Source organism: Thioclava sp. L04-15, from assembly GCF_002020275.1.
Classification (GTDB): Bacteria; Pseudomonadota; Alphaproteobacteria; order Rhodobacterales; family Rhodobacteraceae; genus Thioclava; species Thioclava marina.
Genome location: NZ_MPZW01000001.1, coordinates 947126 through 1002674 on the forward strand (window position 1 = coordinate 947126; position 55549 = coordinate 1002674).

Here is a 55549-nt window from a genome sequence, read left to right on the forward strand (position 1 = left end):
GACTGGGATTCAAGCCCGAGCATTTCCCCACCATCGCCGAAACCAGGCCCGATCTGGGGTTTTTCGAAATCCATGCCGAGAATTACATGGGCGCGGGTGGTCTGCCCCATGCGATGTTGCAAAGGCTGCGAGAGGATTACGCGCTGTCGGTTCATGGCGTTGGCCTGTCTATCGGCGGGCCAGATCCGCTCGATCGCGGTCACCTTGCGCGGCTCAAAGCGCTTTGCGATCGCTACGATCCGGAGAGCTTTTCCGAACATCTCGCCTGGGCGAGCCATGGCGGGGTCTGGATGCATGACCTGCTGCCACTACCCTATACGAAGGAGACGCTGAATCTCGTATGTGATCACGTTGACGAGGTGCAAGAGCATCTGGGGCGTCAGATGCTGCTCGAAAACCCCGCCACCTATGTTCTCTTCGATAATTCCGACATTCCCGAGACCGCGTTTCTGTCCGAGATCAGCCGGCGCACTGGCTGCGGGCTGCTTCTCGATGTGAACAACGTTTTTGTCTCCTGCGTGAACCATCGGCAGGATCCGCGCGCCTATCTCGCCGAGTTCCCGTTGGCGCAGATTGGAGAGGTTCATCTGGCCGGGCATGAAGAGGAAGATCTGCCCTCCGGACCACTCCTGATCGACAGCCACGGGCGGGAAGTCGCAAAACCCGTTTGGGCACTTTATGCTGAAATAGTCTCGAAAATTGGGCCGCTTCCCAGCCTTGTCGAATGGGACAACGACGTTCCTGCCTTCCCGGTTCTGATGGCCGAAGCAGAGCGTGCGCGCACCATATTGGAAGGGCAGAGCCATGCTCTCGCATCGTGATTTCGCGCGTAGCTTTCGTGATGCGATCAGGGGCGGCGTCGCGCCCGAGAACGCAACCGCGTGCCAGCCTGCCGAGACAGAGCGGCGTCTTGATGTCTACCGCAACAATGTCGCGCACGGCCTCTCGCAGGCCCTGGCACGCCACTACCCGGTGATCGAGCGGCTACTGGGCGAGGCGTGCTTCAAGGGGACGGCCTGGCTTTTCATCGACCAGTATCCACCGCGAACACCGGTCTTGAGCGAGTGGGGCGGGGACTTCGCAGCGTTCCTTGCCGAAATAGAGACGTTTCAGTCGCTGACCTACCTGCCCGACGTTGCGCAGATCGAATGGGCGCGCAGTCGCGCCTATCACTCCGCTGATGCGGACCCAATGATGCCTCGGGATCTGCAGGCGATTGCGCAAGAGGCCGGGGAGAAACTGCGGCTTTTCCTCCACCCGTCGGTGCAGGTTTTACAAATGCTCACTCCGGCGGGGTCGATCTGGGCGTCGCAACAACCCGGCGGAGCGCCCGCACCGACAGCTGCGCAATGGGCGCCTGAGACGGTTTTGATCGCGCGCAAAGGGCTCGCCGAAGTCGTCACCCGCACCGTGCCCGCACCGATCGGGCGCTTCATTTCCGCCCTGCTAAACGGCCGAACCGTCGCCGAGGCCCAGGCATCCGCTGGAGAGGGATTCGAGTTGAACGCAGCATTTCTGCTGCTTGTCGAAAACGCGCTGATCGTTGGCGCGGGCCGAAAGGGAGGGAATGGGAAATGACCAGCGCAATCGGAGCAAGACCACAGAAAAAGGGTCTATTCCACCTCTATCGAGGAATCATCCGAGCGACATCCCTTATCCCTCGTGAGCTGCCCCTGATCGCCGCCCGGATCTTTCCGGCGGCAGTGTTCTGGATGTCGGGACGCACCAAGGTCGAGGGGATCAGGATCAAGGACTCGACCTTCACCCTATTCCAGTACGAATACGCCCTCCCCTTGATCCCTCATAATTGGGCGGCGGTCTTGGCAACATTTGCCGAGCATTTCTTTCCGGTCCTTCTCATCCTCGGCCTGGCGACACGGCTCTCGGCGCTGGCACTACTGGGAATGACGCTGGTCATTCAGATCTTCGTCTATCCCGGCGCCTGGGTGACGCATGGGCTCTGGGCCGTGGCATTGCTCACCGTGATCACGCGAGGCCCGGGGCGGTTTTCTCTCGATCGGGTGATCGGATTGGAGCGCTGAGCCTTGCCCTCCCCGCCCGGGCCATTATGTCTGTGCCCAAAGGGAGATCGGATGAGCGAAAGCGACGATATCGATGCCGCCATGAACCGGGCGGAGCGCGCGGTACGTGGCGGGGAAATGCCCGACCCGTCCGAGACCCGACGTCTGCGCAACGCTCTGGGGCGCTTTGCGACCGGTGTGACCGTGATCACGGCCTGCGAATGCGACGACCATCTCGGTCCGGTCGGCATGACGGTCAACAGTTTTGCCTCGGTCTCGCTCGATCCGCCCCTGATCCTGTGGTCGGCGGCGCGGAGCTCGATCCGCCATGCGCATTTCACCAAAACCCCGTCCTTCGCGGTGCACGTGCTGCGCCACGATCAGGAATATCTCGCGCATCGCTTCACCCGCCGCGGCACCGGGTTTTCCGGGCTGGATTATACGCAGAACGAGGCGGGCGTGCCGCTTCTGGCCGACCCGCTCGCGCGGTTCGAATGCGTCACGGAGGCACGCCATGACGGTGGCGATCACACGATCATCATCGGCCGGGTGACACGTTTCGAAAGCGCTGCGGAAGGCACACCGCTCATCTTCTCGGGCGGACAGTTCGGCAGCTTCCGCCCCGATCAGTCGAGCTGAGCGATCCGCCGCGCGAGAACGGTCACCGCGGCGCTCTGCGCCTTGGCGATCGTACCCGGCTCCTGATCCGCGATCGGCACGGTGAAATCGAAGCGCCGCACGACATCGCGCCCGCCTTCGTAGCCAGCGGGCGTCACAAAATAGACCCCAGCGACATGCAACTGACCATCCGCACCGGGCAGCATCTGCTCGATCCGGACCTCGACACGGCGCGAGGGCGGATCGGCGAGCGGCCAAGGCTCGGAGATCACCGTCGCCCCCGAGAGCGCCGAGATCTGGCGTGCCAGTGACAGTGTGAAGGCACGTGACGGATCATCCGCCCACAGATTGTCCGGGTTCGAACGCAGCGCGCCATCGGCGGTCTGGAAGGCTATTTCCTGCGCCGTCGCGTATTGCGGCATCGAAACCTCACGCAGCTCCGCACGCCCCAACCGGTTCGGCAGCGCCTTCTCGGCGGTGGGCGGATCGATCGGGTAGCGCGCGATCTTTTCGGGATCCGAGCAGGCGGCAAGAGCCAGCAGGCAGAGCGGCAAAATCTGGAAGGGTTTCATCGTCATCTCCTGTCAGCGGCCCAGAATGAAGGACTGCGGATTGCGCTCGATCATCCGCGCGAGCGATCCGATATCGGCAATCGACCGGCGCAGCTCTCGCAGCATATTGACCGTCTCGTTCGAGAAATTCGAGCCCCGGCCATAGGTCGCGACCAGCGCCTGAGCCTGATCGACGAGCGATTGCAATTGCCGGGTCAGCTCGGGCAGGCGATCACTCGCCTTCGAGACGGATTGCGCGGCACTTTGCGCGGCGTCGAGCGTTTCGTTGAGCTTCTCGGCCGCGCCCGCCTGGCGCAGTTGCTCGAGGATCGCCGCGGTTTGTTCCAGCGTGGCGTTGAGCGATTGCGGCAGATCCTGCGTGCCGGGCTTGTTCAGAAGCCCGTTGATATCGGCAAGGATCGCATCAAGCTTGTCACCCATATCCTTGAGCGGCATATCCGCGATGGCCGAGGCCGCGCGATCGGCGGAGGCCAGCGTCTGATCGAGGCCCGAGATTTCCTCCAGCACCGAAGAGGCCGCCTCCGTCACCCGATCGAGCGCGGCGACGGTCTTGTCGGCCGCATCCTTTTCGTTGAGATCGGACGCGAAGGTCTTGAGCTGTTCGAGAAGCCCCGACAGTTCACCCGGCACCTTGCGCGTGTCCTCGCTCTCGGCCACGGCGGAGATCGAGTCGAGCGTGCGGATCGCGGAGTTCATCAGATCCTCGATCGGCAGACCCTCGATCCGCTTGAATACGCCCTTGGCCGATTTCGCCAGATCGTTCTCGGCTGCCGGCGCGGTCGGGATTGACGGGAAGGGCTGGGTGTCGAGGTTCATCTCGGCGGCAGCCACATCTGGGACATCCGAAAGCTCGATCACCATTGTCCCGCCCAGAAGACCGATTGCCGCGATCCGGGCACGCAGCCCGCCCTCGACCTCGCCTTGCAGGAACTGCGTCACCGATTCCGCATCGGCATCCCGCGCGAGCCCCAGCCGGTCGGGCGAAAGGGCGATCGTCACCTGCTGTTGGGCATAGCGCTGCCCCGACGCATCGGTATGGATCTTGATCGCGAGCGCGGTCACCTCACCCGCCTCGACGCCGCGGAACTGCACCTTGGAGCCGATCTCCAGCCCCTGCACGGGGTCATCGAACAAAAGCGTGTAACGCGGCGGGTCGACCACATCCGACTGGAAGACAGAGTTTTCGGCCGTATCCTTGCTGCCATAGAGCCGGAACGCATGGCCATTCTCGACAAGATCACCACCCGACGTGAAGGTCTCGAACTCCACCCCGCCCTGCACCAAGGTCGCCAGCGAGCGCACGTCAAGCGTAAGCCCCGACGCATCGAACTTCACCGAGAAGCCGGACGTGTCCCAGAACCGCGTCGCGGTGGTCAGAAGCTGGTTATGCGGCGCCTCGATGAACGCGTCGACCACGACACCCGAGCCGTCCTTGTCGAGCCGCAGGTTCTGCAAATGGCCCACCGTCAGCCCGTGGTAGAGCACCGGCGCACCATCGACGATCCCGCCCGCATCCTTGGCGCGCAGCTCGATGATCGTGCCGCGCGTCGGGTCGGGGGAGATCGGCGGTTGCTCGAGCCCTTCGAAGCGGGTCTGCGGTGCCGCTGCCTTGTCGTTCCAGAAGCCCTCGATATAGGTGCCCGACAGCACCGTGCCGAGATTTTCGATCCCGCGCGCGGAGACCTCGGGACGCACCAGCCAGAACTTGGTTTCGTTATCGACATAGGGCGCGACATCCTTGTCGACCCTCACGCCAAGCCGCACCTTGGTCAGATCCGGCGTGAATCCGATCGTTTCGACCTTGCCGACCTCGACCTCGCGGAATTTCAGCGGCGTGCCGATCTCGACACCGGTGGCATCCTTGAAGTCGATCTCGATCAGCATGCCCCGGTCGGAAAACGTCTTCCACGCAACCCCGAGCGTAATCAGGAGCGCGATCAGCGGCACCACCCAGACGACCGAAAGCCGCGTCCAGATCGGGCGCGGAGCCTCGGAGGTTTCAAGCTGGGCCGGCATGGGCTCTGAGGAGCCGGGGTCGGAATTGTCACTCATCAAATCACTCTTTCGGGGCCGCGCCAGATCAGGCGCGGGTCAAAGCTTTGGGCGGAAAGCATGGTGAATGCAACCGACAGGGCAAAGGACGCCGCGGCCGGTCCGGGATGGATAGAGGCGACAAATCCCAGTTGCACCAGCGCCGAGAGGATCGCCACCACGAACACGTCGATCATCGACCAGCGGCCAATGAACTCGACCACCTCAAAGAGATGCAGATGCGGATGCCCGCCGCGGCGTTTCTCGTTGCCCACCGCAAGCGCGAGATAGGCGACCGCGATGAACTTGCCGATCGGGATCATCACCGAGGCAACGAAAATGATCAGCGCGACGCCGTAATTGTGATGCCGCCAGAGCTCGATCGCACCGCCGACGATGGTGTTTTTCTGCTCCGCGCCAAGCGTTGCGGTGCGCAGCATCGGATAGAGGTTTGCCGGGATGTAGAAAATCAATCCCGCCAGCCACCACGCCCAAACCGCTTGCAGGCCATGGGTGTCCACCTTGCGCAGTTTTGCGCCGCACCGCTCGCAATAGCTGTGATCGCGCGTCCAGACCTTGCCGCAGCGCGTGCAGCCGATCAGCCCCGCATCGGTCGCGGTGAGCACGTTTACTTGCGTTCGATCGCGTCCCATATCGTCCACTTGCTGACAAAGGAATCCTTCAGGGCGATCACGATGATCAGCGCGCAAAACGCCCAGAAGGCGGGCCCGAGCGAGACCTTGGCGAGCCCCGCGAGCTTCACCAGTGCCACTGCGGTCCCGATGATGAAGATCTCGGCCATCGCCCAGGGCTGGCTTTCTTCGGCCAGCCGGAACATCGTCGCGGCATGCGGCCAGGCGGGCCGTCCGTTTGCCAGAGGCCAGAGCGTGTAGATCAACGCCACGAAACGGAAGATCGGCAGTGCCACGATCATCGACAGAACCGCGAAGGCCAACGGCGCGAGCCACCCTTCCGAAAACGCCATCGCAACGCCGAAGATCGAGCTTTCATGATGAAGACCACGCGCCGAAATCTCGAGGAACGGGAAGAAGATCGCCCCGATCATCAGGATCATGCCCGTAAAGGACAGCGCGATCACATGCAGGAAGGACCGTTCTCGCGGCGAGATCAGGACCGTCCCGCAACGTCGGCAGCGCGCACGCTTGCCGTCTGGCAGATGCTGGGCCTGGTGCAACGCATCGCATTGCGGACAAGCCATCAGCTGTGCCGGATCGAGTTCAAGTGGGGCGGACTGAAAGCTCATTGGACAAATTTAGTGATTGTCCGTTCCACGACAAGCAATCCGCGAAATAGCACGCATTTTATCCGTCAACGGGCTGTTAATGCGGCATTGCTACATCGGTCTTCGGGTGAAAAGAGGTGGTGGGATGAGCAACCGCGACAATGCGGCGCCAATCATCATCAAGCGCAAGAAGGTTTCGGGCGGCGACGGTCACCACGGCGGGGCATGGAAAGTTGCCTATGCCGATTTCGTCACCGCCATGATGGCCTTCTTCATGCTGATGTGGTTGCTGAACGCGACAACCGAGAAACAACGCAAGGGGATCGCGGATTACTTCAATCCGACGGTCCCGATCAACCGGATCTCCGGCGGCGGCGAGGGCGCATTCGGAGGTGATTCCGTCTTTTCCGAAGACCAGATCGCGCAGACCGGAACCGGCGCGGCCTCATACCGCCCCACCGAAGAACGGCAAGCCCGCGGGCAAAGCTCTGCCGAGGACAAGCAGGAAACCGACAAGGCGCAGTTCGACCAGATGTCGAAGTCGATCGAACAGGCGCTCACCGGGGTGGGTGGCGAGTCGATGGTCACCCAGCAGCTCGCGCGCCACATCGTTACCAGGCTCACCGACGAAGGCCTGATCGTCGAGTTCTTCGATCTTCCCGGAGAACCACTGTTCTTCGCCGACAGTGCGACACCAGAACCGATCCTCGAAGAGCTGGCGACCATGCTTTCGCGGGTATTCGGACTCGTGCAAAGCGATCTCGCGATCAACGGACATACCCGCGCCTATCCGCAAATGCTCGCGCAAGACCCCGCCTGGGAACTTTCGAGCGCCCGGGCCCAGGCGATGCGCGGCCTGCTCGAAGGCGCCGGTTTCGAGAAACGCCGGATCCAGCGCGTCACCGGTTATGCCGACCGAAAACCTTCCGTGAAACAACCGATGGACGGGCGCAACAACCGGCTGGAAGTGATCTTGCTGCGCGACCGCCGCTAACCGTGTTTTCGGATTCTCGCGACTGTTAGGGGGATCTTAAACACCCGTGCGCCAGTGTGGCTGCCAATTTCGGACGCAGCAGCAGAAAGGCGCACTCATGTCCATTTCCTCCTCGCTGAACGCGGGCGTTGCCGGTCTGGCCGCGAATGCCACCCGGCTCGCCACGATCTCGGACAACATCGCGAATTCGGGTACATATGGCTACAAACGGGCAATCGCCGAATTCGAGAGCATGGTGATCAACCAGGCACGCGGCGCAGGCTCCTATTCGGCTGGCGGCGTACGCGCGGCGACAACGCGCCTGATCGAAGAACGCGGGTCGCTCGTCTCCACCGCCAATGCGCTCGACATCGCCGTGGCGGGGCGCGGCATGCTTCCGGTGATCCCCTCGGTATCGCTCGACAACACCACCGGCGATCAGCCGATGATGATGACAACCACAGGGGCCTTCCGCACCGATGCCGACGGCACGCTGAAAACGGATTCGGGGCTGGTTCTGCTCGGCTGGCCAGCCAATGCAGATGGAACGATCCCGGTCCTGCCGCGCGACACGACCTCTGGGCTCGAACCCGTGGTGATCAATGCCAACCAGACCGCTGGCGATCCAACGACGCGGATGAACCTCGGGGTGAATCTGCCCGCGGTCGATACCGATGCCGGCGCAACCGGAGAGGCACTGCCGCTGTCGGTCGAATATTTCGGCAACCTCGGCACTTCTGAGACGCTTGATGTCAGCTTCACGCCCACGATCCCGGCCACCGGTTCGTCGAACACCTGGACGATGGTGATCCGTGACAGCGCGACCGTCGACGATCCGGCGACCGTGGCGACGGATGAAAGCATCATCGGCGAATATACCCTGACCTTCGACGACAGCCGCGGCGCGGGCGGCACGCTGGCTTCGGTCACTGTGGTTTCTGGCGGCACCTACGATACGGCGACAGGCGCGCTCTCTCTCACCGTCGCGGGCGGTCCGCTCGAAGTGACGATCGGCAAGATCGGTGACACCAACGGACTGACCCAGCTCTCCGACAGTTTCGCCCCCACCTCGATCACCAAGGATGGCTCGCCCGTGGGCAATCTCACCGCGGTCGAGATCGACGAGAACGGCTATATCAAGGCGACCTACGACACCGGTTTCATTCGCACGGTCTACCAGATCCCGCTGGTCGATGTGCCCAACCAGAACGGGTTGATCGCGCTCGACAACCAGACCTTCCAGGTCTCGCCTACCTCGGGGTCGTTCTTCTTGTGGGATGCCGGCGACGGCCCGACCGGCTCGGTCGAGGGTTACGCACGCGAGGGATCGACCGTCGATGTCGCGCAGGAACTTACCAATCTGATCCAGACGCAACGCGCCTATTCCTCGAATGCGAAGGTGATCCAGACAGTCGACGAGATGTTGCAGGAGACGACGAATATCAAGCGCTGATCCTGACCGGATCGGCTCACGGAGGCCATCATGAGTATCTCTCAGTCCCTTTCCAATGCCGTGTCGGGCCTCAACGCGGCCTCGCGCATGGCCGAGGTCGTGGCCTCCAACACCGCCAACGCGCTGACCGAAGGCTACGCCAAGCGCGAGATCCGCCTGGGCGCGCAGGTGTTGGGGGGCAACGGCGCGGGTGTGCGCGTTCTGAGCGTCGACCGCATGGTGAATGAAGGCCTGCGCAGCGACCTGCGCCTCGCCGATGCAGCGGCCGGAAACGCATCTCTGCGCAGCGAATTCCATGCACAGCTCGAGGGCTGGCTTGGAACGCCCGAGGATCCGAACTCTCTGTCACAGAAACTTGCTGATTTCGAAGCGACACTTGTCGAAGCTGCAAGCCGCCCCGACAGTGACGCGCGCCTCGCCGCCGTTCTCGAAAGCGCAGATGCGATCGCCACTCATCTCAACAGCGTTTCGCGCAACCTTCAGGAAACCCGGATCGACGCCGATCAACAGATCGCGAAGCAGATCGACTTTCTCAACGACACGCTGACACAGATCGACGATCTGAACGCCACCATCCTCGCCGAGCGCGCCTCCGGCCACGACGCCAATGCGCTTCTCGACCAAAGGCAGGCACTCGTCGATCAGGTGTCGCAAATCGTGCCGGTACGGCAGGTCGCGCGCGAGAACGATCAGATCGCACTTTTCACCACCGGCGGCGCGATCCTGCTCGAGGGTACCCCCGCCCGGATCGGCTTTACTCCGACGGGCATCATCACTGCGGATATGACTGAAAACGGCGGGGCGCTTTCCGGGCTCACGCTGAATGGAATGGAAATTTCCAGCGCCGATGAGCGGGTGATGGGCGGCGGTACACTCGGCGCGCTCTTCGCGATCCGCGACGAGATTGCTCCTGACGCCCAAAGCCAGATCGACGCTTACGCCCGCGATCTGATCGGACGTTTTTCCGATCCTGCGCTCGATCCCACGCTCGCAAGCGGTGTGCCGGGTCTGTTCACCGACAATGGCGGCCCGGCCGATCCTCTCTCTGAGACCGGTCTCGCGAGCCGCATCGAGATCAACGCGCGGGCCGATCCCGCCCAAGGGGGCGCCCTCTGGCGCCTTCGCGACGGGCTAGGGGCAATTGCCCCGGGCCCGGTCGGAAATTCCGAGCATCTCTCTGCTCTGGTTGATGCGCTTGCTCGGGAATCCTTGCCCGTCTCGGGGGATTTCGGACCTTCCCTGCGTAGCAGTTCCGGTCTCGCCGCCGATCTGCTTTCCCGCGTTTCAACTGCTCGCCAGTCCGCCCAGTCACGCGAAATCTTCTCCGCAACGCGCCATGAGACCTTGAATACGATGGCGCTCTCCGAGGGCGTCGATACCGATCAGGAAATGCAGAACCTCCTTCGGGTCGAAGAACTTTACGCCGCCAATGCCCGCGTCATTCAAACCGTCGACGCCCTGATCCAACAGCTTCTGGAGTTGTGAGATGAACTACCTTTCCGTCGGTGACATGGCGCAGAGCTTTCAGATGCGGCAGCATAACCTGCAACTGAAGACCGCCATGACCACACTGACCGAAGAAGTGATAAGCGGGATCAAGCAGGATCTCGGCGCCGCGGTTTCCGGCGATTTCATCTCCCTTGCCGGGATAGATCGCAGCCTCACAATGCTTGAATCCTACGATATCGCCACGACCGAAGCCGACCTGATTGCCGGGACCATGCAGCAATCGCTGCAAACGCTCCGTTCTCTTAATGACGGCATTGGCGTAGCCCTGCTATCGGCCGCGACGACCGCGACAAAGCCTATGATCGATGCGACCGTCAACGACGCGGCGACGCGGTTTGATACGTTGATATCGACCCTGAACACGAATCTGGCCGGTCGATATCTCTTCTCTGGCGCTGCGACCGATACAAGGCCTCTGCCTGGGGCCGACGTGATCCTGGCCGCCCTTTCTTCCGAACTGTCCGGCGTTACCGATGCCAGTGACGCAATCACGCGGATCGACAACTGGTTCGATGATCCCGCGGGGTTCGCCGCCACACAGTATCAAGGTGACGCGTCCCGCTCTCAAATCCGGATCGCGGAGGGTGAGGTCACACGAATCGAGATCACCGCGATCGACCCCGCGCTTCGCGACGCGATGAAGGGGTTCGCCATGGCGGCTCTGTTGGCGGAGGGCTTGTTTTCGGGCGATCTGGAAGCCCGGAGCAGCCTAGTGACCGCCGCAGGCGAGCGGGTGATCCAAGGGGACGACACACTCGCCGGTCTCGCGGCAAATCTCGGCACGGTCGAGGCCAGGATCGCCGATGCCAAGGTGAGAAACGGGGCCGAACGTTCCGCGCTCGAGATCGCGCGCACAGAATTGATCGGCGCCGATCCGTATGAAAGTGCAAGCGCGCTCGAAGCGGTTCGAACCCAGTTGGAAACTCTTTACACGCTCACATCGCGGCTTTCGTCGCTGTCGATGACGGATTATCTGCGATGAAAATCTTCCTTCTTCTCCTCACTTTGCTCCTCCCCGAGTTCGCAAGTGCCGCACCGATCCGGATCAAGGATCTCGTCGAATTCGACGGCGTCCGGGGCAACGATTTGATTGGCTACGGGCTCGTGGTCGGGCTCAACGGCACCGGCGACGGGCTGCGCAATGCGCCTTTCACGGAAGAAATCATGTCGAACATGCTCGAGAGGCTTGGCGTTAACGTTACTGGAGAGCAATTCCGACCGAAGAACGTCGCCGCCGTGATGATCACCGCGACACTTCCCCCCTTCGCCCGCGCTGGGAGCCAGATCGACGTTACGGTCTCGGCGATCGGCGACTCCAAGAGCCTGCTCGGCGGGACATTGGTGATGACACCGCTCAAGGCGGCGGACGGCGAGATTTATGCCGTTGCGCAGGGAACGATCATCGCCGGTGGCGCGAGCGCCGAGGGCCAGGGGGCCTCGGTCACGCAAGGTGTGCCGACATCGGGCAACATCCCCTCGGGCGGACGGGTCGAACGCGAGATTGATTTCACGATCAATGATCTCGCGACCATCCGTCTTGCCCTACGCACGCCCGATTTCACCACCGCCGCGCGGATCGAGGGCGTCATCAATCGTGAATACGGCAGGCGGGTCGCCGAGATGATGGATGGCGGGACGGTCGCGTTGAACATACGTTCGACCGGCGCGCGCTCTGTCGCCCATGCGATCGGCCGGGTCGAGAACCTCTCGGTGGAGCCAGAGCAGCGCGCGCGTGTCGTCGTCGATCAGCGCTCCGGCACGATCGTCTTGGGGCAGAACGTTCGTATCTCGCACGTCGCCGTCAGTCAGGGGAACCTGACACTGAAAGTCGAGGAACGTCCCCTCGTCGTACAGCCGAACCCGTTTTCGCAAGGCGAGACGGTGATCGTACCGCGTTCACAGGCAAGCCTCACCGAAGAGCCCGGACTCCGCATGGCCGAAATCGCGGAAGGCAGCACACTTTCGGAGGTGGTTTCGGGGCTCAACGCGCTCGGCGTGAGTCCCCGCGACATGATCGACATCCTCAAGAGCATCAACTCCGCCGGTGCGTTGCATGCTGAATTCATCGTGAATTGAATATGCGATTGAACATGCAAGCCCCGATGGTTGCATGATTGTCCCGCGGCGCAAGTTTCAGCCAAACGCCCTTTTGTGCGCATTTCGCGATGAGCGAAACGAAAGCAGCCGCCCCTGAGGGCGGCTGCTTTTCGACTATCTTCTGAGGATAGTGGTGCCGGTGAAGGGACTCGAACCCCCGACCCCATCATTACGAATGACGTGCTCTACCAGCTGAGCTACACCGGCACTGTGGCGGGCGATTAGCATGCCATTTCGGGGATGTGTAGCCCCAAAATGCTCACTTCGTCGCGGTTTCCGCCTCTTGCTGTCCTTCCTCCACGCCGTCGACGATCTCCGCCTCGGGAATTTCGGCCTCGACCACCGGCTCGCTCGGCTTGCCCACGATCAGCGGAAGCATCTCCGCCCCATGCGGCAGCGGTGCAGCCCCCTTTTGGGGCTCGCGCCAGCTCAGCGTGTCGAAGCCACCGCAATTGTCACAGACAGGGGACCAGTCCGCCTGAATGTTCTGGCACTTGTCGCAGCACCATTGCGGGCCACGCGGCGCGGTGAGCGCCCGGGCAAGCCAGCCGCGCACGACCACGTCGTCCGCGCCTTCGCCCCTTTCGACTGCCGCCATGATGGTCAGCACGCGTGCGGTTGGGTGAGTCTCGACCAGATCGCCCAGAGCGCGGCGCGCGGCCGGGAAGTCCTCGGCCGCGATGTTCAGCTCGGCTTTCAGCAGGCGCGTCTCTTCGTGATCGGGTCGCGCCGACAGGAGGGTCGCAAAGCGCTTGAGCCGCGCCTCGGCAGTCTCGTCGGGTTTGATCTCGGCATAGGCGGCAGCTAGGTCGGGATGCGGTTGCGCCTCCCAGGCCTTGCGTAGAATCCGCTCGGCCGCGCGCGGCTTGCCCTTGTCGATATAGGCGCGCGCCGCCATCACCACGGCCGGGATCAGGTCGGGCGAGGATTTCGCCGCCGCGATCGCCGCCTCGCGGGCTTCGACGCTCGCGCCTTCCTCCATCACGCCTTTCGCCTCCTGCAACGCCAGCACGGCGTCACGACGCTTATGCAGGTCGCGCGGCAATTCGCCTTGGCGCAGTTTGGCCTGAAGGATCTCGCGCGCACCCTTCCAGTCACCTTTCTCGGTCTGAAGCGACAGCAGCGTGTCCTGCATCTCGCGATGACGCGGCTTGAGCGCATAGGCTTTCTGCGCCAGCTTCAGCGCGGTTTCGGTATCACCCTCGTCGAGCTTCTGTCGCAGCAACCCGCGGATGCCGACAAATCGCGTGCGATTATCCGACAGCAGCCGCTTGTAGCCTTCGGTGGCGCGCTTCTTGTCGCCAGCGATCTCGGCCGCCTGCGCCATCAGGAGGTTCGTCAGCTCGGGCCGCTGCAAGTAGCGCTCGGCCTTTGCCGCCTTCGAGAGCGCAAGCCGCCCCTCGCCCGAAGCCGCTGCGAGCATCCCTTCGGAAAGCGCCTGATAGCCCTTGCGTTCACGATTACGGTCGAAATAGCGGGTAATCGCCGTCTCGTCGCCCGCGAGGAACCGCAGGAAGGCGACCACGAGACCAACGACCTTGATCACCAGCCAGATCAGAAGGAAGACGACGATCGCCGCGATCACTGCCTGAAGCGGGCCGAGAGTAAACTCCATGCCCATCGTGGTGAGCCGCAGTCCGCCCGACATATCCGCGAGATGGGCGAGGCCCAGCGTGGCCGCCGCGACGACGATCAGGAAGAGCGCGATTTTGATGAAAGACCAAAGCATCTGCGTCTCCTTACTGCGCCGCGCCAAGCTGGTTGGCCGCGTCGAGAGCCGCCACCCGTGCCTGCGCCTTGCTCACCCAATCGGCCAGCGGTGCTTGCGCCGGCTCGGGCAGTTTGCCGATCTCGTCAAGCGCAGCAGCGATCTGCCCCGCATCCACGTCCGCCTGTGCTCGCGAAAGCACCGCATCAGCCCCGTCCCCCTCTTTCGGCGCAACCGAGCGCGCGCCGATTTGCGACATCAGGAAGGCACCGGCGCGATCGCCGAGGCTCGTGCCAGCTTCGGCGCGACGCGCCGCATCGAGCGCCGCCCGCGCCGCATCGGGAAAGCTCGCCTGCAGCGATTGCAGAGTGGGAATATCACCAGAGAGCGCGGCAGGAACCGCAATCCCGGCTGCACGCAGATCCGCCAGCGGCGAATCGAGCGGGGCGCCCGCATCAAGCGCGGCCTTCACACGCGCCGCCGCGGCCTGGGTCATTGTCGCCTTGGCCGCAGCCTCGGACTGCGCCTTGAGAGCCTGCGCCTGCTCTTCGGCCTGTTTGATCCGCTCTTCGGCCGCCTTCGCGGCAGCCTCGATCCCGGCCTGTGCGGCGCCATTATCGCCTTGAACCATGCCGGCAATCTGGGTCTTCAGGTCTTCGACCGCGGATTTGTTGCCGCGAACCTCCGCCGATATCTGATCGAGCGCGGTCTGCACGCCCGAGAGATCCGGGGCCGGTGGCTGTACTGATTTGAGGCTCGCAAGATCTTCGCCCAGCGCATCGATTTTCTTGGCCTCCGCGTCGAGTTTGGCCTCGAGCGCCGCGAGCCGCTCAGCATCCTGGGTCGAACCAGCGAGCCCGAGTTTTTCGATCATGGACGGCGGCAACTGCGGCAATGCGTAGATCGCGGCCCCCGCGCCGATCACCGCGGCCACGACGCCACCGATCAAGGCAGAGCCGAAGCCGCCCTTCTTGACCACGACCTGTTGAGGTGCCGCCACGGGTTCCGGTGTCGGCTCGGCCGGAGGTTCAGCTTCCGGCTCCGCGCTCTCTTCGGGCTCCGCCGTGTCGATCGTCTCCGAATGGTCTTCGGCGCTGGTCTCGGTTACGCTTTCCACATCCGTGGCGGTGGTCTCCGCGGCATCATTCTCGAGCGTCTCACTCTCGGTGGGCTCGGAGACAGGTTCCGCCGCCTCGACGGCCTCTTGCGCCGAAACATCCTCGGAAGGCTTCACCTCGTCAGTCGCGGGCGCCTCTACCGCAGTCTCTTCGAGGGCCGCGTTTTCCTGCAGATCTCCCGGCTTATCCTCGCTCTTCGAGCTCCGGGTTGTTCGTTTCGCCATGATCTGCACCCTCCACTGCCGCACCGAAATTGCGCGTCGAAATCAATCTAGAAGCCTGCCTCGTTCGGCTCAACCCGCCTTTTGCGTACGCAGCAAGGTCGCGATCGCGTCGAGCATCCCCTCCACGTCGGGTCTGGGTGCGACCTGGATCGCTGTGAAACCAGGATTTTCACAGGCATTGGCCACGGATTCGCTCATCGTCGCGGCCCACAGAGGCGCGGTCTTCACCGGCAAGATTTCGCACAGGCGCCGCGCCGCGTTGGGTGAAAACAGCGGGATAAGACAGGGCGCGTCTCCCTTCAACGCAGCCAGCGCCGCGTCGCTCGGCGGTACCGGTTCCTGACGGTACAAAACCACCTGTTCAGTCTCTATTCCTGCGGTATCGAGCCATTTTGCAAGATCGAAAGCCACCTCTTCGCCGCGGGCAAACAGCAAGCGTCCACGCGGCTTTTCCGCGGCAATCAGCTCTCCGAGGGCCTGCGCATCGCCCGGGCCGGTCACCGGAGTGAACCCCGCCGCGCGGGCCGCCTCTGCGGTGCGTTGGCCCACGCAATAGGCGACCCTGCCTGCGCCTACCTCGCGCGCAGCCAGACCCGCAACCGCGTGCTGTGAGGTGAAAATCACGGCATCGGCCGGGGGAATATCCGCTTCAATTTGCCCTATCCGCATGAGGGGCGAGATCACGATGGGCCAGTCGTCACCGAATCTTTCGCGAAACCGCGCGGCAAAGCGCTCTGCCCCGGCGCCGGGCCGGGTCACGAGAAGAATCGGTCGCGCGAGCTCCTGGACCATTCGCCGCCCCGGGATTGTGTGAACGCTCCCCCGGTGTTACCTGCGTTGAAACACCCACGCAACATGGCGCCGGATGACGAAGACGCTCACCTTTCTCGGTCTGGAATCGAGCTGCGACGATACCGCGGCGGCGGTCGTGCGCGTCACGGATGGCCAGCCCGAGATCCTCGCGTCGGTTGTGGCCGGTCAGACCGAGCTGCACGCACCCTTCGGCGGCGTCGTCCCCGAGATCGCGGCGCGGGCCCATGCCGAGAAGCTCGATCTCTGCGTCGAAGAGGCTTTGGAGCAGGCCGGTCTCGGGATCGAAGCGCTTGACGGGATCGCCGTGACCGCCGGTCCGGGGCTGATCGGTGGCGTGATGTCGGGAGTGATGTGCGCCAAAGGCATCGCCGCCGGATCGGGGCTGCCGCTGGTCGGGGTAAATCACCTCGCGGGCCACGCACTGACGCCGCGCCTGACCGATGGGCTGGCCTTTCCCTACCTGATGCTGCTCGTCTCGGGCGGGCACTGCCAGTTCCTGATCGCGCACGGGCCAGAGGAGTTCACCCGCCTCGGCGGCACGATCGACGATGCACCCGGCGAGGCCTTCGACAAGGCTGCGAAACTGATGGCGTTACCACAACCGGGCGGGCCCTCTGTCGAGGCCGAAGCTGCGAAAGGCGATCCGAAGGCCTTCGCCTTCCCGCGCCCGCTGCTCGATCGTCCGGGATGCGACATGTCCTTCTCGGGGCTCAAGACCGCGCTGCTGCGGGCCCGCGATCAGGTCGTGGCCGAACATGGCGGACTGCCGCGTCAGGTCCGTTCCGATCTATGCGCGTCGTTTCAACAGGCCGTGGCAGATGTTCTGGTCGAGAAATCGCGCCGGGCCTTGAGTGACTATCTCACCCACGAACCGGATCATCCGGGCTTCGCCGTGGCGGGTGGCGTGGCCGCGAACAAGGCCATTCGCGCTGGTTTAGAGACTGTTTCCAAGGAAATGGGCGCTGAATTTCACGCCCCGCCCCTGCGACTTTGCACCGATAATGCGGCAATGATCGCGTGGGCCGGGATCGAACGCTTTCAAAGTGGCGCGCGTGACGGGATGGATCTGATGGCACGTCCACGCTGGCCGCTCGACAAATCCGCGGCCCCCCTTCTGGGCTCGGGCAAGAAGGGGGCGAAAGCATGAGTATCGCGGTTCTTGGAGCGGGTGCTTTCGGAACGGCCCTCGCGGTCAGCTACGCGCAGAAAGGCCCAGTCACGCTCTGGGCGCGCGACCCCGATCAGGCGGACGCGATGCGACAAACGTGCGAGAATTCACGGCGGCTTCCGGGCGTTAAATTGCCCGAAAACGTCTCTGTCACAGCGGAAACCGCGACCGCTTTCACAGCCGAGACCCTCCTCCTCGCGATGCCGATGCAGCAGATGGCGGGCTTTCTGAAGGCTCATGCCGCGACGCTTTCGGCGAAGACGCTGGTGTCGTGTTCAAAGGGGATCGACCTTGCGACGGGACAGGGACCGACCGGGCTGATCCGCTCGCTCGTGCCGGGCTCGCGTGCCGCCGTCCTGACCGGGCCGAGCTTTGCCGCCGATATCGCGCGCGGGCTTCCTACCGCTCTGACACTGGCCTGCGCGGATCATTCCGAGGCGCTTCAGGCCGAGCTGTCGACCCCGACGCTTCGCCTTTACCGCACCACCGACACGACCGGGGCGGAACTGGGCGGCGCGCTGAAGAATGTCTACGCGATTGCGGCGGGAACGGTCATCGGCGCGGGTCTGGGCGATTCCGCTCGAGCAGCCCTGATGACCCGTAGCTTTGCGGAGATGCTGCGCGTCGCACTGGCGCTCGGCGCGCGAGCCGAAACACTCTCGGGCCTCTCGGGGTTCGGTGATCTCGTATTGACCTGCACCTCCGAGCAATCGCGCAACTTCAGACTAGGCCATGCGCTGGGTTCCGGAGCTGGCTTCGATCCTTCAATCACCGTCGAGGGCGTCGCCACCGCAGAAGCCCTCAACGCTCTGGCAAAGAAACATCAGATCGAAATCCCGGTCGCGGCGATGGTAACCGCCCTGACCCAGCAGAAAATCAGCGTGAGCGAAGCAATGAAAATCCTGCTCGCACGTCCCTTGAAGGAGGAATGACATGTATTTTGCCGTCATCTGCCGCGACAAACCCGGCGCGCTTCAGATCCGCCTCGACACCCGCGAGAAGCACCTCGCCTATATCAAGGAAACCGGCATCGTCTTCATGGCGGGCCCGTTCATCGAAGAGGGACAGATGGCCGGTTCGCTGGTGATCGTCGAAACTGACAACCTTGAGGCCGCGAAGGACTGGGCCGCGGGCGACCCCTATGCCGCCGCAGGCCTTTTCGAAAGCGTGAGCGTGCAGGAATGGAAGAAGGTGATCGGCTGATGCGCTACTGGCTGTTCAAATCCGAACCCAACAAGTTTTCCTGGGACGATCTCGTCGCCAAGGGAGATGCGGGCGAGGAGTGGGACGGGATCCGAAATTATCTCGCGCGCAACAACATGCGCGAGATGAAGATCGGCGATCGCGGGCTCTTCTATCATTCGAATATCGGTAAGGAAGTCGTGGGGGTCTGCGAGGTCGTTGCCGAGAGCCATCCCGATTCGACGACCGATGATCCGCGCTGGGATTGCGTGGATCTCAAGGCGGTGCGCCCCTTCACCAAGCCGGTCACGCTGGCCGATGTGAAGGCCGAACCGCGTCTTTCAAACATGTCGCTGGTGACCGCCATGCGTCTATCGGTACAGCCCGTGACCGAAGAAGAATGGAACATCGTCTGCGCCATGGGCGAGACCGATCCGCACTGAAAAGACATGGAGGGTTCCGGCACCCCTACCAGAACCCTCCGTCACCCACGCGCACCCCTTCGCACCACACGTGAAACTGTAAATCGGGTCTGGCCATCCTGGCCGGTCTTTTTTTGCATAGCGGACCGACCGGCTTCGCGCAAATTTATAGTCCTGCAAATCTTTCTCAAATTCAGGCCGTTAATCTTTTTCCGCTGCGAGTCCCGAGTCGATTGCACATCACTCAAAGGCCGCTAGTTTATTCGCCATGAACCCGGTCATCCTCATCGCGCACGGCTCTCCGTCAGACCCCGAACCGCAGGAAGAGGCGCTGCGCGCTCTGGCGGGGGCGGTTGGCGCGCTTCTGCCCGGCCGTGAGCTCCGAGGCGCGACGCTGGCGATGCCTGGCTCGCTCGAAACCGCTCTCGAAGGGCTCGAAGCGCCGTGGATCTATCCGTTCTTCATGGCTGAGGGCTGGTTCACGCGCACGGAACTTCCGCGCAGGCTGGCCGCGCTGGGGGTCGAGGCCCGCCAACTCGCGCCGTTTGGCGTTGATCCGGCCCTGCCCGATCTGATCACGCGAGTGCTCGAGGCTGCGGCGCGCGAGACCGGCAAGCCGCTGACCGACTCACCGCTGATCCTCGTCGCGCATGGGTCCAAAATTGCGCGCAAATCGCGCAATTCCGTTTACGAAATGGCCGAAACGCTCGGCAGAAATCCCGGTATGTCCCCGATTCATGTCGCGCTGATCGAGGAGCCGCCCTTCCTGAAAGACGTGGCCGAAACGGTTTCAGACGGGCTATGCCTGCCCTTCTTCGCCCTGCGAGCGGGTCACGTCATGGGCGATATTCCCGAGGCGCTTCAAGAGGCTGGCTATCACGGACGGCTCTTGCCCGAGATCGGCGCCCATCGTGAAGTTCCCGCCCTTATCGCGCAGGCGATTTCGCGCGGTTGATCACGGTCATTCACGGCGGCGTGGATTGTCATTATTCTGTTACAAAAGGTTTGCATAAGCGTCACGCTAGCGCCGTAGGACCCCCTCGAGGCCCAAGTTGGCCCGAGTATTTGAACACTGGGAGTGATCCATGAAATCCGTGAAACTCGCCGTCTCCGCGATCGCGATCGTCGCCGCCACCGGCACCGCCGCCTTCGCCCGCGACAACATCCAGGTCGCCGGTTCCTCGACCGTGCTGCCCTACGCCTCGATCGTCGCCGAAGCTTTCGGCGAGAACTTCGACTTCCCGACCCCGGTCGTGGAATCGGGCGGCTCGTCCTCGGGCCTGAAGCGCTTCTGCGAAGGCGTTGGCGAAAACACGATCGACGTGGCAAACGCCTCGCGCAAGATCAAGGACAAGGAAATCGCGACCTGCGCCGAGAACGGCGTGACCGATATCATGGAAGTCCGCATCGGCTATGACGGCATCGTCTTCGCCAGCCAAAAAGACGGCCCGGCATTTGACGCCTTCAACCCGGCCGACATCTATAACGCGCTCGGCGCGAAGGTGATGAAAGACGGCCAGCTCGTCGACAACACCTATGCCAAGTGGAACGAGTTCAACTCGGCCCTTCCCGACGCCGACATCATCGCTTTCATCCCGGGCACCAAGCACGGCACCCGCGAAGTCTTCGAAGAGAAGGTTCTCGAGGCTGGCTGTGAAGCCACCGGCGCCATGGAAGCCTATGTCGCCTCGGGCATGGACGAGAAAGCCGCCGCGAAAGAGTGCATGAAAGTGCGCACCGACGGCAAAGCCGTGGACATCGACGGCGACTACACCGAAACCCTCGCCCGTATCGGCTCGAACCCGAACGGCATCGGCGTCTTCGGTCTGGCCTTCTATGAGAACAACACCGACAAGCTGAAAGTCGCGACCATGTCGGGCGTGAGCCCCTCGACCGAGACGATCGCTTCGGGTGACTACCCGGTGTCGCGTCCGCTCTTCTTCTACGTCAAGAAGGCGCATATCGGTCAGATCCCGGGCCTGAAGGAATACGCCGAGTTCTTCGTCTCCGACGATATGGCCGGCGCCGACGGTCCGCTTGCTCAGTACGGCCTCGTGTCGGACCCGGAACTGGCCAAGACCCAGGAAGCCGTGGCCGCCGAAACCACGATGAACTCGGGCATGTAATTCTTGCCCCGGGGGCGGCCCAGCGCCGCCCCCACTTCCTTTTAGGTCCTTTTCCAAAGACAAGAGTTCCCGATGGCTGTTTTGTGGATTGCTGTGCTCCTCGCGGCACTGACGCTTGGCGGGTTCTTCGCCGGGCGCATGCGTGCGTTGCAAACCGCAGGTGGCGATCCACGCCTGCTGCATTCCCTGCCGAGCTATTCGGGAACACTGGTCGCGATGGCGACGCTGCTGCCCGCGCTCATTCTCTACGTCCTTGTTGTCGTCTTCCGTGCCGATCCGGTTCTGCAAATCGTGGTCACGGTGGTCGGCGCGCTGATCGGCCTCGCACTGAGCCTTCGCCTGATCGCGCGCGATTTCCGTGCGCGCAACGCGGTCGAAGCCGGGATCAAAGGTCTGCTGATCGCTGCGGCAAGCCTCGCAATCCTGACCACGATCGGCATCGTTCTCTCGCTCGTCTTCAACACGATCGAGTTCTTCCGCCTCTACCCGATCACCAAGTTCTTCTTCGGCACCGAATGGACCCCGAGTTTCGGTGGCGGGTCCGAGCTGGGCATCCTGCCGCTTCTGTGGGGCACGCTTTACATCTCCTTCATCGCACTGGCTGTCGCCGTGCCGATCGGGCTGTTCGCCGCGATCTACCTCTCCGAATACGCGAAGCGCTCGGTACGCGGCGTCGTCAAACCGCTGCTTGAGGTGCTCGCGGGTATTCCGACGATCGTTTACGGTCTCTTCGCGCTTCTCACCGTCGGCCCGTTCCTGCTGTCGATCTTCGGTCCCGCTGGCCCCACGGCCGCCTTCGCCGATGGCGGTTGGATGCATGCGGGCACCGCGGTGATGACGGCGGGTCTCGTGATGGGGATCATGCTCATCCCCTTCGTCTCCTCTCTTTCGGATGACATCATCAACGCGGTGCCGCAAAGCCTGCGTGACGGCTCTTACGGGCTGGGCGCGACGAAATCCGAAACCATCAAGCAGGTCGTGCTGCCCGCCGCCCTTCCCGGCATCGTCGGCGCGGTTCTGCTGGCTGCGTCGCGCGCCATTGGTGAGACGATGATCGTCGTGCTCGGCGCGGGCGCCGCGGCCCGTCTCAGCATGAACCCGTTCGAAGCGATGACCACCGTCACCGCGAAGATCGTCAGCCAGCTCACCGGTGACGCGGACTTCGCCTCACCCGAGGCGCTGGTCGCCTTTTCGCTGGGCATGACGCTCTTCATCCTGACGCTGGGACTCAACATCTTCGCGCTCTACATCGTTCGCAAATACCGGGAGCAATACGAATGAGCGACGCGACCCTGCACGACGCACAGCCGACGAAACGCTCGCTGCACCAGATCGACGCGCGCACCAAACGCCGCAACGCCGCCGAATCCCGCTTCAAGATGCTCGGCATCGGCGCGATCGGCATCGGCATCGCCTTCCTGGTGATCCTGCTCTCGACGATCGTCGTGAACGGCGTCTCCGCCTTCCAGCAGAGCTTTCTCGAAGTGCCGGTCTATCTGGACCCGGCCAAGCTCGACAAAAAGGGCAACCGCGACCCGGCCGATCTGAAGAAAGCCACGACCTTCACCTATGCACCGCTGATCGAGAAGGGTCTGCTCGAAGTCGTGCAAACGGCCGGGATCGAGACTCCACTCTCGAAGACCAAGGACATGAAGAACCTGATCTCCAGCTCGGCCGCCGCCCAGCTGCGTGACCGCGTTCTCGCCGATCCCTCGCTGATCGGGCAGACGGTGACGGCGAAGATCCTCGCCTCCTCGCGCGTCGACGGCTACCTCAAGGGCCGCGTGCACCGCGCCGAGATCGCTCAGGACAAGAACATCACTGTCGAACAACTCGATCTGGCGGATGCGCTGATCAAGGCCGGCATTCTACACAAAAGCTTCAACCTCGATTTCATCCTCGGCTCGGACGCCTCGGACAGCCGCGCCGAGCAAGCCGGGATCGGGGTGTCGATGCTGGGCTCGTTCTACATGATGCTGGTGGTGCTGGTGCTGGCGCTGCCGATCGGCGTCGCCGCTTCGATCTATCTCGAGGAATTCGCGCCGAAGAACCGCTTCACCGACCTGATCGAGGTGAATATCTCGAATCTCGCGGCTGTTCCCTCGATCGTCTTCGGTATTCTCGGCCTCGCCGTCTTCATTCAGTTCGCGCACCTGCCGCAATCGGCCCCGCTGGTCGGTGGCCTCGTGCTGACCCTGATGACGCTGCCGACGATCATCATCTCCACCCGCGCCGCGCTGAAGGCCGTGCCGCCCTCGATCCGCGATGCGGCACTGGGGATCGGCGCCTCGAAAATGCAGGCTACGTTCCACCATGTGCTGCCGCTCGCGATGCCCGGCATCCTGACCGGCACGATCATCGGCCTCGCGCAGGCTCTGGGGGAAACCGCTCCGCTCCTGCTGATCGGGATGGTGGGCTTCATCGCCACGAATGCACCTGACGGGTTCTGGGACGGTTTCGTCTCTCCGAACTCGGCCATGCCTGCGCAGATCTACGAATGGGCCAAGCGCGCCGACCCGGCATTTTACGAACGCGCCTGGGGGGGTATCATCATTCTGCTGATCTTCCTTCTGGGCATGAACATCATCGCCATCATCCTGCGCCGCAAGTTCGAGCGCCGCTGGTAAGGGGGCAGGATCATGAACGATATGACGTTTACGGAGAGAGCCGTGACTACGGACGAGATCAAGATCACCGCGCGCGACGTGCAGGTCCATTACGGCGAGACCCACGCCATCAAGGATGTCAGCGTCGATATTCTCGACAAGACGGTCACCGCCTTCATCGGCCCCTCGGGCTGCGGGAAATCGACCTTCCTGCGCTGCCTGAACCGGATGAACGATACGATCGACATCTGCCGCGTCGAGGGGGATATCCTGCTCGATGGCGAAGATATCTACGACAAGCGCGTCGACCCGGTGCAGCTGCGCGCCAAGGTGGGCATGGTGTTCCAGAAACCGAACCCCTTCCCCAAGTCGATCTACGACAATGTCGCCTACGGGCCGAAGATCCACGGGCTGATCCGCTCGCGTGCGGAACTCGACGAGGTCGTCGAAAGCTCGCTGCGCAAGGCTGCGCTCTGGAACGAGGTCAAGGATCGCCTGCACGCACCCGGCACCGGCCTTTCGGGCGGCCAACAGCAGCGCCTGTGCATCGCCCGCGCCGTGGCAACCTCGCCCGAAGTGCTTCTGATGGACGAGCCCTGCTCGGCACTCGACCCGATCGCAACCGCCCAAGTCGAGGAACTGATCGACGAGCTTCGCGCCAATTTCTCGGTGGTGATCGTGACGCACTCGATGCAGCAGGCCGCGCGCGTCTCGCAGAAAACCGCATTCTTCCACCTCGGCAATCTGGTGGAATACGACGATACCGACAAGATTTTCACCAATCCGACCGACCCGCGGACGGAAAGTTACATTACCGGCCGAATCGGCTGAGGAGGAACAGGCATGAGCGAGCATATTCTTTCCGCCTTTGACCGCGACCTGGAAAAAGTTCAGGCGCTGGTCGTGAAAATGGGCGGCCTCGTCGAGGAACAGATCCTCGAGAGCGCCCGTGCACTCGAAGAGCGCGACGGCGAACTCGCGCAGCGTGTCCGCGATCAGGACAAGGCTGTCGATGCGCTGGAAGAAACGATCAACGACGAGGCCGCGCGCCTCATCGCGCTGCGCGCCCCGGCGGCTCGCGACCTGCGCGTGACGCTCTCGGTGATCAAGATCTCCGCCAGCCTCGAGCGTGTCGGCGATTACGCCAAGAACATCGCGAAACGCAGCCAGGTCCTGCTTGAAAGCCCGCAAATCAACGGCACCGCCGCCGCGATCCGCCGCATGGCTCAAGCGACCGAGTCGATGCTGCGGGATTCGATCGACAGCTATATCCAGCGCGATGCGCAACTCGCCGCGGATGTGCGCGGCCGCGATATCGAAGTCGACCAGATGTATAACGCGCTGTTTCGCGAATTCCTGACCTACATGCTGGAAGATCCGCGCAATATCACGCCCTGCATGCACCTGCATTTCATCGCCAAGAACATCGAGCGCATGGGTGATCACGCGACCTCGATCGCCGAGCAGGTGATCTACCTCGTTACCGGCGAACTGCCCGAGGAATCTCGCCCCAAGAGCTCGAGCGTGGTGAAGACGGAGGCCTGATAGATGTCGCCCGCCCAACAGCCCTGCGTTCTTGTCGTAGAGGATGAATCCGCGCAGCGCGAGGTTCTCAGCTACAACCTCGAAGCCGAAGGATTCCGTGTCGTGATGGCGGAGAACGGCGACGAGGGGCTGCTGCTCGTGAACGAGGAAAAGCCCGACCTGATCGTGCTCGACTGGATGCTGCCCAATGTCTCGGGAATCGAGATCTGCCGCCGCGTGAAGGCCAATTCCGAAACCCGCAACATCCCGATCATCATGCTCTCGGCGCGTTCCGAAGAGGTCGATCGGGTGCGCGGACTGGAAACGGGCGCCGACGATTATGTCGTGAAACCCTACTCGGTCGTCGAGCTGATGGCCCGCGTGCGCACCCAGCTGCGCCGTACCCGCCCGGCCACGATGGGCGAACGGCTGAGTTTCGAGGATATCCTTCTCGACGCCGAGGAACACCGCGTCTTCCGCGATGGCCAGCCGCTGAAACTCGGGCCCACCGAGTTCCGTCTGCTCTCGACCCTGATGGAGAAACCCGGCCGCGTCTGGACGCGCGATCAGCTTCTCGACCGGGTCTGGGGCCGAGACATCTATGTCGATACCCGCACCATCGACGTGCATGTCGGACGGTTGCGCAAGGCGCTGATGGCCTATGGCGGATCGGACCCGGTGCGCACGGTGCGCGGAACCGGTTACGCTCTCGGCTGAGCGGCGAGGAAATCAGCGACCTCGGCTCCGGTCGGGATCGCATCCGCCGTGCCCGGCCGCGTGACCTTCAGCGCGGCGGCAGCCGCAGCGACCCGCATCGCGTCGTTCACGGCCAACCCTTCAGAAAGGCTCGCGACGAGATAGCCCGCATAGGTATCGCCCGCTCCGGTCGTGTCGACCGCGTCGACGGGAAAACCCTTTACCCGGATCTCATGGCCCCGCGCGACATCGTGCCAGAGGGCACCCTTGGCCCCCAGCGTCACCAGAACGTTCTCGACCTCAAGCTCCCCAAGCGTGACGCCCAGCGCCGAGCAAAGCTGCGCCGCCTCAATCTCGTTCACGATCAGAAGCGAGACATGGGGCAACACCGCGCGCGTGGCTTCCGCATCGAAAGGCGCGGCCGAATAGATCACGAACAGACCCTGTTCCTGCGCAAAACGGGCTGCTTCCACCTGCCCGCCTGTCTCGTTTTGCATGATCAGTGCATCGCCCGCCCCGGCGCCGTCCAGCGCCTGTTTCACGTGCGACAGCGGGATCTCCCGGTTCGCGCCCGCATGGATCACGATGGCATTCTCGCCAGCCGCATCGACGGTGATGATGGCATGGCCTGAGGCCCCTTCGACCTCGGCGATATGGGTACAATCGACCCCGGCCGCTTCGAGACGCTCGACCATCCAGCGCCCATCAGCCCCGACCGCCCCGATATGGCGCACCTGCGCCCCGGAGCGCGCGATCGCGACAGACTGGTTCGCGCCCTTTCCACCCAGACCCAGCGTATAGCTCTGAGCCGCAAGCGTCTCTCCCGGCGCGGGAAGATGCTCCAGCCGATAGAGGTGATCGGCATTGATCGACCCGAAATTGAAGATCATCGCCGCACCCCTTCGACTTGGAGAAAAATATCCCGGGGGCCGCGCGGTAGCGCAGCGGGGCAGAGCCCCTCCCCGGCCCGGATCAATCCTTCAGGCAGAGCTTGCACGACGCCAGCGCCGCCATGTTCAGGATATCGTTCACCGTCGAGGAGGTGGAACAAAGCTGGATCGCGTGGCTCGTCCCGGTCAGGATCGGCCCGATCACCGTGGCTCCCGCCATCTCCTGCATCAGCTTGACCGAGATCGAGGCCGAGTGGCGCGCCGGCACGACGAGAATATTCGCCGGACCCGTCAGACGGCAGAACGGATAGTTCTTCATCTGCTCCATGTTCAGCGCCACATCGACGGTCATCTCGCCATCATATTCGAAATCCGCCCCGCGCTCGTCGAGCACTTTCGGCGCGACATGCATTTTCGTGGCACGCTCCGAAACCGGATAGCCGAAGGTCGAGAAAGAGCAGAAAGCCACCCGCGGTTCGAGACCCAGGCCCCGTGCGACATGAGCGCCCGCCGTCGCGATATCGGCCAGATCGTGTTCATCGGGCCATTCATGCACCAGCGTATCGCCGATCAGCACGACCCGGCCCTTGTTCAGGACCGCGGTGATACCGACAGCCCCGTCCGAGGGCTTGGCATCGACCACCTTGTTGATCAGTTCCAGCACATGGGCCGATTTCCGCGTGGCCCCCGTGACCATCCCGTCGCCATGGCCATGCACCAGCATCAGCGCGGCAAAGACATGCCGGTCGCGCGTGGCGAGTTTGTGGGCGTCTTCCTTGTCGACGCCCTGACGTTGCAGGCGCGAATAAAGGAAGTCCTTGTAAGTCTCGATATGCTTGGAATTGGCCGCGTTGACGACACGCAACTCGCGATAGGCATCGCCGAGCCCCGCCGCTTCGAGCTTTTCCTTGACGTCCTGCTCCCGGCCCACGACCAGAGCCTGCCCCATGCCCGAGCGCTGATAGGCGACGGCAGCGCGAAGGACGCGCGGATCGTCACCTTCCGCAAAGATCATCTTCGCCTGCGCCTGACGGGCACGGCTATGGATGCCTTGCAGGATCGAGGCGGTCGGGTCCATGCGGGCTTTCAGGCTTTGCGCATAGCCCTCCATGTCGATGATCGGGCGGCGGGCCACGCCGGTATCCATCCCCGCTTTCGCCACCGCCGGCGGAATCACGTGGATCAGGCGCGGGTCGAAGGGCGTCGGGATGATGTAGTCACGGCCGAAGCTCAACTTGCGGCCATAAGCCATCGCGACCTCGTCGGGCACATCCTCGCGGGCAAGTTCGGCCAGCGCATTGGCGCAGGCGATCTTCATCTCGTCATTGATCGCGCGGGCATGGATATCGAGCGCGCCGCGGAACAGGTAGGGAAAGCCCAGGACGTTGTTCACCTGGTTGGGGTAATCCGAACGCCCCGTCGCCACGATCGCATCGGGGCGCACGGCATGGGCCTCTTCCGGCGTGATCTCGGGATCGGGGTTCGCCATCGCGAAAATCACCGGATTGTCGGCCATCGCCTCGACCATCTCGGGCGTCACGGCACCCTTCGCGGAGACGCCCAGGAACACGTCGGCGCCAACCATCGCCTCTTCCAGCGTGCGCGCCTCGGTCACCGCCGCATGGGCCGATTTCCATTGGTTCATGCCTTCGGTGCGGCCTTGATAGATCACGCCCTTGGTGTCGCACATGATGCAATTGTCGTGCTTCGCACCCATCGCCTTCACGAGTTCCAGACAGGCGATCCCGGCCGCGCCCGCGCCATTGAGCACGATCTTGCAGTCCTCGATCTTCTTGCCCGACAGCTCCAGCGCGTTGATGAGACCGGCCGCGCAGATCACCGCGGTGCCGTGCTGGTCATCATGGAACACCGGAATGTCCATGATTTCCTTGAGCCGCTGCTCGATGATGAAGCACTCCGGCGCCTTGATATCCTCGAGGTTGATCCCCCCGAAGGTCGGCCCCATCAGCTTCACCGCGTTGATGATCTCGTCGGCATCCTCGGTATCAAGCTCGATATCGATCGCGTTCACATCCGCGAAACGCTTGAAGAGAACCGCCTTGCCTTCCATCACCGGTTTCGACGCCAGCGCGCCGAGATTGCCCAGCCCGAGAATGGCCGACCCGTTCGAGATCACCGCAACCATGTTGCCCTTGACCGTGTAGTCATAGGCCAGCTCGGGGTTCTCCGCGATCGCCTCGACCGGAACGGCGACGCCCGGGCTATAGGCCAGCGAAAGATCGCGCTGTGACGTCATCGGTTTCGAGGCCGTGATGTCGTATTTTCCCGGATGCGGGTCGAGGTGATAAGCCAGCGCCTCTTCGGGCGTGATACGGTTCTTGGTGGGCATTGGGCCGGTGCTCCTCCTGCAGTCTGCCCCTCTTAACGTCCCGCGAACGTCCACTCAACGGAATTGCGCCCGAATCCGGGGTTTTGTAGGGTCGCCCGACAGCGATTTGGGGGGCACATGGCCAAGCCGACCGTCACACCGATGATGGAGCAATATCTGGGGATCAAGGAGGCCAATCCGGGCGCGCTCCTGTTTTACCGGATGGGCGACTTCTACGAGATGTTCTTTCAGGATGCGGTCGATGCGGCGGCCGCCCTCGATATCGCCCTGACCAAGCGCGGCCAGCATCTGGGCGAGGATATCGCGATGTGCGGCGTGCCGGTTCACGCCGCCGAGGGCTACCTGCTGACCCTGATCCGCAAGGGCTTCCGCGTCGCGATCGCCGAACAGATGGAAGATCCGGCCGAGGCGAAGAAGCGGGGCTCGAAATCGGTCGTGAAGCGCGACGTGGTGCGGTTGGTGACCCCCGGCACGCTGACCGAGGAAAGCCTGCTCGAAGCACGCCGCCACAACTTCCTCGCCGCCTGGGCAGAGGTCCGCGACGAGGCCGCGCTGGCTTGGGTCGATATCTCCACGGGCGAGTTTCGCGTAACACCCTGCCCGCTGTCGCGACTGGGACCCGAGCTTGCGCGCCTCGCCCCGCGCGAAGTGCTTGTCAGCGATGCGAAAGAGGCGGATTGCGCTGAAATAGTATCTGATATGCGCGCCGCGATGACCCCACTTTCGCGCGCGAGCTTCGACAGTCAGGCCGCCGAGACGCGGCTGCAAACGCTCTATTCCGTCGGCTCGCTCGACGCTTTCGGCAGTTTTACCCGCGCCGAAATGGCGGCGATGGGCGCGATCGTCGATTACCTCGAGATCACCCAGAAAGGGAAACTTCCCCTGCTGCGCCGCCCGATCCACGAGGAAAGCGGCGCCGCGATGCAGATCGACGCCGCGACCCGGCGCAATCTGGAACTGACGCAGGCCTTGTCTGGCGGGCGCGACGGCTCACTTCTCAACGCGATCGACCGCACCGTGACTGCTGGCGGTGCGCGACTGCTCGAACGGCGTCTGTCCGCGCCTTCCCGCAAGCTCTCGGAAATCCACGCCCGTCACGATGCCGTCCGCTTCCTGCTCGAAGCGACCCGTTTCGCCGAGGATCTGCGCGCCGATCTCAAACGCTGCCCCGACATGGACCGCGCCCTGTCGCGCCTCGCGCTCGATCGGGGCGGCCCGCGTGACATGGCCGCGATCCGCAATGGTCTGGAACAGGCCGAACGGATCGCCGGGGCGCTTGGCTCGGTCGATGCACCGGATCTTCTCTCCGGTGTGGCCAAGGCATTGGTCGGCCATGAAAGCCTGACCGCGCTTCTCGATGCGGCCCTGATCGCCGAACCGCCGCTGCTCGCGCGCGACGGCGGCTTCATCGCCGCTGGCTATGACGACGAGCTCGATCAAACCCGACAGCTGCGCGACGAAGGCCGCGGCGTGATCGCGAAAATGCAGGCCGACTATATCGAGGCCACGGGGATCAATTCGCTCAAGATCAAGCACAACAATGTTTTGGGCTATTTCATCGAAACCACGGCCACCCATGCCGAGAAGATGCTTGCTCCTCCGCTGTCAGAGCGCTTCATCCATCGCCAGACCACCGCGAACCAGGTGCGTTTCACGACCGTCGAACTGAGCGAGATCGAGACCCGCATCCTGAACGCGGGCAACCACGCGCTCGAGATCGAAAAAAGGCTCTATTCCAGCCTCAAAAGCGCCATTCTGGATCACGCCGGCCCGATCAACGAAGCCTCGCGCGCCCTGGCCGAGATTGACCTTGCAACTGCCTTTGCGACGCTCGCGCGGGCCGAGGACTGGGCAGAACCACAAGTCGATGACAGCCGCGCCTTCGTCATCGAGGGCGGACGCCATCCGGTCGTCGAAGCCTCGCTGAAGAGGTCCGGCGAGCCCTTCATTGCCAATGACTGCGAACTAACCGAAGGCACGACGCCCGCGATCTGGCTGCTCACCGGTCCGAACATGGCCGGTAAATCGACCTTCTTGCGCCAGAACGCCCTGATTGCGCTCCTCGCACAGGCCGGCAGCTTCGTTCCGGCGAAATCCGCGCATATCGGCCTCGTCTCGCAGCTCTTCAGCCGCGTCGGCGCGGCGGACGATCTCGCGCGCGGGCGCTCGACCTTCATGGTGGAAATGGTGGAAACCGCCGCGATCCTCAATCAGGCGGATGACCGCGCCCTCGTCATCCTCGACGAAATCGGCCGCGGAACAGCCACCTATGACGGGCTCTCGATCGCCTGGGCAGTGATGGAACATCTGCACGGCGCGAACCGTTGCCGCGCGCTTTTCGCCACCCATTACCATGAGATGACCGCGCTTTCGGCCAAGCTCGACGGCGTGGAGAACGCCACCGTCGCGGTGAAGGAATGGGAAGGCGAGGTGATCTTCCTCCACGAGGTCCGCAAAGGCGCCGCCGATCGTTCCTATGGGGTTCAGGTCGCCCGCCTCGCGGGCCTGCCTCATTCCGTCGTGGAACGTGCCCGCGTGGTGCTCGATGCGCTGGAAAAAGGCGAGCGTGAAGGGGGAGGCAAGAAACAGGCGGTGATTGATGATCTGCCGTTGTTTTCAGTCTCTAATTCACCGCAGCCGGCACCAAAGCCGCAAGGCAATACAGAGCTCGAAGAGCGGCTGAAAACGCTGATTCCCGATGACATGACGCCCAAGGAAGCGCTCGACGCTCTTTACGAGTTGCGCGCCCTTCTCAAGGAGTGATCTTCATCTTGCGAAAAATACCTCGGGGGTCTGGGGGCAGCGCCCCCAGCCTATCCGATCAGCTCTTCGGCGTGGAGCTCACGCCCACTTTCGCCGGCCGCAGCAGCCGGTCGTGGATCATGAACCCGTTTTCCATGACCTGAATAATATCTCCGGCCTTTGTGCCGGGCACCGGTGCTTCGAACATCGCCTCATGCATTTGCGGGTCGAATTTCTCGCCCAGCTCGGGCTTGACGGCGGTGATGCCGTGGCGTCCGAAAACATTCAGAAGCTCGCGCTGTGTCAGCTCGACACCTTCGACGAGCGCGCCTGCTTGGGCACGCACCTCTTCATTCGCTGCCTCCAAGGCCCGCGAGAGCGCGTCGAACACCGGCAGCATGTCCCGTGCGAGGCGCGTGCCCCCGTAGTTCGAGGCCTCCTGACGTTCCTTGTCCGCCCGCTTGCGCGCATTCTCGGCATCGGCCAGCGCGCGCATGAATCGGTCGCGAAATTCGTCACGCTCGGCCCGCAACGCCTCGAGCTCATCAGCCTCTTCGGCCATCACATCTTCGAACGTCTCGTCAATCTGCGCCTGATCTTCGGCAATCTCGTCTTTCTTCTCGCTCATGCCATTCACCCTTTGCCCTGGCCGGAAATCATCCGCCCGACCAGTTGCGCTGTGTAATCCACGATCGGCACGATCCGCCCGTAATTGAGCCGCGTGGGCCCGATCACACCGACCGCACCGATGATCTTTCGGTCAGCGTTCATATATGGAGAGACCACCAAAGAGGAACCCGAAAGAGAGAAAAGTTTGTTCTCCGAGCCAATAAAAATGCGCACGCCTTCGCCATCTTCGGCCAGATCGAGGAATTCGGCGATGTCGCGTTTGCGTTCGAGGTCATCGAAGAGCGAGCGAATGCGGTCGAGATCGTCCTCCGAGCCCAGCAAATTCGCCCGTCCGCGTACGATCAGGCGCTCGTAGCTCTCGCCCTTGTTCTCCCAGGCGGCCAGGCCGCTGTCGATCAGTGCTGTCGCGAGCGAATCGATCTCGGAACGGTGTTTGGCGATTTCGCGCTGGATATGGCCGCGCAGCTCCGAAAGTGTGCGCCCCTCGGCCATCGCATTCAGGAAATTCGCGGCCTCGCGCATCGAGGACGGTGTCTGACCGATCGGGGGTGTGAAAACCCGGTTCTCGACCTGCCCATCGGCGAAGACCAACACGACCAGTGCCCGATCGGGCGCGAGCGAGACGAACTCGATATGCCGGATCGGCGCTTCGTGTTTTGGCGCGAGCACGAGGCTCGCCCCTTGCGTCATCCCCGAAAGCGCGTTCGACACGCGATCCAGCAAAGACCCTACATCGCCGGAATTCGCGCCCATCGTCGCATCGAGCGCGGCGCGGTCCTCATCTCCGAGATGGTTCACCTCCATCACCCCGTCGACGAAAAGCCGCAGCCCCATCTGCGTCGGAATCCGCCCCGCCGAGACATGCGGACTGTCGAGAAGCCCGAGATATTCGAGATCCTGCATCACGTTGCGGATCGTCGCCGCCGAGAGCTTCTCGCTCATCGCGCGCGTCAGCGTACGCGAACCGACCGGGTCACCGGTCGACAGATAGCCCTCGACCACCCGGCGAAACACCTCGCGGGAGCGGTCGTTCAATTCGGAGAGAATGTTGTTCTGTTCACTCATCGCGCTTCATCCATGTTGAATTAAAGCTGCGTGAAGCCGGAGGTCAATCGCGGCAGAGGGGTTGCATCGCATCTCCGGCACGATCAAATGAGGCCGTAACCACGAAGAGAGGACCACACCATGCGCCCTTCCGGCAGAGAGTTAAGTGAACTTCGCCCGATTTCAATCGAGACTGGTGTGACGAAACACGCTGAAGGCTCGTGCCTGATCAAGATGGGCGACACCCATGTGCTGTGCACGGCGACGATCGAGGATCGTGCGCCTTCATTCCTGAAGGGCTCGGGTCTGGGCTGGGTGACGGCGGAATACGGGATGCTGCCGCGCGCGACCAACACCCGAAACCGCCGTGAAGCGGCTGCGGGTAAGCAAGGCGGCAGAACCGTCGAAATTCAACGCCTTATCGGTCGTGCACTGCGCGCTGGCGTCGATCGTTCCGCGCTGGGTGAGCGTCAGATCGTCGTCGATTGCGATGTGATCCAGGCTGATGGCGGCACGCGCTGCGCCTCGATCACCGGCGGTTGGGTCGCCCTGCGTCTGGCGGTGAACAAGCTGCTGAAGACCGGCGCCTGCACTTCCGATCCGCTGATGGACCATGTCGCGGCGATTTCCTGCGGCATCTATGCGGGCCAGCCCGTCGCCGATCTCGATTATGCCGAGGATAGCGAAGCGGGCACGGACGGGAATTTCATCATGACCGGCGCGGGCAAACTGATCGAAGTACAGATGTCGGCCGAGGGCGCGACTTTTTCGCGCGATCAGATGACCAGGCTGCTCGATCTGGCCGAGGCAGGTGTCGCCCAGCTCGTGACCGCACAAAAGGCCGCTACCGCATGAGGGCCTTCACCGACAAGAAACTGCTGGTCGCCACGCATAACGCGGGCAAGCTCGAGGAGATCAAGGCGATCCTCGAGCCCTTCGGCATCGAGGTTGTCGGCGCGAAGGAGATGAACCTCCCCGAGCCCGAAGAGACCGAGAATACCTTCGTCGGCAATGCCCGGATCAAGGCCCATGCCGCGGCGAATGCGACCGGCTTGCCCGCGCTGGCCGATGATTCCGGGATCGAAGTTGATTGTCTGAACGGCGCGCCGGGCGTTTACACCGCCGATTGGGCGACCACGCCGACCGGGCGCGACTTTACCATGGCGATGGAAAAGACCTGGAAAGCTTGCGACGAGATCGCTGCGCCCGCGCCGCGCACCGCCCGGTTCCGCGCGACGCTCGTTCTTGCCTGGCCGGACGGGCACGATGAAGTGTTCGAAGGCCGCGTTGAAGGTCAGCTCGTCTGGCCGATGCGCGGCAAGCTTGGTCATGGCTACGATCCGATGTTCCAGCCCGACGGTTACGACCTGACCTTCGCCGAGATGGGCGCCGAGCAGAAGAACGAGATCTCGCATCGCGCAGATGCTTTCCGCAAATTCGTGAAAATTTTCGAGGCCTGACATGTCCAAGCGGCAAAATATCTCGGGCGGTTCGCCCTATGAGCCGAAACTCGGCTATTCGCGCGCCGTCGTTCAAGGCGACTGGTGCTTCGTTGCGGGCACCACTGGCGCGGACCCGGAAACCAAGGTTCTCCCCGATTCCGTGCTGGAACAGGCTCGAAATACACTCGCGACGATCCGCGGCGTGCTGGAAAAGGCGGGCTTTTCGATGAGCGATGTCGTCCGGGCGAATTACATCATCACCGACCCGTCCTACATGGAAGAGATCATCCCCGCGCTCGGCGATGCATTCGGCGAGATCCGCCCCGCCGCCACGATGATCGTCGCTGGTCTGGTGAACCCCGCGATGAAGGTCGAGATCGAAGTCACGGCTTTCCGCGGATGATCGAAGATTGGCGGCATGGGGGCTTTGGCCTCTATCTTCACTGGCCGTTCTGTGCCGCCAAATGCCCCTATTGCGACTTCAATTCGCATGTCGCGACCACGATTGACCAGAAACGCTGGCAATCTGCCTACCTGACCGAAATCGACCGCGCCGCACGGGAAACCGAAGGCCGAATTCTGAACACGGTCTTCTTCGGTGGGGGCACGCCCTCGCTGATGGATCCCGATCTTGTCGCCGCGATCCTCGACAGGATCCGCGCCTCCTGGCCACTTTCGAACGATCTCGAAATAACCCTTGAGGCAAACCCCACAAGTATCGATTCAGGCAAGTTTAGAGCCTTTTCCGAGGCTGGCGTGAACCGGATTTCGATGGGGATGCAGGCGTTGAATGATGACGATCTCCGTCGTCTCGGGCGAATGCACTCGGTGGCCGAGGGACGCCGCGCGTTCGATATTGCACGCAACCAGTTCGACCGCGTCAGCTTCGACCTGATCTATGCGCGCCAGCATCAAACGCCCGATGCCTGGGGCGCGGAATTGAACGAAGCACTGAGCATGGCGATCGACCACCTGTCGCTCTATCAGCTGACGATCGAACCTGGCACGGTTTTCGGTGCTCGTCACGATTTGGGCAAGCTTCCCGGGCTGCCACAGGACGAAAGCGCAGCGGATATGTATTTTCTGACGCAGGAAATCTGTGAAAAGCACGGTCTTCCAGCCTATGAGACCTCTAATCACGCGCATTCGGGCGCGGAAAGTCGGCACAATCTGATCTATTGGCGCTATGGCGACTATGTCGGGATCGGCCCGGGAGCCCACGGGCGGCTAACGATAGACGGCCGCCGCCACGCGACCGAAACGCCGAAAGCGCCTGGTGAGTGGCTCAAACGAGTCGAAGAAACAGGGAGCGGCGAAAACACGCGGGAAGCGCTGGATGACGCGGAGCAGGCGATCGAGTATCTTCTGTTTTCGATGCGACTGTCCGAGGGGCTTGAAATGGCGAGGTTCGAGCAGATTTCCGGCGCTCCGCTTGACCCGGATGCTATCGTTCATCTCGAAGAAATCGGCATGATTACGCAGCAACAGGGTCGAATTTGTGCGACAAAGGATGGCCGACCGGTTCTCAACGCCATCATTCGGGAGCTGATGCCCTGATGCGCGTCCTCTGGCTCATCCTCGGTATGGTTTCTTTCGCGATTGGGGTGATCGGGATATTTCTTCCACTCTTGCCGACCGTGCCGCTGATGCTGCTTGCGGCTTTCTTCTTCGGCAAGTCCTCCGAGCGGCTGCACCAATGGCTGATCACCCACCCGCGCTTCGGACCTTCCATCCAAGATTGGCAAGAGCGCCGCGCGATCTCGAAGCGCGCCAAGATTGCGGCGTCGATCTCGATTGCGGCAGCTTTCGCCATTTCGGTGGTGATTGGATTGAAGCCGATGCTTTTGGCGATTCAGGCGGCGACTCTCATCGCCGTCTCTATCTTCATCTGGACGCGGCCGAATAGCTGATCAATGGCCACCGCTGAGGAGTTGGCACAGACGATCGAGCTCCTCAAGATCGTCATATGACACCACCAGCTTGCCTGAGCCGTTGCTGCTGTGTTCGATTGCGACCTTCATCCCGATTGTCGCCGAAAGATCCCCTTCCAGCGCCCGCGTGTCCGCATCCTTCTGAGGCTTCGGTCGCGGAGCGCGCTCCGGCGTCTCAGCTTTCTTTGCCAAACGCTCGACGTCGCGCACCGACAGCGATTTCGCCACAGCCTGGCGCGCGAGCGCGACCGGATCGGGCGCGGTGATCATTGCCCGCGCATGTCCGGCCGAAAGTTTGCCCTCGCGCAGATACGTCTGCACTTCTTCGGGCAATTGCAGGAGACGCATCAGGTTCGCGATATGGCTGCGACTCTTCGAGAGCGCCTCGGCTAGCTTCTCTTGTGTATGGCCGAAGCGCGACATCAACTGCTTGTAGGCAAGAGCCTCTTCCAACGGATTGAGATCGGCGCGCTGAATGTTCTCGATGATCGCGACTTCGAGCACTTCGGTGTCATTGAACTCGCGCAGGATGATCGGCAGCTCATGCACTTTGGCCATCTGCGCTGCGCGCCAACGGCGTTCGCCGGCAACGATCTCGAAATGATCCGGCTTCGACGGGTGCTTGCGAACGATCAGCGGCTGAATGACGCCCTTCTCGCGAATCGAAGCCGCCAGCTCTTCCAGCGCTCCGGGTTCGAAATCGCGTCGCGGCTGGTCAGGATTGGGTTCGATCCGCTCGACCGGCACATATTGCTCGGCGCGACGCGGCGCAGCGCTCGGCTCGCGCGGATTGAGATCGACATCGGCCATAAGCGCCGACAGACCACGCCCGAGACCCCGTTTTTCGCGCTTTTCCGCCATGGATCATGCTCCCTTTTTCACTGCCGCATGGCGCGAGATCAGCTCATTCGCCAAAGCGCGATACGCAACCGCCCCGCGCGACGCGGTGTCATAGCTGAGCACCGGCATCGCGTAAGATGGCGCTTCGGATACCCGCACGTTACGCGGAATCATCGTCCGAAACACCAACTCTCCCAAAGTTGCGCGCGCATCCGCCTCCACCTGCTGCGAGAGGTTGTTGCGCACATCATACATCGTCAACACGACGCCCTCGATCCGCAGGCTGCGATTGGCGCTTTGCCGGATCTCACGGATCGTCAGCATCAGCTGCGAAAGACCTTCGAGTGCGAAAAACTCTGCCTGGAGGGGCACCAGAACCGAATGCGCCGCGACCATCGCGTTAACCGTCAGGAGACTGAGCGACGGCGGGCAGTCAATCAAGATGTAGTCGAATTCATACGTATCAACATCAGGATGTCGTAGGGCATCGTGAAGAAGATAGCTGCGCTTCTCGGTCGAGACGAGCTCCATATCCGCAGAAGACAGGTCGGTTGTGGCCGGACACAGGTAGAGCCCCTCGATCTCGGTTTTATGCAGAACAGCCGAGACCGGCGCGTCTTCGATCAGAAGATCATAGGTCGTCATATCGCGCTGATCGGGTTCGATACCAAGTCCTGTGGAGGCATTTCCCTGCGGATCAAGGTCGATCAGCATCACTTTCCGCCCGGATTCGACAAGCGCGGCCGCCAGATTGATCGCCGTCGTCGTCTTGCCCACCCCACCCTTCTGATTCGCGATCGCTATGATCTTCGGCTCTTTCACGCGAATTGGATCAGACACGCTTGGCTCCGTTTATCTTGAGGACAACACTGTTCGGATCACTCAGGCTTGGGTTCGCCTCGCAATCAAAGGACCAGCTTTCCCGTGCTTGTGCAAGTTCTTCCTGCCAGCGTGCGCCTTTCGGAAAGAGCGCGATCCCATCGTGGCGCAAGTGACGCTCTGCAAATTCCAGAAGCTGTACGAGCGGTGCAAGCGCGCGAGCGGATAGGATTTCGACGCCGAGCGGTTCGATTTCCTCAATTCTTTTGGCCAGAACCCGGGTTTTTAACCCGAGTTCGCGACTCACTGTCGAGAGAAACGCGGATTTACGCAGGTCGGATTCCACGAGAACAATCTCACGCTCGGGCGCTTTCTCTAGCGACAAAACGGCAATAACGAGGCCCGGAAAGCCGCCCCCTGCCCCAAGATCCGCCCAGGATTGTGCTTCTACCGGCGCCAGGTCGAAAAGTTGGGCCGAATCGAGAAAATGTCGCGACCACGTATCTGCCAAGGTCGATTTCGAGACGAGGTTGATCGCCGGATTCCATTTCGCAAGCAGCGCCTCATAGGCTTCAAGCCGCTCCAATGTTTCACGTGAAACATCGAAGCGCTCCCGAAAGCGCTCCGCCTCGATCTGGCTCATGCCGTTCTTTCCCGCTTGGCCTGGCGAAGCTTGGCGAGGATCAGCGTGAGTGCTGCCGGGGTCACGCCGTCCACCCGTCCGGCCTGGCCGAGCGTATGCGGGCGGGCGCGCTCCAGCTTTGCCTTGAGTTCATTCGACAGCCCATTGAGCGCGGAATAGTCGAACCCCTCAGGAATTTCCCAACCCTCATCGCGCTTAAGAGATGCGGCATCGAGCTGCTGGCGCGCGACGTAATTGGCATAAAGCGCATCGATCGAGAGCTGCCCCGCCACATCAGGCGGCAGTTCAGCGAGCTCAGGCAGCGCCTCTTGCAGCTGATCCATCGTGATATCGGGAAAAGACAGAAGGTCGAACGCCGAGCGGCGACTCCCGTCCTGATTGACCTTGAACCCTTTTTCCCTCGCAGCCTTCGGCGTGAGGACAATCGACTCCATCAGCTCACGACCCGCCGTGAGCCCTTCCATCTTCGCTTCGAAGGCAGTGCGCCGCGTGTCGCCAACACACCCCAAATCGATCCCCATCTGCGTCAGACGCTGATCAGCGTTATCCGCGCGCAGCGTCAGTCGGAACTCGGCCCGCGAGGTGAACATGCGATAGGGTTCGGTCACGCCGCGCGACACGAGATCGTCGATCATCACGCCGATATAGCTTGAGGTCCGGCTGAAATGAACCGGCTCCGCATCGCGGGCGGCAAGCGCCGCATTGAGGCCTGCGACCAAGCCTTGCGCTGCTGCCTCCTCATATCCTGTGGTTCCATTGATCTGACCCGCAAGATATAGACCTGAAAGCGCACGCAGCTGCAAAGAGAGATCGAGCGCACGCGGATCGACGAAATCATATTCGATCGCATACCCGGGCTGGAGAATCCTCGCATCCTCCAGACCGAAGATCGAGTGAACGTAATCCTCCTGAACCTCGATCGGCAGAGAGGTGGAAATCCCGTTCGGATAGATCGTGTCGTCGTCGAGCCTTTCCGGCTCGAGGAAGATCTGGTGCGAGGTCTTCTCGGCAAACCGCACGATCTTGTCCTCGATCGAAGGGCAATAACGCGGCCCTACTCCCGAGATGTGGCCGCCATACATCGCAGAACGATCGAGGTTCGTCCGGATGATCTCATGCGTTTTCTCGTTCGTGTGGGTGATCCCGCAAGCGATCTGCCGCACGGACGGTTTCCGGTTCAGGAAAGAAAACATCACCGGATCATCGTCGCCCGGCTGCGTCTCCAGTCGCGACCAGTCGATCGTTTTCCCATCGAGCCGCGGTGGCGTGCCCGTTTTGAGCCGTCCAAGCGGAAGATCCAGCGACTTCAGCCGCTCTGCCAGAGCGACCGATGGTTTATCGCCGATCCTCCCACCAGCGCGTTTCTGATCCCCGATATGGATGACACCATTCAGGAACGTCCCAGAGGTCAAAATGGCAGCGCGGCAATCGAGCTGCACGCCATCGGCCAGACTTACACCGGTCACACGGCCGCCTTCGACGCGAAGATCGGTAACCTCCCCCTCGATCACCGTCAGATTCGGTTGAGCTTCGGTCAAACGCTGCGCCGCTTCACGGTAGAGTTTGCGATCGGCCTGGGCGCGCGGGCCTTGCACGGCAGGCCCCTTCCGACGGTTCAGCAAGCGAAACTGAATTCCTGCCTCGTCCGCGATCCGCCCCATAACGCCATCCAGCGCGTCAATCTCGCGCACGAGGTGACCCTTGCCTAGCCCGCCAATCGCCGGGTTGCACGACATCACCCCGATCGCATCGGCCCGCAAGGTCACCAGCGCAGTATTCGCGCCCATCCGGGCCGCCGCATGGGCTGCCTCGGTACCGGCGTGCCCGCCGCCAATCACGATGACGTCGTAATGTTTCACGTGAAACACTCCTTACTTGCCGATGCAGAAGCTCGAGAAAATCTCATCCAGAAGGTTCTCGACATCCACCCGACCGAGCAGCGCCTCCAGCGCCCACGTGGCCTGGCGCAGCGATTCCGCCGCCAGCTCACTCCGGTCAGACCCGCGCAATACCTCATCTCGCGCTGATTCCAAAGCCCCGAATGCACGCTCCATCGCAACCCTGTGGCGCTCACGCGTCATGACCCCTGCACCCGCGCTGAGCCCGGACAGCCGCTCTTCGATTGCCGCCAGAAGTGCCGTCAGCCCCGCCCCGGTCTTACCGGAGACGCTCAACCCTTTGTTCGGCGCGACATCGGCCTTGCCGTGAACGACCAGATCGCCCGGCTCGGGCGTGATCAGGGGGACTTCCGCTCCGTCGAGCAGAAACAGCCGCAGGTCGGATTGTCGTGCCCGGTCGAGCGCACGCTCCACTCCGATCGCTTCCACCACGTCCTCGGTTTCGCGCAAGCCTGCGGTGTCGAGCAAAGTAACCGCCTGTCCGCCGATCTCCATGCGGACCTCGATCACATCGCGCGTCGTACCCGCAATCTCCGAGGTGATCGCTGCCTCGCGACCCGCGAGCGCATTGAGCAGCGTGGATTTCCCGGCATTCGGCCGCCCGACGATCGCCACCTCGAAGCCTTCGCGAATACGTTCCGCTGCCCCGATCCTCCGCAATTCGTCGCGCAACCCTGAGGCCACAGCGTCAATCAGTTCAAGCACTTCGGGCGAAACATCGACCGGCACCTCTTCATCGGCAAAGTCGATCGTCGCCTCGATCAGAGCCCCCGCCCGGATCAGTTTCGCGCGCCAATCTTCAACCAGATAACCCACCGCGCCCGACAGAACCTTCAGCGCCTGTTTACGCTGCGCCTCGGTCTCGGCTTCGATCAGATCGGACAGGCCTTCGACCTGCGACAGATCCAACCGCTCATTTTCCAATGCGCGCCGGGTGAACTCCCCCGGCTCGGCCAAGCGTAGACCGTCGATCTGCCCCAAGGCCCGCAGCACAGCCGAAACGGTCGCGATAGCGCCGTGGATATGCAACTCGGCGACCTCTTCGCCGGTAAAGCTCGCGCCCTGCTCGAAGCACAGCACGACAGCCTCATCGAGCTCTTCGCCCGCCAGCCGCAGCTTGCGCAGCCCGGCCAGACGCGGCTCCGGCAGCGATCCTGCCAGCGCGCGCGCAGCCTCCCAGGCCCGCGGTCCCGAAATACGAATGACGGCCACGCCCGCTTTTCCGCGGGCCGTGGCCAGAGCAAAGATCGTGTCCATCGCAATCCTCTTCCCAAGGGAAGATAGGACGGCCTCAGCCGTTCATCGAGTCGAAGAATTCCGAGTTCGTCTTGGTCTGCTTGAGCTTCGAGATCAGGAACTCGATCGCATCCGTGGTGCCCATCGGGTTCAGGATGCGGCGCAGCAGATAGGTCTTCTGCAGATCTTTCTGATCGACGAGCAGATCCTCTTTCCGGGTGCCGGACTTGAGAATGTCCATTGCCGGGAAGACGCGCTTGTCAGCGACCTTGCGGTCGAGCACGATTTCCGAGTTACCCGTACCCTTGAACTCTTCGAAGATAACCTCGTCCATGCGCGAGCCGGTATCGATCAGCGCGGTCGCGATGATCGTCAGCGAGCCACCCTCTTCGATGTTCCGCGCCGCACCGAAGAAGCGCTTGGGGCGTTGCAGCGCGTTGGCGTCCACACCACCCGTCAGCACCTTGCCCGAGCTGGGAACGACGGTGTTGAAGGCGCGACCCAAACGGGTGATCGAGTCGAGCAAGATCACCACGTCGCGCTTGTGTTCGACCAGACGCTTGGCCTTCTCGATCACCATCTCCGAGACGGCCACGTGACGCGTTGCCGGTTCGTCAAAGGTCGAGGAGATCACCTCACCCTTCACAGACCGCTGCATGTCGGTCACCTCTTCCGGGCGTTCGTCGATGAGGAGAACGATCAGGTAGCACTCGGGGTGATTGCGCTCGATCGAATGCGCGATGTTCTGGAGAAGAACCGTCTTACCCGTACGCGGCGGCGCCACGATCAGCGAGCGCTGCCCCTTCCCGATCGGTGCGACGAGGTCGATGATCCGGGCCGAGCGATCCTTGATTGTCGGATCCTCGATTTCCATCTTCAGACGCTCATCGGGATAAAGCGGCGTGAGGTTGTCGAAGGCCACCTTGTGGCGCGCTTTCTCTGGCTCTTCGAAGTTGATCTGCTCGACCTTGGTCAGCGCGAAGTAACGCTCATTCTCACCCGGCGCGCGGATCACACCCTCGACCGTGTCACCGGTGCGCAGGCTGTGCTGGCGGATCATGTCAGGCGAGACGTAGATGTCATCCGGGCCCGGCAGATAGTTCGCTTCGGTCGAGCGCAGGAACCCGAACCCGTCCTGCAGAACTTCGAGCACGCCATCGCCGCCGATGACCCAGTCATCTTCAGCATGCTCCTTCAGGATCGAGAACATCATCTCGCCCTTGCGCATCGTCGAGGCGTTTTCGACGTCCCATTCTTCGGCCAGGGCCAGCAGTTCCTTGGGGCTCTTGGCTTTGAGATCGGAGAGATTGAGGCGGGTTTCGCTCATGGCATCACCTGAAGCAGGCGCCTCACCGGGCGGTCCGGAGGCGCGGAAGATTGTCTATGGTCTGAAAAACCGGTCGGCCAGAACGGCCGGGGCTTAAAGCGGGAGATAAGCGCAACAGCGCTCGGAGTCAATGAAACTTAGAATTTCACGATCACCGAGGACACGATCACGATCATGAAGACCGTCGGCACCTCGTTCATCATCCGGTAATAGCGACCCGTGCGATCGGCCGACCCGTCGGCCAGCGCCTTGCGTTCCTTCGCGCACCACATGTGAAACCAGGTCATTCCGAGGACCGCGACCGCCTTGGTCCAGGGCCAGATCGTCGACCAGTCCACGATTCCGGGGGTGAAGACCAGCATCAGACCAAAGAGCCAGCTCGCGATCATACCCGGATTCATGATGGCTTTCAGAAGGAGGCGTTCCTGGTGGCGAAACAAAAGCTCCTGGTCCGTATCGCGCACGATGCCTTTCTTGTTCAGCCCCTCGACGTGGTAGACGTAAAGCCGAGGAAGATAGAACAGCCCAGCCATCCACGTGATGATCGACATAACGTGCAAGGCTTTGATCCAAGGGTACCAGTTGCTCAGGAAATCGGTCATCTCGCCTCCGGGAGTCATCTCCTCTTCTTCTAAAATAAAGAAATAAGAAAAGAGATGATGTTGTTGTTGGTCCTGTTGATGATGTGGATTAACACTTTATCACCAACTTCTCCACAGTTGGAAAAGCCGCACCGTCGGGGAATCATTTCTTCGTCGGATGAGACGTAACTATATGAAATAAAAAGATATCTGAAAATTTGACGCTTGGGTCATCCTGTGGATAAACCTATGGATGGATTTCTGGATCAACGATTTTTTCCCCGCCCGGGGAAAAGCGCATTCCCCAGGTGGAAAACTTTAGTAAACTTGCCCTGAACGTGCCGGATTTTGTGGAGATATCGGTCGAACCCGGTTATGCCCAGTTTCGCCCAGAGAGTTCTACAGCCCCTTATCCACAGTTCCATGAACATCCTTCTCGCTTCCGCCTCCGAAATCCGCGCCCAGCTGTTGCGCAATGCCGGTCTGAGCGTGACGGCCGAGCCGGCGCGCATTGACGAAGAGGCGATCAAACGCAGCCTCGAGGCAGAGGGTGCAAAGCCGCGGGACGTGGCGGATTTCCTGGCGGAAATGAAGGCGGCGAAGTTGTCCTCACGCAATCCGGGTATCCTGGTGATCGGGGCCGATCAGGTGCTCGAACTCAAGGGCGCGGTGTTTTCGAAGCCCGGCACGCCCGAAGAGGCGAAGGAACAGTTGCGCGCCCTGTCGGGTCAGACGCACAAGCTCCTGTCCGCCATGGTCGCGATCCGCGATGGCGAACCGCTTTGGCGCCATGTGGGCGAGGTGCGACTGACGATGCATGAGTTGTCCGACGCTTTCATCGACGATTACGTGACACGGAACTGGGACAGTATCCGGTGGTCGGTTGGCAGCTACAAACTGGAGGAAGAAGGCGTTCGGCTTTTCTCCCGCATTCAAGGCGACTACTTTGCTGTTCTGGGCCTGCCCCTGATCGAATTTCTGAATTGGCTGCATGCCCGAGGAGAGCTGACGACATGAGTGATCATCCGAGGATTCCCCTGGCCGGTGTCATTGGCTCTCCGATCGCGCATTCCCGCTCGCCCGTTCTGTTTCGTCACTGGCTCGATCAATACGGGATCACGGGATATTACGTGCCGATCGACGTGGCTGCGGATGATCTCGAGACCGTTCTGCGCACCCTGCCCAAGGCCGGGTTCGTCGGGGTGAATGTTACGATTCCCCACAAGATCCGTGCGCTTGAAATCGCCGACGTAATTTCGGACCGCGCCGCTCTGATCGGCGCCGCCAACACGCTGATCTTTCGCCCGGATGGAAAGATTTACGCTGACAATACGGATGGCTACGGATTCATCGCCAATCTGAAACAGAATGCACCCGGCTGGGATGCCGCGACCGGACCGGCGGCCGTTCTCGGCGCGGGGGGGGCTGCGCGCGCGATTGTGGCGTCGCTTCTCGAAAGCGGTGCACCCGAGATCCGGATCTCGAACCGTACTCGCGCCCGTGCCGATGCGTTGCGGGCGGAATTCGGCGCACGGCTCGTCGTCTACGATTGGGTTCAGGCAGGCAATATGCTGGAAGATGCGACGACGGTGGTGAACACGACCTCGCTCGGAATGGTCGGGAAGCAGGAATTCCGCGTGCCACTCGATGCGCTCAAGCCCGGTGCGACGTGCTGCGACATCGTCTACACGCCGCTGAAGACGAAATTCCTCACCGAGGCCGAAGAGGCTGGCTGCGTGGTCGTCGATGGTCTCGGCATGCTGCTGCATCAGGCCGTCCCCGGGTTCGAACGCTGGTTCGGTCAGCGCCCCGAAGTCACGGATGGTCTGCGCGACGCGGTCCTGAACGCATGAGCCGCCCCTTCCTTCTCGGGCTGACAGGTTCGGTCGGGATGGGCAAATCCACGACCGCCGCGATGTTCGCCGAGGAAGGCGTTCCGGTCTGGGATGCGGATCGCACCGTGCATGAGCTCTATGAAAAAGGCGGGGCCGCGGTCGCCCCGATTGCTGCGGTTTTTCCTTCTGCGATCATCGAGGGTGCGGTGGATCGTGGCGCGCTGAAAGAAATCCTTTCCACCGATAAACAGGCTCTATCCCGCCTTGAATCGATCGTACATCCGCTGACTACCGCGTCACGTGAAGCGTTCATCGCGGATCACCGCAGCGCCGATCTGATCTTGCTTGATATCCCTCTTCTGTTCGAGACCGGTGCCGATAAAAGCTGCGACGCGACGCTTGTGGTCTCGGCCCCGGCCGAGGTGCAACGCGCGCGCGTCCTTGCCCGTCCCGGCATGACCGAGGATCAGCTCGTTTTCATCCTTTCGCGGCAGATGCCCGACGCCGACAAACGCGCCCGCGCTACTTACATTATCGAGACAGTGAACCTTGAGGACACCCGTCGAGGTGTGCGAAACCTGATTGCGAAACTCAGGGGGTAGCACCATGCGAGAGATCGTTCTCGATACCGAAACCACCGGCTTCGAGCCCGAGGAAGGACACCGCATCGTCGAGATCGGCGCGGTCGAGCTGTTCAATCACATGCCGACGGGCAACACCTATCACCAATATATCAACCCCGAACGCTCGATGCCGCAGGAGGCCTTTCAGGTTCACGGGTTGGGCGACGAATTTCTCTCGGACAAACCGAAATTCGCGCAGATCGGCCTGGAATTTCTTGAATTCATCGGCACGGATTCCGTGCTGGTGATCCACAACGCCAGGTTCGACATGAAATTCCTCAACGCCGAGCTCCGCTGGGCCGGGATGCCGCTGATCGAGGATCAGCGCGCGCTCGACACTCTGGCGATGGCGCGACGGAAGTTTCCGGGCTCGCCCGCGACGCTTGATGCGCTTTGCCGCAGGTTCAGCATCGACAACTCGTCCCGGACTTTGCACGGCGCATTGCTCGATAGCGAGATTCTGGCCGAGGTTTATCTTGAGCTGATCGGTGGGCGCCAGCCGGGATTTGGATTGCAACCCGTTGATACCGGAAGGAAATCCGGCGTCGGATCTCAGGAAGCCTGGCGCCCGAAACCCCGTCCGGAACCCCTTCCGCCCCGGCTCACCGCCGAGGAAACAGAAGCTCATGCCGCCTTCGTCGCGAAGATCGGAGAAAGTGCGATCTGGCATCGCTACGACTGAAAACTCCATTTTTGCGGGCTTTCCCGCAACTTTCCCATTTAACCGGGCGTCAACAATCTTTAAATCCAAGGTCTGTTCCGGGCACCAGGGAGAGGAAGACCCATGCTGGACCTGACCGAAATGCGCGCCACGCTGGCCGAGAGCTACGATCTCGCGCCGTCGATCGAACTGGCCGAGGAGATGCACGAGATCCATGAGAAAATGGACCGTGTGATCCCCCTGCCCGATTTCGCGCGTTACGCCCCCTATATCCGCGAAATCAATCGCCTCAAGCGTGAGAAGAATGCGGTGATCCTGGCGCATAACTACATGACGCCGGAAATCTATCACGGCGTCGCCGATGTCGTGGGCGACAGCCTTCAGCTCGCGATCGAGGCGACGAAGGTCGAGGCTCAGACCATCGTGCAATGCGGTGTGCATTTCATGGCCGAGACCTCGAAGATCCTGAACCCGTCCAAGACGGTTCTGATCCCCGACATGAAGGCGGGCTGTTCGCTTGCGGAATCGATTACCGCCGAAGGCATCGCCGAGATGCGCGCGAAATATCCCGGCGCCCCGGTAGTGAGCTATGTGAACACCACCGCCGAGGTGAAAGCGGCGTCCGATATCTGCTGCACCTCGTCGAATGCCGCGCAGATCGTCCGCGCCCTGCCCGAGCACACCATCATCATGACGCCTGATCAGTATCTTGCGCAGAATGTCGCGAACCAGGTGCCTGAGAAGAACGTGGTCTGGTGGGCGGGCTCCTGCATCGTGCACGAGCAATATACCGCGAAAGATATCAACGACTTCCGCGCCCTGCACCCGGATACGCGCATCATCGCCCATCCCGAATGCCCGCCCGATGTCGTCGCGGCGTCGGACTTCTCGGGCTCGACCTCGGGCATCATCAACTATGTTGCGAGCGAGAAGCCGAAAGAGGCAATGTTGGTCACCGAATGCTCGATGGCTTCGAACATTGCCGACGCGCTGCCCGAAGTCGATTTCGTGGGCCCGTGCAACATGTGTCCCTACATGAAGAAAATCACACTCGAGAAGATCCTCTGGTCGCTCCATACCGGCACCGAAGAGGTGATCGTCGATCCGCAAATCGCCGAAAAGGCGCGTGTTGCAGTGGAACGTATGATCGAGCTTTCGCAGGCGACCGCGAAGTGATCGAGACGCAGCGGATCGTCATTGTCGGAGCGGGGCTTGGGGCACTTTACGCAGCCCTAAGCCTTGCGCCGCGCCCGGTTCTGGTAATCTCGCCCGAAACCTTGGGCGAAGGCGCGTCTTCTGCCTGGGCGCAGGGTGGCGTTGCAGCGGCGATGTCGGTTGGCGATACGCCCGCTTCGCATGCACGTGACACCATGACCGCCGGCGCGGGCACCGTTTCTCCCGAGATTGCCCGTCTGGTGACCGAGGATGCGCGTCGGCATATCCTTGCGTTGACTGAACTCGGCACACCGTTCGATCGCAATGAAGCGGGCGACTACGTCATGTCGCGCGAAGCCGCGCACAGTCAGGCGCGCGTCGTGCGGGTGAAAGGCGATCAGGCCGGCCGCGAGATCATGCAAACCTTGATCGCTGCGGTTCGACAGGAGCCGTCGGTGCAGGTGCTTGAGGGCGTACTGGCTTCCGGGCTCGAAGTCGAGGACGGCCGCGTGACCGGCGTCTGGATCGAGCGCGCTTTTGAGCCCTCCGGGGCTATTCTGGTGAAATGCCCAGCGGTTTTGCTGGCGGGCGGGGGCTCGGGTGGTCTTTTTGCCGTCACGACGAACCCGCCGCGCATTCGGGGCCAGGTTATCGGGATGGCCGCGCGTGCCGGCGCCCGGATTGCCGATCCGGAATTCGTGCAGTTCCATCCCACCGCGATCGCGAGCGGCGAAGACCCTGCCCCGCTCGCGACCGAAGCTCTACGTGGCGAAGGCGCCACGCTGATCAACAATCGCGGCGAGCGGTTCATGATCCCGGTCCATCCCGATGCCGAACTGGCTCCGCGCGATATCGTCGCCCGCGCCGTCTATGTCGAACGGCAAGCGGGCCGCGAGCCAGCGCTCGATACACGGGCCGTTCTGGGTGAAGAAGTGCTCACGCGCTTCCCGGCCGTGGCCGATGCGTGCAAACGCGCCGGAATAGACCCTGTTTTGCAGACCATTCCGGTCGCGCCCGCCGCGCATTACCACATGGGCGGCGTCGATACGGATGAACATGGGCGCAGCTCGCTCGGCCGTCTCTGGGTTTGCGGCGAGGCGTCGTCGACCGGGCTGCACGGGGCCAACCGTCTTGCATCGAACGGGCTTCTCGAGGCGCTGGTCTTTGCGCGGATCTGTGCATTGGGTATCGCGGCTGAGCTTGGAAGTCTCGACGCGGCGCCCGAGATTGCGCCGGGTTTCCCATCCGGCGATATTCCGGTGAACGAAGCGGCGCTGCAACGGATGCGCAAGGCGATGACCGATGGGGTGGGCGTGGTGCGCGATGCGGCGGGGCTGAAATCGGCCTTGCGCGTCATCGCCGAGGTCGAAGCCAATGCCATGACCGAAACGATGCGGAACATGACGGCGACGGCGACGCTGATCGCGGCAGCTGCCCTCGCGCGTGAGGAAAGCCGCGGCGGGCATTTCCGCTCTGATTTCCCCGAAGCTGACCCTAAAATGGCCCATAGAACGAAAATGACGCTGGCCGAGGCGCTGAAAATCCGCGCCGCCGCCCTGGAGGACTGACATGCTGCCCGATCTGCTGCTTGAACCGATTGTCCGCGCCGCTCTGGTGGAAGACCTCTCGCCGATGGGCGACGCGACGACGAAAGCGGTGATCCCGGCGGGAAAGACCTATTCGGCGCGGCTCAATGCACGTGAAGATGGCGTTGTCTCGGGAATGCAGGTCGCGGCGATGGCGTTCCGTCTGGTCGACCCGGGTTTGCGGATTGCGGTTCTCGTGGGCGATGGAAAACCCTGCAAAAAGGGTGAGACGCTGATGACGATCGACGGCTCGGCGGCCTCGATCCTGATGGGAGAGCGCGTGGCGCTCAATTTCGCGGGTCGCTTGAGCGGCATCGCGACGAAAACGGCGGGCTTCGTCGAGAAAACCAAAGGAACGAAAGCGCGGATCACCTGCACGCGCAAGACGACGCCGGGTCTGCGTGTTCTGGAAAAGGCGGCAGTGACCCATGGCGGCGGGTTCAATCACCGCTACGGCCTGTCCGATGCAATCCTGATCAAGGACAATCACATCGCGGCGGCGGGCGGGATCCGTCAGGTGCTCGAGGCGGCGAAGGCCGCGCGCAGCCATATGATGCGGATTGAGCTTGAGGTGGATACGCTGCGCCAGATGGAAGAGGCGCTGAAGATCGGTGGAGCGGATGTGATCCTGCTCGACAACATGGATACGTCGGAATTGCGCGCTGCCGTGGCTCTGAATGCGGGCCGTGTCGTGCTGGAAGCCTCGGGCAACATGACGCTGGAGCGCATCGCGGAAGTCGCGGCAACTGGTGTCGATTACATCTCGTCGGGCGCGCTGACCCACTCGGCGCGCACCCTCGACCTGGGCCTCGATTTCTGAAGATTTAGCCGAGATAGTCTCGAAATTCGGCGCGAACCGCCTCGTAGACCGAGCGTTTGAACGGCACGATTTTCTCGATCAGCTCGTCAAAGGGCATCCATTGCCAGATCGAGAATTCCGGGTGATCGGTCTCGATCTTCACCTGATCGTCCGACCCCAGAAAGCGGTACAGGAACCATTTCTGTTCCTGCCCGCGCCAGCGCCCGTTCCAGATCTTCGGCACAAGATCATGCGGCAGGTCATAAGTGACCCATTCGCCGGTTTTCGCGACGAACTCCACAAGATCGGGGGTCACCCCGGTCTCTTCTTCCAGCTCGCGCAGCGCGGCCTGCTTCGGCTTTTCGCCCTTGTCGATACCGCCTTGCGGCATTTGCCAGGCGGGTTCGGGGTTGTCGATGCGCTGACCGGCAAAGACGAGCCCCGCCGGGTTCATCAGAACGACGCCGACATTACGGCGATAGGGAAGTCTGGCGATGTCTTCGGGCGTCATTTGAAAAAGGGACCCTCGCGGGCCCCCTCCCCTCAGTTTTTCTTGGTTTCTTCCGCCGCGGTGGCCGGAGCAGCAGCGGCTTTCTCACCCTGCATTTCCGGCGCGAGCGCGGACAGGCCTTTGATCAGGTCGATTGCGTAGGACATCTGGAAATCGTCGAGCCGGCGTTTCGCGGCTTCTTCCGCCTTCGCGCGTTCATCCTCGGCTTGTTTCTTTTCGTCATCGGTCATCGAGTCATTGGTGATCGCGCCCCGCAGATCGGCCTCGGAGGTCATCTGATGCGCGGCCTTGTCATCCTCTGCCTTCTGGTCGGCTTTCGGCTGATCGGGTTGCGGCACCACGACGTCGGGCGCGATGCCCAGCGACTGGATCGAACGGCCCGAAGGCGTGTAATAGCGCGCGGTGGTCAGGCGCATCGCGCCCTCACCCTGGATCGGCATGACGGTCTGCACCGAGCCTTTGCCGAAGCTCTTGGTGCCGACGACGATCGCGCGGTGATGATCCTGAAGCGCGCCGGTCACGATCTCGGAGGCCGAGGCGGACCCGCCGTTGATCAGAACGACGATCGGCTTGCCATCCGCCTGATCGCCCGGGGTTGCGTTGAACCGCTCGCTGTCTTGCGGGTTGCGGCCACGGGTCGAGACGATTTCCCCCTTGTCGAGGAAGGCATCGGCCACCTTGATCGCCTGGGTCAGCAACCCGCCGGGGTTGTTGCGCAGGTCGACGATGAAGCCGTCGACCCTGTCCATGCCACCGATTTCCTCGACCTGTTTCTTGATCGAGTCTTCGAGGTTCGGATAGGTCTGGTCGTTGAACGTCGTGATACGCAGGATCACGGTGTTGCCATCATGGCGGCCACGCACGGCGGTGAGCTTGATCGTGTCGCGGGTGAGCGTCACATCGAAAGGCTCCTGCTCACCTTCGCGCACGAGGGTGATGGTGATCTCGGAGCCAACCGGGCCGCGCATCTTGTCCACCGCCTGGTCGAGCGACATACCCATCAGGGATTCTCCATCGACCGCGGTGATGAAGTCACCCGATTGGATCCCGGCATCGGCGGCCGGCGTCCCATCCATCGGCGAGACGACTTTCACGAAGCCGTCTTCCTGCGTGACCTCGATCCCCAGACCACCGAAGGAGCCGCGGGTCTGCACGCGCATATCGGCATAGTCATCGGGCGGCAGATAGCTCGAATGCGGGTCGAGCGAGCTCAGCATGCCGTTGATCGCGGCATCGATGAGCTTCTTGCTGTCCACGGGCTCGACGTAATCCTGGCGGATCTTCTCGAAGATATCGCCGAACAGGTCGAGCTGTTGGTAGACGGTGTCGGGCTGCTTGGTTTCCTGAGCCATCAGCGGGGCCGCCACCTGCGTCGAAAGAACTGCGCCCGCGATCGTGCCGCCCAGCGCTGCCATCATGAACTTTTTCATACTCAACCCTTGTCGTCTTTCGTCTGAATGAACCACGGTGTCGGGTCCACGGGCTTGCCGCCCTCTCTCAGCTCCAAATAAAGCGTCTCGCTGCGATCTGCACCAGCGCCATCTGACGCGGCCTTGACGAATTCCTCGCCGAATTCCTTCGCTCCCGGCTGGATTCCGCCCATGAGGCCGATTGGTGTTCCCTTCTGCAAGACGTCACCCACCTCACCATAGACGGTCCCGAGCCCGGCAAGAACCAGAAGATGACCCTCGGCCGGTTCCAGGACCATCACATTTCCGTAGTCCAGCAGGGGCCCACGATAGCGGATCGTCGCAGGCCAGGGCGTCGTGACGAGCGCGGCTGGCTCCGTTGCGATCACAAGTCCGGGACGCCTGATCCCGGCTGCATCGGTTTCGTTGAACCCGCGCAGGATCGAGCCGATCACCGGCAGTTTCAGGCTGCCTTTTGCGCCTTCGAAATCGTCCATCGGCGGGCCGATATCGTTTTCGAGCCCGCTCAGCCCCGTTGCGAACCCCTCCAGCGTATCGGCGCTCTGGACGAGTTTGGTCAGCTCTTCGGGTTCTTCGAGGTAGCGGCGCGGAAGCTTGTTGCGCTCCGAGATCGCCTCTGACAGCGCGGTGCGCGCTCTCGTCACCGAGACCATCCCGTCTTCAAGGACCGCGCGCGCGCCCTCCTGCAATTTGCGCAGGGTCGCGATTTCGTCGAGTTGCTTGCTGAGGACCTCTGCCTCTTCCTGAAGCGCCGGTGCGACCGAGGACAGAACCATGCCCGAGCGTGCAGATCCCTGAGGACCGGAGGGGTGGAGCAGCAGCAGCGGCCCGTCCGATTGCTGCATCGTCGACATCACCGCCAGAAGCCCGCCAAGCTCTTCGCGCTTCGCATCGAAGCCCTGCTTGATCTCGCGTTCGCGGATGGCTGCACGGCGCAGCCCGTCGCGCAAAGCGGCAAGACCGGTCTCATAGGCCTGGATCGTCTGTGTCAGCGCCGCGATCCGGTCCGCCTTGGTCTGTGCATCGTCGAGCGCGGTGATCGCCGCGCGCAGATCGGAGGAAGCCTTGATGGCCGTGTCGGCCGCGCTTTCTGCCCAAAGCGGCGCGGCCGAAATCAGCAAGGCTGCAAGCGCAAGGCGGATCACGATACGATCAGACTCTTTCCGGTCATCTCCTCGGGCTGGGGCAGTTGCATCAACTCCAGCAGCGTCGGCGCGAGATCGGCAAGTCGCCCTTCGCGCAGCTTCGCCCCCTCCGGCCCGCCGATCATCGCGACCGGCACGAGGTTGGTCGTATGCGCGGTATGCGGTCCGCCCGTCACCGGGTCGATCATTGTTTCGCAATTGCCGTGATCTGCGGTGATGATCATCGCGCCGCCCGCCTTTTCCAGCGCTTCGACGACCCGGCCGATATCGCGGTCGATCTCTTCCACGGCGGCGATCGCGGCCTCGAGCGAGCCGGTATGGCCGACCATATCGGGGTTGGCATAATTGACGATGATCAGGTCGTAGCCCTTTTCGATCGCCTCGACGAATTTTTCGGTGACTTCCGGCGCGCTCATCTCGGGCTGAAGATCATAGGTCGCCACTTTCGGCGAATTCGGCATGAAACGATCCTCGCCTTTCCAGGGCTCTTCCTTGCCGCCGTTGAGGAAGAAGGTGACATGCGGATACTTCTCGGTCTCGGCAAGGTGGAATTGGGTAAGCCCTTGTTTGGAAACCCATTCACCGAGCGTATTGACCAGTTCGCGCTTCGGATAGGCGGTGGTCATATAGGCGTTGTGCCTGTCGGAATATTCGACCATGCCCAGCAGAGCGGCCCAATCCGGGCGGGTGCCCGTGTCGAATTCCGAGAAACCGGGTTCGCCAATGGCACGCAGGATCTCGCGCGCGCGGTCTGCGCGGAAGTTGAGGCAGAAGAAGCCGTCCCCATCCTTGGCGCCCGCGTAATCGCCGATCACGGTGGGCTTGATGAATTCGTCCATCTCCTTGCACTCGTAGCTTGCCTCGACCGCAGCGACTGGCGTCTCGGCACTCGGCCCCTTGCCGTTGATCATCGCGTCATAGGCAAGGCCCACCCGTTCCCAGCGGTTGTCGCGGTCCATCGCGTAGTAGCGGCCATCGACCGTCGCGACGGTGCAGCCCTCGGGCAGCCGGTCGCAGAGATCGCCGACAAAGCGCTTGGCGCTGTCGGGCGCCACGTCGCGCCCGTCGGTGATCGCGTGGATCAGCACCGGCACGCCCGCCTCCGAGACCATCTTCGCGGCGGCCAGCGTGTGCTCGATATGACCATGCACCCCGCCATCCGAGATCACGCCCATCAGATGCGCGCGCCCGCCGGATTGCTTCAGCGTGTCGATGAAAGCCAGGATCGCTTCGTTCTTGAAGAACGACCCGTCCTCGATCGCAAGGTCGATCTGGCCGAGATCCATCGCCACCACCCGGCCTGCGCCGATATTGGTGTGGCCGACCT

Annotated in this window: 55 protein-coding genes and 1 tRNA gene (2 of these 56 cut by a window edge); 33 read left to right on the forward strand and 23 right to left on the reverse strand. The window is 62.3% G+C overall.

The window, feature by feature from the left end:
- The 4 genes from BMI90_RS04685 to BMI90_RS04700 all read left to right on the forward strand — a co-directional run.
- Positions 1–821: the 3' portion of a DUF692 domain-containing protein gene (locus tag BMI90_RS04685; RefSeq protein ID WP_078526487.1), read on the forward strand. It extends 22 nt beyond the left edge of the window; 821 of the gene's 843 nt are visible here — the last part of the coding sequence; its start codon lies beyond the left edge, outside the window; its stop codon occupies positions 819–821.
- Complete coding sequence (locus BMI90_RS04690) at positions 805–1578, forward strand: DNA-binding domain-containing protein (RefSeq protein WP_078526489.1); 774 nt, start codon at positions 805–807, stop codon at positions 1576–1578. The genes BMI90_RS04685 and BMI90_RS04690 overlap by 17 nt, the downstream gene beginning before the upstream one ends.
- The gene (locus tag BMI90_RS04695; protein ID WP_078526491.1) at positions 1575–2042 is read left to right on the forward strand and encodes a DoxX family protein; all 468 of its coding nucleotides are present in this window, start codon (positions 1575–1577) and stop codon (positions 2040–2042) included. The genes BMI90_RS04690 and BMI90_RS04695 overlap by 4 nt, the downstream gene beginning before the upstream one ends.
- Before the next feature lie 81 nt (positions 2043–2123).
- Positions 2124–2660: a flavin reductase family protein gene (locus tag BMI90_RS04700; RefSeq protein WP_245795007.1), complete on the forward strand. Its 537-nt coding sequence runs from the start codon at positions 2124–2126 to the stop codon at positions 2658–2660.
- On the opposite strand, the gene BMI90_RS04705 is transcribed toward BMI90_RS04700, so the two are convergent.
- Genes BMI90_RS04705 through BMI90_RS04720 form a run of 4 tightly spaced genes read right to left on the reverse strand, consistent with a single transcriptional unit; the run spans position 2648 to position 6506 of the window.
- Entirely contained in the window at positions 2648–3211 is a 564-nt protein-coding gene (locus BMI90_RS04705; protein ID WP_158521704.1) for a PqiC family protein, read from the reverse strand. The genes BMI90_RS04700 and BMI90_RS04705 overlap by 13 nt on opposite strands.
- A 12-nt stretch (positions 3212–3223) precedes the next feature.
- Positions 3224–5263 carry an MlaD family protein gene (locus tag BMI90_RS04710; protein ID WP_078526497.1) on the reverse strand — a complete coding sequence of 680 codons (2040 nt, stop codon included), beginning with the start codon at positions 5261–5263 and terminating at the stop codon, positions 3224–3226.
- A complete protein-coding gene (locus BMI90_RS04715) occupies positions 5263–5895 on the reverse strand; it encodes a paraquat-inducible protein A (RefSeq protein ID WP_078526499.1) in 633 nt (210 codons plus the stop codon). The genes BMI90_RS04710 and BMI90_RS04715 overlap by 1 nt, the downstream gene beginning before the upstream one ends.
- Positions 5871–6506, reverse strand: a complete 636-nt coding sequence (locus BMI90_RS04720; protein WP_078526501.1) for a paraquat-inducible protein A — start codon at positions 6504–6506, stop codon at positions 5871–5873. Before BMI90_RS04720 ends, BMI90_RS04715 begins: the two co-directional genes overlap by 25 nt.
- A gap of 124 nt (positions 6507–6630) precedes the next feature.
- Here BMI90_RS04720 and BMI90_RS04725 point away from each other — a divergent pair, with 124 nt between their 5' ends.
- The 5 genes from BMI90_RS04725 to BMI90_RS04745 all read left to right on the forward strand — a co-directional run bounded on the left by BMI90_RS04725 (position 6631) and on the right by BMI90_RS04745 (position 12496).
- Entirely contained in the window at positions 6631–7479 is an 849-nt protein-coding gene (locus BMI90_RS04725) for a flagellar motor protein MotB (RefSeq protein ID WP_078526503.1), read from the forward strand.
- Between the two features lie 97 nt (positions 7480–7576).
- Positions 7577–8911: a flagellar hook-basal body complex protein gene (locus tag BMI90_RS04730; protein ID WP_078526505.1), complete on the forward strand. Its 1335-nt coding sequence runs from the start codon at positions 7577–7579 to the stop codon at positions 8909–8911.
- A gap of 30 nt (positions 8912–8941) precedes the next feature.
- Positions 8942–10396 carry a flagellar hook-associated protein FlgK gene (gene flgK / locus BMI90_RS04735; protein ID WP_078526507.1) on the forward strand — a complete coding sequence of 485 codons (1455 nt, stop codon included), beginning with the start codon at positions 8942–8944 and terminating at the stop codon, positions 10394–10396.
- Position 10397: 1 nt separating this feature from the next.
- Positions 10398–11402, forward strand: a complete 1005-nt coding sequence (locus BMI90_RS04740; RefSeq protein WP_078526509.1) for a flagellin — start codon at positions 10398–10400, stop codon at positions 11400–11402.
- Positions 11399–12496, forward strand: coding sequence for a flagellar basal body P-ring protein FlgI (locus BMI90_RS04745; protein WP_078526511.1), 1098 nt, complete (start codon positions 11399–11401; stop codon positions 12494–12496). Before BMI90_RS04740 ends, BMI90_RS04745 begins: the two co-directional genes overlap by 4 nt.
- A 152-nt stretch (positions 12497–12648) precedes the next feature.
- Here BMI90_RS04745 and BMI90_RS04750 read toward each other — a convergent pair.
- From BMI90_RS04750 to BMI90_RS04765, 4 genes are all read right to left on the reverse strand, one after another.
- Positions 12649–12724 (reverse strand) — tRNA-Thr (locus tag BMI90_RS04750).
- Positions 12725–12776: 52 nt separating this feature from the next.
- Complete coding sequence (locus tag BMI90_RS04755; protein ID WP_078526513.1) at positions 12777–14246, reverse strand: heme biosynthesis HemY N-terminal domain-containing protein; 1470 nt, start codon at positions 14244–14246, stop codon at positions 12777–12779.
- Between the two features lie 10 nt (positions 14247–14256).
- Positions 14257–15567: a hypothetical protein gene (locus tag BMI90_RS04760; protein WP_078526515.1), complete on the reverse strand. Its 1311-nt coding sequence runs from the start codon at positions 15565–15567 to the stop codon at positions 14257–14259.
- A gap of 69 nt (positions 15568–15636) precedes the next feature.
- On the reverse strand, positions 15637–16359 hold the full coding sequence (locus tag BMI90_RS04765) for a uroporphyrinogen-III synthase (RefSeq protein WP_078526517.1): 723 nt from the start codon (positions 16357–16359) through the stop codon (positions 15637–15639).
- A 73-nt stretch (positions 16360–16432) separates the two neighbouring features.
- On the opposite strand from BMI90_RS04765, the gene tsaD reads away from it, so the two are divergent.
- The 11 genes from tsaD to phoB all read left to right on the forward strand — a co-directional run bounded on the left by tsaD (position 16433) and on the right by phoB (position 26125).
- Positions 16433–17527, forward strand: coding sequence for a tRNA (adenosine(37)-N6)-threonylcarbamoyltransferase complex transferase subunit TsaD (tsaD, locus tag BMI90_RS04770; protein ID WP_078526519.1), 1095 nt, complete (start codon positions 16433–16435; stop codon positions 17525–17527).
- A complete protein-coding gene (locus BMI90_RS04775) occupies positions 17524–18480 on the forward strand; it encodes an NAD(P)H-dependent glycerol-3-phosphate dehydrogenase (RefSeq protein ID WP_078526521.1) in 957 nt (318 codons plus the stop codon). Before tsaD ends, BMI90_RS04775 begins: the two co-directional genes overlap by 4 nt.
- 1 nt (position 18481) lies before the next feature.
- Positions 18482–18751, forward strand: a complete 270-nt coding sequence (locus BMI90_RS04780) for a YciI family protein (protein WP_078526523.1) — start codon at positions 18482–18484, stop codon at positions 18749–18751.
- Entirely contained in the window at positions 18751–19173 is a 423-nt protein-coding gene (locus tag BMI90_RS04785) for an EVE domain-containing protein (protein ID WP_078526525.1), read from the forward strand. Before BMI90_RS04780 ends, BMI90_RS04785 begins: the two co-directional genes overlap by 1 nt.
- 247 nt (positions 19174–19420) lie before the next feature.
- Positions 19421–20107, forward strand: a complete 687-nt coding sequence (locus tag BMI90_RS04790; RefSeq protein WP_078526527.1) for a CbiX/SirB N-terminal domain-containing protein — start codon at positions 19421–19423, stop codon at positions 20105–20107.
- Between the two features lie 130 nt (positions 20108–20237).
- Positions 20238–21278 (forward strand): substrate-binding domain-containing protein, encoded by a 1041-nt coding sequence (locus BMI90_RS04795; protein ID WP_078526529.1) that lies wholly within the window; start codon positions 20238–20240, stop codon positions 21276–21278.
- A gap of 72 nt (positions 21279–21350) precedes the next feature.
- Positions 21351–22559 carry a phosphate ABC transporter permease subunit PstC gene (pstC, locus tag BMI90_RS04800; RefSeq protein ID WP_078526531.1) on the forward strand — a complete coding sequence of 403 codons (1209 nt, stop codon included), beginning with the start codon at positions 21351–21353 and terminating at the stop codon, positions 22557–22559.
- A complete protein-coding gene (pstA, locus tag BMI90_RS04805; protein ID WP_078526534.1) occupies positions 22556–23905 on the forward strand; it encodes a phosphate ABC transporter permease PstA in 1350 nt (449 codons plus the stop codon). Before pstC ends, pstA begins: the two co-directional genes overlap by 4 nt.
- A gap of 12 nt (positions 23906–23917) precedes the next feature.
- Entirely contained in the window at positions 23918–24715 is a 798-nt protein-coding gene (pstB, locus tag BMI90_RS04810) for a phosphate ABC transporter ATP-binding protein PstB (RefSeq protein ID WP_078526536.1), read from the forward strand.
- Between the two features lie 12 nt (positions 24716–24727).
- A complete protein-coding gene (gene phoU, locus BMI90_RS04815) occupies positions 24728–25429 on the forward strand; it encodes a phosphate signaling complex protein PhoU (protein WP_078526538.1) in 702 nt (233 codons plus the stop codon).
- 3 nt (positions 25430–25432) lie between these two features.
- A complete protein-coding gene (phoB, locus tag BMI90_RS04820; protein WP_078526540.1) occupies positions 25433–26125 on the forward strand; it encodes a phosphate regulon transcriptional regulator PhoB in 693 nt (230 codons plus the stop codon).
- On the opposite strand, the gene BMI90_RS04825 is transcribed toward phoB, so the two are convergent.
- Positions 26110–26994: a ribokinase gene (locus BMI90_RS04825; RefSeq protein WP_078526543.1), complete on the reverse strand. Its 885-nt coding sequence runs from the start codon at positions 26992–26994 to the stop codon at positions 26110–26112. The two genes, phoB and BMI90_RS04825, sit on opposite strands and share 16 nt — an antisense overlap.
- Positions 26995–27076: 82 nt before the next feature.
- Positions 27077–29344: an NADP-dependent malic enzyme gene (locus BMI90_RS04830; protein WP_078526545.1), complete on the reverse strand. Its 2268-nt coding sequence runs from the start codon at positions 29342–29344 to the stop codon at positions 27077–27079.
- A 117-nt stretch (positions 29345–29461) separates the two neighbouring features.
- Here BMI90_RS04830 and mutS point away from each other — a divergent pair, with 117 nt between their 5' ends.
- Entirely contained in the window at positions 29462–32107 is a 2646-nt protein-coding gene (gene mutS / locus BMI90_RS04835; RefSeq protein ID WP_078526547.1) for a DNA mismatch repair protein MutS, read from the forward strand.
- A gap of 58 nt (positions 32108–32165) precedes the next feature.
- On the opposite strand, the gene BMI90_RS04840 is transcribed toward mutS, so the two are convergent.
- Entirely contained in the window at positions 32166–32714 is a 549-nt protein-coding gene (locus BMI90_RS04840; RefSeq protein WP_078526549.1) for a nucleotide exchange factor GrpE, read from the reverse strand.
- Positions 32715–32719: 5 nt separating this feature from the next.
- Positions 32720–33781, reverse strand: a complete 1062-nt coding sequence (gene hrcA / locus BMI90_RS04845; protein WP_078526552.1) for a heat-inducible transcriptional repressor HrcA — start codon at positions 33779–33781, stop codon at positions 32720–32722.
- Between the two features lie 120 nt (positions 33782–33901).
- Here hrcA and rph point away from each other — a divergent pair, with 120 nt between their 5' ends.
- Genes rph through BMI90_RS04870 form a run of 5 tightly spaced genes read left to right on the forward strand, consistent with a single transcriptional unit; the run spans position 33902 to position 37112 of the window.
- Positions 33902–34615, forward strand: a complete 714-nt coding sequence (gene rph / locus BMI90_RS04850; RefSeq protein WP_078526554.1) for a ribonuclease PH — start codon at positions 33902–33904, stop codon at positions 34613–34615.
- Positions 34612–35220, forward strand: coding sequence for an RdgB/HAM1 family non-canonical purine NTP pyrophosphatase (gene rdgB, locus BMI90_RS04855; RefSeq protein ID WP_078526556.1), 609 nt, complete (start codon positions 34612–34614; stop codon positions 35218–35220). The genes rph and rdgB overlap by 4 nt, the downstream gene beginning before the upstream one ends.
- A gap of 1 nt (position 35221) precedes the next feature.
- The gene (locus BMI90_RS04860) at positions 35222–35605 is read left to right on the forward strand and encodes a RidA family protein (RefSeq protein ID WP_078526558.1); all 384 of its coding nucleotides are present in this window, start codon (positions 35222–35224) and stop codon (positions 35603–35605) included.
- The gene (gene hemW, locus BMI90_RS04865) at positions 35605–36759 is read left to right on the forward strand and encodes a radical SAM family heme chaperone HemW (RefSeq protein ID WP_078527235.1); all 1155 of its coding nucleotides are present in this window, start codon (positions 35605–35607) and stop codon (positions 36757–36759) included. Before BMI90_RS04860 ends, hemW begins: the two co-directional genes overlap by 1 nt.
- On the forward strand, positions 36759–37112 hold the full coding sequence (locus BMI90_RS04870) for a YbaN family protein (protein WP_078526560.1): 354 nt from the start codon (positions 36759–36761) through the stop codon (positions 37110–37112). The genes hemW and BMI90_RS04870 overlap by 1 nt, the downstream gene beginning before the upstream one ends.
- Here the strand turns inward: BMI90_RS04870 and BMI90_RS04875 are convergent, their stop codons facing one another.
- The 7 genes from BMI90_RS04875 to BMI90_RS04905 form a co-directional block, all read right to left on the reverse strand.
- Entirely contained in the window at positions 37113–37994 is an 882-nt protein-coding gene (locus BMI90_RS04875; RefSeq protein WP_078526562.1) for a ParB/RepB/Spo0J family partition protein, read from the reverse strand. It abuts the gene before it with no gap.
- Between the two features lie 3 nt (positions 37995–37997).
- The gene (locus tag BMI90_RS04880; RefSeq protein WP_078526564.1) at positions 37998–38813 is read right to left on the reverse strand and encodes an AAA family ATPase; all 816 of its coding nucleotides are present in this window, start codon (positions 38811–38813) and stop codon (positions 37998–38000) included.
- Positions 38806–39435, reverse strand: a complete 630-nt coding sequence (rsmG, locus tag BMI90_RS04885; protein ID WP_078526566.1) for a 16S rRNA (guanine(527)-N(7))-methyltransferase RsmG — start codon at positions 39433–39435, stop codon at positions 38806–38808. Before rsmG ends, BMI90_RS04880 begins: the two co-directional genes overlap by 8 nt.
- A complete protein-coding gene (gene mnmG, locus BMI90_RS04890; protein WP_078526568.1) occupies positions 39432–41294 on the reverse strand; it encodes a tRNA uridine-5-carboxymethylaminomethyl(34) synthesis enzyme MnmG in 1863 nt (620 codons plus the stop codon). Before mnmG ends, rsmG begins: the two co-directional genes overlap by 4 nt.
- Positions 41295–41306: 12 nt before the next feature.
- Entirely contained in the window at positions 41307–42590 is a 1284-nt protein-coding gene (mnmE, locus tag BMI90_RS04895; protein WP_078526570.1) for a tRNA uridine-5-carboxymethylaminomethyl(34) synthesis GTPase MnmE, read from the reverse strand.
- 34 nt (positions 42591–42624) lie between these two features.
- A complete protein-coding gene (gene rho / locus BMI90_RS04900) occupies positions 42625–43896 on the reverse strand; it encodes a transcription termination factor Rho (RefSeq protein WP_078526572.1) in 1272 nt (423 codons plus the stop codon).
- A gap of 137 nt (positions 43897–44033) precedes the next feature.
- On the reverse strand, positions 44034–44498 hold the full coding sequence (locus tag BMI90_RS04905) for a CopD family protein (protein WP_078527237.1): 465 nt from the start codon (positions 44496–44498) through the stop codon (positions 44034–44036).
- 402 nt (positions 44499–44900) lie between these two features.
- On the opposite strand from BMI90_RS04905, the gene BMI90_RS04910 reads away from it, so the two are divergent.
- From BMI90_RS04910 to nadC, 7 genes are all read left to right on the forward strand, one after another.
- Positions 44901–45494, forward strand: coding sequence for a Maf family protein (locus tag BMI90_RS04910; RefSeq protein WP_078526574.1), 594 nt, complete (start codon positions 44901–44903; stop codon positions 45492–45494).
- A complete protein-coding gene (locus BMI90_RS04915) occupies positions 45491–46330 on the forward strand; it encodes a shikimate dehydrogenase (protein WP_078526576.1) in 840 nt (279 codons plus the stop codon). The genes BMI90_RS04910 and BMI90_RS04915 overlap by 4 nt, the downstream gene beginning before the upstream one ends.
- Complete coding sequence (coaE, locus tag BMI90_RS04920; RefSeq protein WP_078526578.1) at positions 46327–46914, forward strand: dephospho-CoA kinase; 588 nt, start codon at positions 46327–46329, stop codon at positions 46912–46914. The genes BMI90_RS04915 and coaE overlap by 4 nt, the downstream gene beginning before the upstream one ends.
- Positions 46915–46918: 4 nt before the next feature.
- Positions 46919–47617, forward strand: coding sequence for a DNA polymerase III subunit epsilon (gene dnaQ / locus BMI90_RS04925; protein ID WP_078526580.1), 699 nt, complete (start codon positions 46919–46921; stop codon positions 47615–47617).
- Positions 47618–47719: 102 nt separating this feature from the next.
- On the forward strand, positions 47720–48772 hold the full coding sequence (gene nadA, locus BMI90_RS04930; protein ID WP_078526582.1) for a quinolinate synthase NadA: 1053 nt from the start codon (positions 47720–47722) through the stop codon (positions 48770–48772).
- The gene (locus tag BMI90_RS04935) at positions 48769–50319 is read left to right on the forward strand and encodes an L-aspartate oxidase (protein ID WP_078526584.1); all 1551 of its coding nucleotides are present in this window, start codon (positions 48769–48771) and stop codon (positions 50317–50319) included. Before nadA ends, BMI90_RS04935 begins: the two co-directional genes overlap by 4 nt.
- 1 nt (position 50320) lies before the next feature.
- Positions 50321–51157: a carboxylating nicotinate-nucleotide diphosphorylase gene (gene nadC, locus BMI90_RS04940; RefSeq protein WP_078526586.1), complete on the forward strand. Its 837-nt coding sequence runs from the start codon at positions 50321–50323 to the stop codon at positions 51155–51157.
- Positions 51158–51161: 4 nt separating this feature from the next.
- Here the strand turns inward: nadC and BMI90_RS04945 are convergent, their stop codons facing one another.
- The 4 genes in view from BMI90_RS04945 to gpmI are tightly spaced (at most 32 nt apart) and all read right to left on the reverse strand, a layout consistent with a single transcriptional unit that may run on beyond the window.
- Positions 51162–51647, reverse strand: coding sequence for an RNA pyrophosphohydrolase (locus tag BMI90_RS04945; RefSeq protein WP_078526588.1), 486 nt, complete (start codon positions 51645–51647; stop codon positions 51162–51164).
- 32 nt (positions 51648–51679) lie between these two features.
- Positions 51680–53077, reverse strand: coding sequence for a S41 family peptidase (locus BMI90_RS04950; RefSeq protein WP_078526590.1), 1398 nt, complete (start codon positions 53075–53077; stop codon positions 51680–51682).
- A 2-nt stretch (positions 53078–53079) separates the two neighbouring features.
- Entirely contained in the window at positions 53080–54222 is a 1143-nt protein-coding gene (locus BMI90_RS04955; RefSeq protein WP_078526592.1) for a peptidoglycan DD-metalloendopeptidase family protein, read from the reverse strand.
- A protein-coding gene (gpmI, locus tag BMI90_RS04960; RefSeq protein WP_078526594.1) for a 2,3-bisphosphoglycerate-independent phosphoglycerate mutase crosses the window boundary here: on the reverse strand, positions 54219–55549 show its 3' portion. 193 nt of this gene lie beyond the right edge of the window; only the last 1331 of its 1524 coding nucleotides appear in the window; its start codon lies beyond the right edge, outside the window; the stop codon is at positions 54219–54221. The genes BMI90_RS04955 and gpmI overlap by 4 nt, the downstream gene beginning before the upstream one ends.

What these genes read in the sequence shown, in the direction of transcription:
- nadA (WP_078526582.1), top strand. Translation starts at nt 47,720, where the DNA reads ATGCTGGACCTGACCGAAATGCGCGCCACGCTGGCCGAGAGCTACGAT.
- nadC (WP_078526586.1), top strand. Translation starts at nt 50,321, where the DNA reads ATGCTGCCCGATCTGCTGCTTGAACCGATTGTCCGCGCCGCTCTGGTG.
- pstB (WP_078526536.1), top strand. Translation starts at nt 23,918, where the DNA reads ATGAACGATATGACGTTTACGGAGAGAGCCGTGACTACGGACGAGATC.
- rsmG (WP_078526566.1), bottom strand. Translation starts at nt 39,435, where the DNA reads ATGAGCCAGATCGAGGCGGAGCGCTTTCGGGAGCGCTTCGATGTTTCA.
- BMI90_RS04780 (WP_078526523.1), top strand. Translation starts at nt 18,482, where the DNA reads ATGTATTTTGCCGTCATCTGCCGCGACAAACCCGGCGCGCTTCAGATC.
- BMI90_RS04950 (WP_078526590.1), bottom strand. Translation starts at nt 53,077, where the DNA reads ATGAAAAAGTTCATGATGGCAGCGCTGGGCGGCACGATCGCGGGCGCA.
- BMI90_RS04740 (WP_078526509.1), top strand. Translation starts at nt 10,398, where the DNA reads ATGAACTACCTTTCCGTCGGTGACATGGCGCAGAGCTTTCAGATGCGG.
- BMI90_RS04875 (WP_078526562.1), bottom strand. Translation starts at nt 37,994, where the DNA reads ATGGCGGAAAAGCGCGAAAAACGGGGTCTCGGGCGTGGTCTGTCGGCG.
- BMI90_RS04795 (WP_078526529.1), top strand. Translation starts at nt 20,238, where the DNA reads ATGAAATCCGTGAAACTCGCCGTCTCCGCGATCGCGATCGTCGCCGCC.
- BMI90_RS04715 (WP_078526499.1), bottom strand. Translation starts at nt 5,895, where the DNA reads ATGGGACGCGATCGAACGCAAGTAAACGTGCTCACCGCGACCGATGCG.
- mnmE (WP_078526570.1), bottom strand. Translation starts at nt 42,590, where the DNA reads ATGGACACGATCTTTGCTCTGGCCACGGCCCGCGGAAAAGCGGGCGTG.
- dnaQ (WP_078526580.1), top strand. Translation starts at nt 46,919, where the DNA reads ATGCGAGAGATCGTTCTCGATACCGAAACCACCGGCTTCGAGCCCGAG.
- BMI90_RS04915 (WP_078526576.1), top strand. Translation starts at nt 45,491, where the DNA reads ATGAGTGATCATCCGAGGATTCCCCTGGCCGGTGTCATTGGCTCTCCG.
- BMI90_RS04870 (WP_078526560.1), top strand. Translation starts at nt 36,759, where the DNA reads ATGCGCGTCCTCTGGCTCATCCTCGGTATGGTTTCTTTCGCGATTGGG.
- phoB (WP_078526540.1), top strand. Translation starts at nt 25,433, where the DNA reads ATGTCGCCCGCCCAACAGCCCTGCGTTCTTGTCGTAGAGGATGAATCC.
- tsaD (WP_078526519.1), top strand. Translation starts at nt 16,433, where the DNA reads ATGACGAAGACGCTCACCTTTCTCGGTCTGGAATCGAGCTGCGACGAT.
- BMI90_RS04860 (WP_078526558.1), top strand. Translation starts at nt 35,222, where the DNA reads ATGTCCAAGCGGCAAAATATCTCGGGCGGTTCGCCCTATGAGCCGAAA.
- BMI90_RS04730 (WP_078526505.1), top strand. Translation starts at nt 7,577, where the DNA reads ATGTCCATTTCCTCCTCGCTGAACGCGGGCGTTGCCGGTCTGGCCGCG.
- BMI90_RS04790 (WP_078526527.1), top strand. Translation starts at nt 19,421, where the DNA reads ATGAACCCGGTCATCCTCATCGCGCACGGCTCTCCGTCAGACCCCGAA.
- rdgB (WP_078526556.1), top strand. Translation starts at nt 34,612, where the DNA reads ATGAGGGCCTTCACCGACAAGAAACTGCTGGTCGCCACGCATAACGCG.
- mutS (WP_078526547.1), top strand. Translation starts at nt 29,462, where the DNA reads ATGGCCAAGCCGACCGTCACACCGATGATGGAGCAATATCTGGGGATC.
- BMI90_RS04785 (WP_078526525.1), top strand. Translation starts at nt 18,751, where the DNA reads ATGCGCTACTGGCTGTTCAAATCCGAACCCAACAAGTTTTCCTGGGAC.
- BMI90_RS04710 (WP_078526497.1), bottom strand. Translation starts at nt 5,263, where the DNA reads ATGAGTGACAATTCCGACCCCGGCTCCTCAGAGCCCATGCCGGCCCAG.
- flgK (WP_078526507.1), top strand. Translation starts at nt 8,942, where the DNA reads ATGAGTATCTCTCAGTCCCTTTCCAATGCCGTGTCGGGCCTCAACGCG.
- BMI90_RS04905 (WP_078527237.1), bottom strand. Translation starts at nt 44,498, where the DNA reads ATGACCGATTTCCTGAGCAACTGGTACCCTTGGATCAAAGCCTTGCAC.
- coaE (WP_078526578.1), top strand. Translation starts at nt 46,327, where the DNA reads ATGAGCCGCCCCTTCCTTCTCGGGCTGACAGGTTCGGTCGGGATGGGC.
- pstA (WP_078526534.1), top strand. Translation starts at nt 22,556, where the DNA reads ATGAGCGACGCGACCCTGCACGACGCACAGCCGACGAAACGCTCGCTG.
- BMI90_RS04910 (WP_078526574.1), top strand. Translation starts at nt 44,901, where the DNA reads ATGAACATCCTTCTCGCTTCCGCCTCCGAAATCCGCGCCCAGCTGTTG.
- BMI90_RS04825 (WP_078526543.1), bottom strand. Translation starts at nt 26,994, where the DNA reads ATGATCTTCAATTTCGGGTCGATCAATGCCGATCACCTCTATCGGCTG.
- BMI90_RS04775 (WP_078526521.1), top strand. Translation starts at nt 17,524, where the DNA reads ATGAGTATCGCGGTTCTTGGAGCGGGTGCTTTCGGAACGGCCCTCGCG.
- pstC (WP_078526531.1), top strand. Translation starts at nt 21,351, where the DNA reads ATGGCTGTTTTGTGGATTGCTGTGCTCCTCGCGGCACTGACGCTTGGC.
- BMI90_RS04830 (WP_078526545.1), bottom strand. Translation starts at nt 29,344, where the DNA reads ATGCCCACCAAGAACCGTATCACGCCCGAAGAGGCGCTGGCTTATCAC.
- BMI90_RS04695 (WP_078526491.1), top strand. Translation starts at nt 1,575, where the DNA reads ATGACCAGCGCAATCGGAGCAAGACCACAGAAAAAGGGTCTATTCCAC.
- BMI90_RS04705 (WP_158521704.1), bottom strand. Translation starts at nt 3,211, where the DNA reads ATGAAACCCTTCCAGATTTTGCCGCTCTGCCTGCTGGCTCTTGCCGCC.
- BMI90_RS04755 (WP_078526513.1), bottom strand. Translation starts at nt 14,246, where the DNA reads ATGCTTTGGTCTTTCATCAAAATCGCGCTCTTCCTGATCGTCGTCGCG.
- BMI90_RS04725 (WP_078526503.1), top strand. Translation starts at nt 6,631, where the DNA reads ATGAGCAACCGCGACAATGCGGCGCCAATCATCATCAAGCGCAAGAAG.
- hrcA (WP_078526552.1), bottom strand. Translation starts at nt 33,781, where the DNA reads ATGAGTGAACAGAACAACATTCTCTCCGAATTGAACGACCGCTCCCGC.
- rho (WP_078526572.1), bottom strand. Translation starts at nt 43,896, where the DNA reads ATGAGCGAAACCCGCCTCAATCTCTCCGATCTCAAAGCCAAGAGCCCC.
- phoU (WP_078526538.1), top strand. Translation starts at nt 24,728, where the DNA reads ATGAGCGAGCATATTCTTTCCGCCTTTGACCGCGACCTGGAAAAAGTT.
- BMI90_RS04765 (WP_078526517.1), bottom strand. Translation starts at nt 16,359, where the DNA reads ATGGTCCAGGAGCTCGCGCGACCGATTCTTCTCGTGACCCGGCCCGGC.
- BMI90_RS04945 (WP_078526588.1), bottom strand. Translation starts at nt 51,647, where the DNA reads ATGACGCCCGAAGACATCGCCAGACTTCCCTATCGCCGTAATGTCGGC.
- BMI90_RS04700 (WP_245795007.1), top strand. Translation starts at nt 2,124, where the DNA reads ATGAACCGGGCGGAGCGCGCGGTACGTGGCGGGGAAATGCCCGACCCG.
- rph (WP_078526554.1), top strand. Translation starts at nt 33,902, where the DNA reads ATGCGCCCTTCCGGCAGAGAGTTAAGTGAACTTCGCCCGATTTCAATC.
- BMI90_RS04745 (WP_078526511.1), top strand. Translation starts at nt 11,399, where the DNA reads ATGAAAATCTTCCTTCTTCTCCTCACTTTGCTCCTCCCCGAGTTCGCA.
- BMI90_RS04690 (WP_078526489.1), top strand. Translation starts at nt 805, where the DNA reads ATGCTCTCGCATCGTGATTTCGCGCGTAGCTTTCGTGATGCGATCAGG.
- BMI90_RS04840 (WP_078526549.1), bottom strand. Translation starts at nt 32,714, where the DNA reads ATGAGCGAGAAGAAAGACGAGATTGCCGAAGATCAGGCGCAGATTGAC.
- BMI90_RS04760 (WP_078526515.1), bottom strand. Translation starts at nt 15,567, where the DNA reads ATGGCGAAACGAACAACCCGGAGCTCGAAGAGCGAGGATAAGCCGGGA.
- BMI90_RS04720 (WP_078526501.1), bottom strand. Translation starts at nt 6,506, where the DNA reads ATGAGCTTTCAGTCCGCCCCACTTGAACTCGATCCGGCACAGCTGATG.